Annotated in this window: 40 protein-coding genes, 5 pseudogenes, 1 riboswitch and 2 other annotated features; of the genes and pseudogenes, 13 read left to right on the top strand and 32 right to left on the bottom strand. The window is 56.6% G+C overall.

What is annotated here, in order from left to right; all coding sequences use genetic code 11:
• Positions 1-97 (top strand): UPF0236 family protein (locus IKE44_RS09235; protein WP_287465653.1); only part of this gene is annotated, 97 nt, incomplete at its 5' end.
• A gap of 285 nt (positions 98-382) precedes the next feature.
• Entirely contained in the window at positions 383-859 is a 477-nt protein-coding gene (locus tag IKE44_RS09230) for a GAF domain-containing protein (RefSeq protein WP_011232274.1), read from the top strand.
• 55 nt (positions 860-914) lie between these two features.
• On the opposite strand, the gene IKE44_RS09225 is transcribed toward IKE44_RS09230, so the two are convergent.
• Positions 915-2,750 (bottom strand): sensor domain-containing diguanylate cyclase, encoded by a 1,836-nt coding sequence (locus IKE44_RS09225; protein WP_033014584.1) that lies wholly within the window; start codon positions 2,748-2,750, stop codon positions 915-917.
• A 332-nt stretch (positions 2,751-3,082) separates the two neighbouring features.
• Between IKE44_RS09225 and rpsD the strand changes: the two genes are divergently transcribed.
• Positions 3,083-3,685 (top strand): 30S ribosomal protein S4, encoded by a 603-nt coding sequence (rpsD, locus tag IKE44_RS09220; protein ID WP_033014494.1) that lies wholly within the window; start codon positions 3,083-3,085, stop codon positions 3,683-3,685.
• 46 nt (positions 3,686-3,731) lie between these two features.
• Here rpsD and tyrS read toward each other — a convergent pair whose 3' ends face one another.
• On the bottom strand, positions 3,732-4,991 hold the full coding sequence (gene tyrS / locus IKE44_RS09215) for a tyrosine--tRNA ligase (protein WP_033014498.1): 1,260 nt from the start codon (positions 4,989-4,991) through the stop codon (positions 3,732-3,734).
• Positions 4,992-5,041: 50 nt separating this feature from the next.
• Positions 5,042-5,266: a binding site (T-box leader), on the bottom strand.
• Between the two features lie 100 nt (positions 5,267-5,366).
• On the opposite strand from tyrS, the pseudogene IKE44_RS09210 reads away from it, so the two are divergent.
• Both IKE44_RS09210 and IKE44_RS09205 read left to right on the top strand, forming a co-directional pair.
• Positions 5,367-5,857: pseudogene (locus tag IKE44_RS09210) on the top strand (penicillin-binding transpeptidase domain-containing protein); the annotation flags it as partial.
• 25 nt (positions 5,858-5,882) lie between these two features.
• Positions 5,883-6,818: pseudogene (locus tag IKE44_RS09205) on the top strand (acetoin utilization protein AcuC); the annotation flags it as partial.
• Positions 6,819-7,014: 196 nt separating this feature from the next.
• Here the strand turns inward: IKE44_RS09205 and ccpA are convergent.
• The 11 genes from ccpA to IKE44_RS09150 all read right to left on the bottom strand — a co-directional run bounded on the left by ccpA (position 7,015) and on the right by IKE44_RS09150 (position 17,951).
• Positions 7,015-8,007, bottom strand: a complete 993-nt coding sequence (gene ccpA / locus IKE44_RS09200) for a catabolite control protein A (protein WP_287465700.1) — start codon at positions 8,005-8,007, stop codon at positions 7,015-7,017.
• A 383-nt stretch (positions 8,008-8,390) separates the two neighbouring features.
• Positions 8,391-9,473 (bottom strand): bifunctional 3-deoxy-7-phosphoheptulonate synthase/chorismate mutase, encoded by a 1,083-nt coding sequence (locus IKE44_RS09195; protein WP_033014585.1) that lies wholly within the window; start codon positions 9,471-9,473, stop codon positions 8,391-8,393.
• A gap of 228 nt (positions 9,474-9,701) precedes the next feature.
• The gene (ytxJ, locus tag IKE44_RS09190; RefSeq protein WP_033014501.1) at positions 9,702-10,034 is read right to left on the bottom strand and encodes a bacillithiol system redox-active protein YtxJ; all 333 of its coding nucleotides are present in this window, start codon (positions 10,032-10,034) and stop codon (positions 9,702-9,704) included.
• Between the two features lie 7 nt (positions 10,035-10,041).
• Positions 10,042-10,437, bottom strand: a complete 396-nt coding sequence (locus IKE44_RS09185; RefSeq protein ID WP_033014503.1) for a hypothetical protein — start codon at positions 10,435-10,437, stop codon at positions 10,042-10,044.
• The gene (locus tag IKE44_RS09180) at positions 10,424-10,873 is read right to left on the bottom strand and encodes a DUF948 domain-containing protein (RefSeq protein WP_033014504.1); all 450 of its coding nucleotides are present in this window, start codon (positions 10,871-10,873) and stop codon (positions 10,424-10,426) included. The genes IKE44_RS09185 and IKE44_RS09180 overlap by 14 nt, the downstream gene beginning before the upstream one ends.
• 147 nt (positions 10,874-11,020) lie before the next feature.
• Positions 11,021-12,325: a UDP-N-acetylmuramate--L-alanine ligase gene (gene murC, locus IKE44_RS09175; protein WP_033014506.1), complete on the bottom strand. Its 1,305-nt coding sequence runs from the start codon at positions 12,323-12,325 to the stop codon at positions 11,021-11,023.
• Between the two features lie 127 nt (positions 12,326-12,452).
• Positions 12,453-14,732: a DNA translocase FtsK gene (locus IKE44_RS09170; RefSeq protein ID WP_287465705.1), complete on the bottom strand. Its 2,280-nt coding sequence runs from the start codon at positions 14,730-14,732 to the stop codon at positions 12,453-12,455.
• A 56-nt stretch (positions 14,733-14,788) separates the two neighbouring features.
• Positions 14,789-15,394: a YtpR family tRNA-binding protein gene (ytpR, locus tag IKE44_RS09165; protein WP_033014508.1), complete on the bottom strand. Its 606-nt coding sequence runs from the start codon at positions 15,392-15,394 to the stop codon at positions 14,789-14,791.
• 21 nt (positions 15,395-15,415) lie between these two features.
• Entirely contained in the window at positions 15,416-16,213 is a 798-nt protein-coding gene (locus IKE44_RS09160; protein ID WP_049625014.1) for a DUF1444 domain-containing protein, read from the bottom strand.
• 46 nt (positions 16,214-16,259) lie between these two features.
• Positions 16,260-16,790, bottom strand: coding sequence for a DUF84 family protein (locus tag IKE44_RS09155; RefSeq protein WP_033014511.1), 531 nt, complete (start codon positions 16,788-16,790; stop codon positions 16,260-16,262).
• Positions 16,791-16,874: 84 nt separating this feature from the next.
• A complete protein-coding gene (locus IKE44_RS09150) occupies positions 16,875-17,951 on the bottom strand; it encodes a M42 family metallopeptidase (protein WP_049626115.1) in 1,077 nt (358 codons plus the stop codon).
• 105 nt (positions 17,952-18,056) lie between these two features.
• Here IKE44_RS09150 and IKE44_RS09145 point away from each other — a divergent pair, with 105 nt between their 5' ends.
• Complete coding sequence (locus tag IKE44_RS09145; protein WP_049625016.1) at positions 18,057-18,353, top strand: PepSY domain-containing protein; 297 nt, start codon at positions 18,057-18,059, stop codon at positions 18,351-18,353.
• Here IKE44_RS09145 and IKE44_RS09140 read toward each other — a convergent pair.
• Positions 18,348-19,199, bottom strand: a complete 852-nt coding sequence (locus tag IKE44_RS09140; protein ID WP_232854519.1) for a YtnP family quorum-quenching lactonase — start codon at positions 19,197-19,199, stop codon at positions 18,348-18,350. The two genes, IKE44_RS09145 and IKE44_RS09140, sit on opposite strands and share 6 nt — an antisense overlap.
• A 481-nt stretch (positions 19,200-19,680) precedes the next feature.
• Positions 19,681-20,328, bottom strand: a complete 648-nt coding sequence (trmB, locus tag IKE44_RS09135; RefSeq protein WP_033009793.1) for a tRNA (guanosine(46)-N7)-methyltransferase TrmB — start codon at positions 20,326-20,328, stop codon at positions 19,681-19,683.
• Between the two features lie 139 nt (positions 20,329-20,467).
• On the opposite strand from trmB, the gene IKE44_RS09130 reads away from it, so the two are divergent.
• Complete coding sequence (locus IKE44_RS09130) at positions 20,468-20,737, top strand: YtzH-like family protein (RefSeq protein ID WP_055358935.1); 270 nt, start codon at positions 20,468-20,470, stop codon at positions 20,735-20,737.
• Between the two features lie 51 nt (positions 20,738-20,788).
• Here the strand turns inward: IKE44_RS09130 and IKE44_RS09125 are convergent, their stop codons facing one another.
• The 6 genes and pseudogenes from IKE44_RS09125 to pepV all read right to left on the bottom strand — a co-directional run bounded on the left by IKE44_RS09125 (position 20,789) and on the right by pepV (position 27,403).
• Positions 20,789-21,574, bottom strand: coding sequence for a phosphotransferase family protein (locus tag IKE44_RS09125; RefSeq protein WP_055358936.1), 786 nt, complete (start codon positions 21,572-21,574; stop codon positions 20,789-20,791).
• A gap of 135 nt (positions 21,575-21,709) precedes the next feature.
• Positions 21,710-23,113: pseudogene (gene pulA / locus IKE44_RS09120) on the bottom strand (type I pullulanase); the annotation flags it as partial.
• 106 nt (positions 23,114-23,219) lie between these two features.
• Entirely contained in the window at positions 23,220-24,155 is a 936-nt protein-coding gene (locus IKE44_RS09115) for a hypothetical protein (protein WP_064213520.1), read from the bottom strand.
• A 4-nt stretch (positions 24,156-24,159) separates the two neighbouring features.
• Entirely contained in the window at positions 24,160-24,738 is a 579-nt protein-coding gene (thpR, locus tag IKE44_RS09110; protein ID WP_049625019.1) for an RNA 2',3'-cyclic phosphodiesterase, read from the bottom strand.
• Complete coding sequence (malA, locus tag IKE44_RS09105) at positions 24,735-25,919, bottom strand: maltose permease (protein WP_287465687.1); 1,185 nt, start codon at positions 25,917-25,919, stop codon at positions 24,735-24,737. The genes thpR and malA overlap by 4 nt, the downstream gene beginning before the upstream one ends.
• A 68-nt stretch (positions 25,920-25,987) precedes the next feature.
• Positions 25,988-27,403, bottom strand: a complete 1,416-nt coding sequence (pepV, locus tag IKE44_RS09100; RefSeq protein ID WP_080985673.1) for a dipeptidase PepV — start codon at positions 27,401-27,403, stop codon at positions 25,988-25,990.
• A 251-nt stretch (positions 27,404-27,654) separates the two neighbouring features.
• On the opposite strand from pepV, the gene IKE44_RS09095 reads away from it, so the two are divergent.
• The gene (locus IKE44_RS09095) at positions 27,655-27,876 is read left to right on the top strand and encodes a DeoR family transcriptional regulator (protein ID WP_033014532.1); all 222 of its coding nucleotides are present in this window, start codon (positions 27,655-27,657) and stop codon (positions 27,874-27,876) included.
• 95 nt (positions 27,877-27,971) lie between these two features.
• Here IKE44_RS09095 and IKE44_RS09090 read toward each other — a convergent pair whose 3' ends face one another.
• A complete protein-coding gene (locus IKE44_RS09090; protein WP_033009804.1) occupies positions 27,972-28,718 on the bottom strand; it encodes a pseudouridine synthase in 747 nt (248 codons plus the stop codon).
• 103 nt (positions 28,719-28,821) lie between these two features.
• Here IKE44_RS09090 and IKE44_RS09085 point away from each other — a divergent pair, with 103 nt between their 5' ends.
• Positions 28,822-29,034, top strand: coding sequence for a hypothetical protein (locus IKE44_RS09085; RefSeq protein WP_033006856.1), 213 nt, complete (start codon positions 28,822-28,824; stop codon positions 29,032-29,034).
• Between the two features lie 201 nt (positions 29,035-29,235).
• Here IKE44_RS09085 and IKE44_RS09080 read toward each other — a convergent pair whose 3' ends face one another.
• Positions 29,236-30,861, bottom strand: coding sequence for a putative polysaccharide biosynthesis protein (locus IKE44_RS09080; RefSeq protein WP_049625021.1), 1,626 nt, complete (start codon positions 30,859-30,861; stop codon positions 29,236-29,238).
• A gap of 112 nt (positions 30,862-30,973) precedes the next feature.
• Between IKE44_RS09080 and IKE44_RS09075 the strand changes: the two genes are divergently transcribed.
• Positions 30,974-32,284, top strand: coding sequence for a BaiN/RdsA family NAD(P)/FAD-dependent oxidoreductase (locus IKE44_RS09075; RefSeq protein WP_287465684.1), 1,311 nt, complete (start codon positions 30,974-30,976; stop codon positions 32,282-32,284).
• 193 nt (positions 32,285-32,477) lie between these two features.
• Here the strand turns inward: IKE44_RS09075 and IKE44_RS09070 are convergent, their stop codons facing one another.
• The 7 genes and pseudogenes from IKE44_RS09070 to IKE44_RS09040 all read right to left on the bottom strand — a co-directional run bounded on the left by IKE44_RS09070 (position 32,478) and on the right by IKE44_RS09040 (position 38,337).
• Complete coding sequence (locus IKE44_RS09070) at positions 32,478-32,657, bottom strand: sporulation protein Cse60 (RefSeq protein WP_008880941.1); 180 nt, start codon at positions 32,655-32,657, stop codon at positions 32,478-32,480.
• A gap of 115 nt (positions 32,658-32,772) precedes the next feature.
• Positions 32,773-33,060, bottom strand: a pseudogene (locus IKE44_RS09065) (peptidase M4 family protein); the annotation flags it as partial.
• A gap of 251 nt (positions 33,061-33,311) precedes the next feature.
• Entirely contained in the window at positions 33,312-33,626 is a 315-nt protein-coding gene (locus tag IKE44_RS09060) for a rhodanese-like domain-containing protein (protein WP_013144427.1), read from the bottom strand.
• 57 nt (positions 33,627-33,683) lie between these two features.
• Positions 33,684-36,101 (bottom strand): leucine--tRNA ligase, encoded by a 2,418-nt coding sequence (gene leuS / locus IKE44_RS09055; RefSeq protein ID WP_287465682.1) that lies wholly within the window; start codon positions 36,099-36,101, stop codon positions 33,684-33,686.
• Positions 36,102-36,175: 74 nt separating this feature from the next.
• Positions 36,176-36,400: a binding site (T-box leader), on the bottom strand.
• 61 nt (positions 36,401-36,461) lie between these two features.
• Positions 36,462-37,661 (bottom strand): MDR family MFS transporter, encoded by a 1,200-nt coding sequence (locus IKE44_RS09050; RefSeq protein WP_033014548.1) that lies wholly within the window; start codon positions 37,659-37,661, stop codon positions 36,462-36,464.
• 115 nt (positions 37,662-37,776) lie between these two features.
• The gene (locus tag IKE44_RS09045; protein ID WP_033009817.1) at positions 37,777-37,941 is read right to left on the bottom strand and encodes a hypothetical protein; all 165 of its coding nucleotides are present in this window, start codon (positions 37,939-37,941) and stop codon (positions 37,777-37,779) included.
• A 132-nt stretch (positions 37,942-38,073) separates the two neighbouring features.
• Complete coding sequence (locus tag IKE44_RS09040; protein ID WP_033009819.1) at positions 38,074-38,337, bottom strand: YtzC family protein; 264 nt, start codon at positions 38,335-38,337, stop codon at positions 38,074-38,076.
• A gap of 121 nt (positions 38,338-38,458) precedes the next feature.
• Between IKE44_RS09040 and IKE44_RS09035 the strand changes: the two are divergent.
• Positions 38,459-38,683 (top strand): annotated as a pseudogene (locus IKE44_RS09035) (hypothetical protein); the annotation flags it as partial.
• Between the two features lie 110 nt (positions 38,684-38,793).
• Positions 38,794-39,381, top strand: a complete 588-nt coding sequence (gene mnmM, locus IKE44_RS09030) for a tRNA 5-(aminomethyl)-2-thiouridylate-methyltransferase MnmM (RefSeq protein WP_049625025.1) — start codon at positions 38,794-38,796, stop codon at positions 39,379-39,381.
• Positions 39,382-39,438: 57 nt separating this feature from the next.
• Here mnmM and IKE44_RS09025 read toward each other — a convergent pair whose 3' ends face one another.
• Complete coding sequence (locus IKE44_RS09025) at positions 39,439-40,548, bottom strand: tetraprenyl-beta-curcumene synthase family protein (RefSeq protein WP_080706504.1); 1,110 nt, start codon at positions 40,546-40,548, stop codon at positions 39,439-39,441.
• A gap of 338 nt (positions 40,549-40,886) precedes the next feature.
• On the opposite strand from IKE44_RS09025, the gene IKE44_RS09020 reads away from it, so the two are divergent.
• Positions 40,887-41,435, top strand: coding sequence for a gamma carbonic anhydrase (locus IKE44_RS09020; protein WP_011232320.1), 549 nt, complete (start codon positions 40,887-40,889; stop codon positions 41,433-41,435).
• A 22-nt stretch (positions 41,436-41,457) separates the two neighbouring features.
• Here the strand turns inward: IKE44_RS09020 and metK are convergent, their stop codons facing one another.
• Positions 41,458-42,669, bottom strand: a complete 1,212-nt coding sequence (gene metK / locus IKE44_RS09015) for a methionine adenosyltransferase (RefSeq protein ID WP_033014553.1) — start codon at positions 42,667-42,669, stop codon at positions 41,458-41,460.
• 129 nt (positions 42,670-42,798) lie between these two features.
• A riboswitch (SAM riboswitch) is annotated at positions 42,799-42,913 on the bottom strand.
• Positions 42,914-42,995: the final 82 nt, after the last annotated feature.

The raw sequence follows: 42,995 nt of genomic DNA, 5'->3' as shown, positions 1-42,995 counted from the left end.
AGATGTGGTGCGTCAGAATCTACCGTGTCTGCAGCGGTCATCCGGGACGCCGATCCATCAAGCGTTGTCGGCGCTCCGGGATGGTGGTTGGGTGTAAAAAAATGGAATACAATATCATCACTTCAAGATGAGGGATGAGAGCCCGAAAGCGCTTACGATATCAATTCCTGAAAATGGTTCGCTAACTAGTGATTTACAACGCCCGTAGTGAACCGAAAAAATGTTCTCCACAAAGTCTTGACTGACTCCGCGAGGCGCTTTCGGTTGACAACCGCCCGCAGCCGTCATAAAATAGGCGAATCAGCCATTTCCCTGCTTGCATCCTGCTGGATGTTGAGGCCAGAGTCCTGCTCCAACCATGATGAAAAAGGAGGCTAGTTCTATGTTTCGTCCCATGGCTTACAACGGAACACGCGAAGAAAATTACGCGCTCGTCATCGAACAGCTGAAATCGCTCATTTCCGGGGAACCCAACTTCATCGCCAACTTGGCGAACGCAGCCGCCTTGCTCAACCAGTTTTTCACCGACATCAATTGGGTCGGTTTTTACCTCGCAGACGGCGAGGAGCTTGTGCTTGGCCCGTTCCAAGGCTTGCCGGCATGCGTGCGCATTCCGTTCGGCAAAGGAGTGTGCGGCACGGCGGCCGCCAAACGGCGGACGGTGGTCGTTCCAGACGTTCACCAATTCCCGGGCCATATCGCCTGCGATGCGGCGTCTCAATCGGAAATCGTCGTGCCACTCATCAAAGACGACCGCGTCATCGGCGTTCTTGACATCGACAGCCCGGTGAAAAACCGCTTCGATGACATCGACCGCCGCTACTTGGAGCAGTTTGCCAGCGTGCTCATTTCCGCCTGACGAAAAAAGCGCACCAAGCGCGAAGAAGGAATCCGCTTGCTCGGATTCCTTTTTTTTACACCTTATACAAATGACCGTCATCGTGCACAAAAATGCAGTTTTTTCCTGTCTCTTTTGCCATATAAAGCGCGGCGTCGGCTCGTTTGAACAGCTGTTTTGCATCCTCGCAGCCTTGGCGCTCCCACCATGACACACCGCACGAAACGGTCACCGTCGGAATCGTTTGTTCTCTGACTTTTTCTGTGATGCGGCGGGCAATCGAAATGGCGTCAGACAGCGGCACTTTCGGCAAATACACCGCCAGCTCTTCCCCGCCCCAACGCGCCGCCACATCGCCATCGCGAATGTTGGCGCACACCGTCTCAGCCACTTGGACGAGCACCCTATCGCCCGTTTGATGGCCGTACACATCGTTGATTTGCTTAAAGTTGTCAATGTCAAACAAAATGAGCGCCCCGGATGCATCGGATCCCATGGATGTTTGGATCACCTCGTCCAAGTAACGGCGCGTATGCAGCTTTGTCAAATAATCAGTGACTACTATCTTCTCGAGCTCTTCGCGCAGCATCGCGTTCATAAACGCCAGCGTTGAATGTTGAACGAGGGATTCCAAGAGCTTAAACATCTCAAACGTAAATCGGTATGGCTCGCTGGCGAGCGCAATGCACAGTCCCTTCGTTTCCTTGTTTTGCTGCATCGGCGCCGCCATGATGGAACGAAACGAACCGAAAGCGGACACGCATACATCACCGGCAAATAAAATGTCATTTCCGCTTTGGCGCCGCTTTTCCACCCATTCGATATAGGGCTCGGACCGATGGTCGAAAAAAAACGGCGTGCTGCCTGGCAAAAGCTCCCGCTTGCCGTCGGCAAACAAGAAAAAACCGACTTCATCCGCGCCGAACGATTGTTGGATTTGCGATACCATGTACTCAATGGCTTCATGAAGCCGCGGCCGGGCGTTCAATTGGCGCATTGTGTCGTTGATCAGCTGCAAATCGGCGACAAGCCGGCGCGACTGTTCATACAACTTGGCGTTCTCAAGCGCACTTCCAGCCGTGCTCGCCAGCAGCGAAATAAAATGAATCTCTCGTTTTGGAAATGGCGCAGCGTATGGGGCGATCATTTCAATCACCCCATACACCGCCTGCACCCCTTTAATCGGGGCGTACAGCACCGAGCGCGGCGGCGCCTCCATCTCCTCGCATTGCACTTGTCCAGTCAAAAACGCCCGCAACGCCGCCGTCTGTTTTTCCCTTTCATCCAATACAAGCGTTTTAATCGGCAAATTTCCGCGCAGATGGTTGTCATGCGACAACAGAAGGTGGTAGGTGAATGATGGATAGACGTTTTGCAGCGTGCGGATAATTTCTTCAAGCACAACATCGATATGCATCGAGGAATGAATTTTTGCGGCAAAGTGATGCAGCTGTCCATACCGTTTCTCTTCGCCCTCTCCTTGCAGCACCGCGCTAAGTTTCCGAAACAATCGCGCCAAATCCGTCCGGATCTCCCACAACAACCGCTCGTCAAAACCGCCATCTTTTCGATACACGAGCTCGACCATCGCCGGTGTCTCATCGGAAAGCATGAAAAAGAGCCGGGCCGCCATATGCGGCCCACCGGCATCGACAACAGCGACTTTCCGCTCTCCATCAGCCGCGATCGGCCTAGCGTCCGGCGTCCCAACCGCGGCCGCTTCCGGATAAAAGGCAGCCCGCACCGGGTCGTACAAATAAAAAACGGCTTGCTCGAGCGCCAGCTCTTCTTTTAGCAGCGCGAGCAACTCGCCCGCCGCCGCCGAAAACGGCCTATCGTCCTGAAACGCTAAAAACCAGTGGAAAAATTTTTGTTTAAATGATTCATACCGCTTCATTTCTTCCTTGTTCATCGCCTTTTCCACCCAAACCGGCATCATCATTCCAAATAAGAGAATGGGATGACAATTTTTCTAAAAATTGCATTTTTTATTATATCATACAAATAGAGAAGAAGGGAAACAAAATGTTGACTTTATCCTCTAAAAATCATATAATAGCCTTTGTGTAAAATATAGCAGCCTTTGTGCCCACTTTTATGGTTCATTTTGTTCCTCGACCCGCCGAGGTGCATCGTGTAACTCTTAGCTGCGAGAGCGAGGATGCATGAAAACAAAATGGCCATAATTGGTGGCGCACATCTGCTTTTATTTTACGGGAATAAAAGCGTAAGGAGGAGCAACGAATGGCTCGTTATACTGGCCCAATGTGGAAAATTTCCCGCCGCCTTGGCATCTCGTTGAGCGGCACGGGGAAAGAATTGCAAAAACGTCCGTATCCGCCTGGCCAACACGGTCCGGGGCAACGGCGGAAATTGTCGGAATATGGCTTGCAGCTGCAAGAAAAACAAAAGCTGCGCCATATGTACGGCGTGAACGAACGCCAATTCCGCAAAACGTTTGAAGAAGCAGGCAAAATGCCGGGCAAACACGGCGAAAACTTCATGATTTTGTTAGAATCGCGCCTAGACAACCTCGTCTATCGCTTAGGGTTGGCCCGCACGCGCCGTCAAGCCCGCCAGCTCGTGACGCACGGCCACATTTTGGTCGACGGCAGCCGCGTCAACATCCCGTCGTACCGCGTCAAACCGGGACAAACGATCGCCGTTCGCGAAAAATCGCGCAACTTGCAAGTGATTAAAGAAGCGCTCGAAGCGAACAACTACATTCCAGATTACTTGTCGTTTGATCCGGAAAAAATGGAAGGGACGTACACCCGCTTGCCGGAGCGTTCCGAACTGCCGGCGGAAATCAACGAAGCGCTCATCGTCGAGTTCTACTCGCGTTAAGGCGCAAAAAAGATCCGAAATGCATCAGCATTTCGGATCTTTTTTCTTAGGCGTAGCGAATCAAATAATACTTTTTCTTCCCGCGGCGGATGACCGTAAACCGCCCCTCAAGGCGGTGTTCAGCCGTTAATATGGCTCCGACGTCTTGAAGGCGCTCGCCGTTGACGTAAATGGCGCCGTTTTGGATGTCTTCGCGCGCTTGTCGCTTCGATGGCGAAATGCCGGCAGAAACGAGCAGCTCGACAAGCGGAACGTCGCCTCCTTCATGAACGAATGACGGTACATCTTTGAACCCTTGCTCAATTTCCGCCGCTGTCAAATTGGCAATGTCGCCGCTAAAGAGCGCTTCAGAAATGCGAATCGCTTGCCTGAGCGCCTCTTCGCCGTGCACGAGCTTTGTCACTTCCTCAGCAAGCGTCTTTTGGGCCGCCCGCTTCTCTGGGGCCTCACGAAGCTCTTGTTCAAGCGCTTCGATTTCCTCTTTCGACAGGAACGTAAAATACTTCAAGTAACGGATCACATCGCGGTCATCGGTGTTGATCCAAAACTGGTAAAACTCGTACGGCGACGTTTTCTCTTTGTCGAGCCAAATCGTGCCGCTTTCCGTTTTCCCGAATTTCGTGCCGTCCGCTTTCGTCACAAGCGGGATCGTCAAGCCAAACGCCCGCGCCTCGCCTTTCGTTTTGCGAATAAGCTCAAGCCCTGCCGTGATGTTGCCCCATTGGTCGCTCCCGCCGATTTGCAGGCGGCATCCTTCCGTCTCGTACAGGCGGAGAAAATCGTATGCCTGCAGCATCATATAGCTGAACTCGGTAAATGAAATGCCCGTCTCGATGCGCGATTGAACCGACTCTTTCGCCATCATGTAGTTGACGCTGAAATGCTTGCCGACGTCGCGCAAAAACGTAATGACATCCAGCGGCCCGATCCAGTCGTAGTTGTTTTTGATTTTCGCCGGATTGCCGTCCGCTTCAAAATCTAAAAAGCGGCCGAGCTGTTCTTTAATACGCGCGCTCCATGCCTCGACGGTTTCTTTGGCATTGAGCGTGCGCTCGCTTTTTTTCCCGCTCGGGTCGCCGATCAACCCCGTCGCTCCGCCGACTAGAGCGATCGGCCGGTGCCCCGCCTGCTGGAAGCGGCGCATCGTCAAAATGGTGGCCAAGTGGCCGATATGCAAACTGTCCGCCGTCGGGTCAAACCCGCAGTAGAGCGTCACCCGCTCCTCATTTAACAGTTTGCGCAACCCGTCTTCATCCGTCGTTTGGTTGACGAGCCCGCGCCATTGCAATTCCGCAAGCAAATCCATGTCCTTCACCTCTTTATAAATGTCATGCAAAAGAAAACACCCGCCCGTGATGAAGGGGCGAGTGTTCGTCGCGGTACCACCCTACTTAGAAAGCATGGTGCTTTCTCACTCATTTGGATAACGGCGCCGGCCGGCGGATGGCTACTAGGTGCCAAAAACGTTCGCCATCGCTGCTCAGGGAGGTAATTCACGCCTGCCTGTGGACTGGCTCGCACCGTCCGCCAGCTCTCTGCACCAGGGAGGCAGCCGCTACTTGTTCCCATCATCGCTTTCTCATATGAAATATATACATTATTATTACCATAGCGATGCGCTCGCTGTCAACCCTAACGCTTTTCGCACAAACGGCGAAAAATCAGCAAAATTCCACAATGTTATACGACGATCGACAAAAAGATTTATGAACAAATGCAGCGCATCGCCGCCCGCTACCCGTATTACGGAAGCGACAATGTGTATTACACCAAAGACAAGAAAACAGGAAAAATGACCTCCATCGCCAACCGGTCGAAGTCAGGGCGATGCTCATCGAAAACAAAACGGGAAAAATCATCAGCTTCGTCGGCGGCCTCGATTATGGGCGCGAGCAGTTGAACCACGCCACCCAGGCGCACCGGTCCAACGGGTCAACGATGAAACCGCTCTTAGTATACACGCCGGCGATGGAGATGGGCGTCATCCAGCCGGCGACGATCATTCCCGACTTGTCGCTTTCGATCGGTTCGTATACACCGAAAAACGCGGACGGAAAAACGCACGGGCTCGTCACGGTGCGCTATGTCTTGCAGCAATCGTTCAACATCCCGGCTGTTCGGACGTATATGAGAATTCGATCCCGCCATCCGATCGACTATTTGCATAAAATCGCGCCAGCCGTCGCCATTTTTATTTATATCGGAAGCGGCGGCGCAAAACTACGGCCTTGGCACCGAGGATACACCGATTTTCCCCAACATGCACGAATCGAGCGCTCTTTTGGTCGGCAGCACCCTCACCGCCGTCGACGCGGTTCTTTCCGGAGCGGCCGGGCATGCGCTCAACCTTGGAGGCGGTCTGCACCACGGCTTCCGCGGCAAAGCGTCCGGCTTTTGCGTCTACAACGACAGCGCGGTCGCCATTCAATACATCCGGGAGAAATACGGACTGCGCGTGTTGTACGTCGACACGGACGCCCACCATGGAGACGGAGTGCAATGGGCGTTTTACGACGATCCGAACGTTTGCACGTTTTCCATTCATGAAACGGGGCGCTATTTGTTCCCAGGGACCGGAAATGTCAACGAGCGCGGCTTAGGCGCAGGCTACGGCTATTCGTTCAACATTCCCGTTGATGCGTTCACGGAAGACGAATCATGGATCGCCGCCTATACGACCGCGCTTCGGGAAATCACCGACTTTTTCCGCCCGGATGTCATCGTGACGCAAAACGGCGTCGACGCCCACTATTACGATCCGCTCACCCATTTGTCGGTGACGATGAAAACGTACCGCGCCATTCCGAAGCTCGCGCACGAAATCGCACATGAATATTGCGGCGGACGCTGGATCGCCGTCGTCGTCGGCGGCTATGACATCTGGCGCGTCGTGCCGCGGGCATGGGCGCTCCTTTGGCTCGAGATGACAGGACAAGCCGATGTGTCCGGCCCGCTGCCAGATGAGCGGCGCGAACGTTAGCAACCGCTTTCACCCTTCGCGCTTCCGCTTGAGTGGGACGACCCGGATGACTTGTATCCCCCGATTCCGCGCAAAGCAGAGATCAGCGAAAAAAATGCCCAGACGGTGGAAAAAGCGTTGTATTTCATCCGCAGCCAGCGGCCGGCACGGTGACCGGCCGGCCGAACCGCCCTCCAAATTCAGAAACAATAGGCGAAGGGGGCTGCTTTTTATGGGCGCCATCGAGCCGGTTCGTGCCTGTTGGCGGCGCATGGGAAACGCAAACGAGAGCGCCTCGGCAGGCGCGTTCAGAGGAAACGCGAAAAAGGCTGATCCGAAAACGCTCCGCGTTTTCGGATCAGCCTCGCTCCTATTTCGTCGATTCCCGCACTTCAAGCCGGTGCGGCAAGACGACGATATGGTTGTCAACTTTCTCCTTGTTCATGTACTTCGTCAGTAACCGCATCGCTACCGCTCCGATGTCGTACATCGGCTGCACGACGGTCGTCAGCCGCGGCCGCACCATCGTCGCAAGCCTTGTGTTGTCAAAACCGACAACTTCCACCTCTTCCGGCACGCGCACGTGATAGTCTTGGGCGCTGTGGATGATGCCGAGCGCCATTTCGTCCGTGCCGGCAAACACCGCCGTCGGTCGTTCGGCAAGCTCCGCGATTTTCTCATACGCTTCCAAGCCGGAGTCGTATGAATTGTCGCCCTCAACGACCAACTCTTCGTCATATGGCACCCCGCGCTCTTCCAACGCGCGCCGGTAGCCAGCCAACTTCCGCTGGTTGATCGGATCGTCGGTCGGACCGGTCACATACGCCACACGGCGGTTTCCTTTTTCCAGCAAATACGTCACCGCTTCAAACGCCGCCTGCTCATAATCGATGTTAACCGATGGAATCTCCTCCGGCCCGACCGTCGCCTCCAGCACGATCGGCACCGATGATTTTTGAAATTCGGCGACGTGCTCTTCGGTGATGGTCCCGCCCATAAACAACAGGCCGTCCACTTGCTTGGCGAGCAACGTGTTGAGCAAATGCAGCTCTTTTTCTTTGTTTTGGTCGGAGTTGCTTAAAATAATGTTGTATTTGTACATCGTTGCAATGTCTTCGATGCCGCGCGCCAGTTCGGCGAAGAAAATGTTCGAAATATCCGGGATGATCACCCCGACCGTCGTCGTTTTTTTGCTCGCCAACCCCCGCGCCACTGCATTCGGGCGGTAGCCGAGCCGCTCGATCGCTTCCAACACTTTTTTTCGTGTCGACGGCTTGACGTTCGGGTTGCCGTTCACGACACGCGAAACAGTCGCCATCGAGACGTTCGCCTCCCGCGCCACATCATAAATCGTTACGGTCATTCCTTTCACTCCTTTTCACTCAACCGGTCAAATTCCGAATGTATGTACAACTATCATACGATACATTATCGCCAACTCGCAACGAAATCGCAACCATTTTTGCCGGTTTGTTCACAAACCGTTCACCGATAGTTTTCCCGAAACCACGCCATTGCATGAAAAGGAAGCCCGCCGTTTCCCCGTGTTTTTGTGCTGGGCGCCAACGGCCATCAGCGCAAACAGGAATCCGCCAGACAGCGCGATTCGGTTGCCCTATCATGCCGCCAACCCAACCGGCCTCCATTTCCCGCCTCGACCACAGCCTGCTTCGCACTGCCCCAAAAACAAAAGACGCCCCAACACAATGGGACGTCTTCTTTCGCCGACACACCGCCCTTTGCCCTTTACGCTTGGACGAACTGGCGCTGGAAGGCGCGCACTTCTTCCATAAACTCGTTGAATTGGGCGATGTCCATTTGCTGGGCGGAATCGGACAAGGCGACGGCCGGGTCCGGATGCACTTCGGCCATGACGCCGTCGGCGCCGATCGCCAAGGCCGCTTTGGCGCACGGGATGAGCAGATCGCGCCGCCCCGTTGAGTGGGTGACATCGACGAACACCGGCAAGTGCGTTTCTTTCTTCAAAATCGGCACAGCCGAAATGTCGAGCGTGTTGCGCGTCGCCCGCTCGTACGTACGTATGCCGCGCTCGCACAAAATGATCTGCCCGTTTCCTTGCGACATGATGTACTCAGCGGCGTTGATGAATTCTTCGATCGTCGCCGCCAAGCCGCGCTTCAGCAAAATCGGCTTATTCACTTGGCCGGCTGCCTTAAGCAGCTCAAAGTTTTGCATGTTGCGGGCGCCGATTTGGATGACGTCAATATAGTCCAAGGCGATTTCAATGTCCGCCGGCGTGACGATTTCACTGATGACCGCCAAATCAAACTCATCGGCGATCCGTTTCAAAATTTTCAGTCCTTCCACGCCGAGCCCTTGGAAATCGTACGGCGACGTGCGCGGTTTGTACGCACCGCCGCGCAGCATCTTGATGCCTTGTTTTTTCACCGCTTCGGCGACCGCAGCCACTTGCTCGTAGCTTTCCACCGCACACGGGCCCATGACAAAATATTGTTTGCCGTCGCCGATCCGCTCTCCTTTCACCTCGACGATCGTGTTTTCTGGATGCTTTTTCCGCGAGACAAGCAGCGCTTTCCGATGGTCATCTTCTTGCAATTCGAGCGCCGCTTTGAAAATTTCCTTGAAAATGTGCTGCAGCGTCGACGTTTCGAACGGACCGTCGTTATGCTCGGAAATGAGGTCGAGCATTTTCCGCTCGCGCACCGGGTCGTAGCGGTGCGTTCCTTGCGCTTCTTTGATCTTGCCGATTTCTTGAACGAGCCGCCCCCGTTCGTTGATCAGCTTCAACAATTGCAGGTTAATCTCATCGACCCTTGCCCGCAGCTCCTCCAACCGTTCGTTGCTCATGCTTCTCTCATCCTTTCGCCCATTTTCATGCATCGTTTCCGCCCCATAGCGGCCGCCGGCCGGCTGCGTTCGGGGCGCTTCCCCGTTTTGAAGATCGAAGTTTTGTAATTAGTCTTTATTATAATCGATGACTTATCGGTTGTCACGAAAAAAATGCTTTTTTGATTAAACGCTTTTAAGTGGTAAAGTTTAAAAGGAGAACAAACCGCCTGTCGCGCGGACAGGCGGCTAGGCGGTGGCTATGTTCGTTCTCAGCGCATCGTACGTAATAGCCCAATGGGACGCGTGCCAGACGACTTTGCCGTTTTCAAACAAAAGCGCCTGCGGCGATTCGTGCTTAACGCCGGTCGTCTCGGCGATGTAGTTCGAGAGCAGCCGCGCTTCTTGAACGTACAGGCAATATACCGCGAGCTCCGGGTGATCGGCGGCGAACTTTTCACATTCGCCGAACGCCGCTCGGCTGATCGGGCATGTTAGGCTATGTTTGACGAACAAAAAGCGGTTCGTTTCCTTCTTGACGCGTTCAAACTGTTCGACGGTTTCCAGTTTCTCCATTCCCACGTTCTGCTCACTCCATTCCGCTTCGGTGTCCCATCGTTTGCTCGGCGTCATCGAGCGCCGCTTCCGCTTCCTCAAACAGCTTTTGCAGCGTCTCGCGGTCGGCCGGCTCAGCGGATGGCGGAATCGGGATCGTCGCTTTTTCAGCACCGGTCTTTGCCTCTTCGCCTTCGGACGGGGCCTCAGCTGTTTTCAGCGGGATGAACTCGGCGATTTCCTTCGTTTTCTCTTTCGCTGTTTCCAACCATTCCGCCGCCGTCGTTTTCACCGGCTCCCACGTTTCGCTGCTGCTCCATTCCGCGAGCCATTGCCGTCCTTTCTCACTTGTTAAAAACATGGCCGCCGCCGCGCCGGCGATGCCGCCGACAAGCGTCCCAAGCAAAAATCCGCCGTTATTTTTCGCCATTTTGCATTCCCTCCTGTTCACGCAATCGTTCCCTTTCCCTCCATTTTTCCCTTAGATCGAGCAAAACATTTGCCCATCGCAACGTTTTGCGCCATTTTTTCCGCCCGCCGCCCGCTCGAGCCGACAGCGCCGCGGCTGTCTGCTGAAGGGCGCGGTTGAACGAGCGGACGGCGTCGCCGACTTCACTGACGGCTTCGACGGCGCTATTCAGCTTTTCCACCTTCTTTTGCACATCGCCGGCGATGTCGTTCGCCGTATGCAAAAGCTCGGTGACTTCGCGGGCCACCGCTTGCACTTGCTCCTCCGTATGGCCCACCGCCGCCGTCAGCCGGCGCAGCGTTTCCTGCAGGACGACGAGCGTCCTCGCGATGTACACGACAAGCAGCAAAAACGCCGCCGCCGCCACCGCAGCGCTCGCGTACAAAAGCCACTCCACTTCGTTTCCCTCCTTGCCGTCCGGACCGCCTCATCCCGTTTGTACCCGTTTGCCTCCGCCTTTAAACGTTCACCGCCGTCTCATTCGATTCCTGCCGCCCAACGAAAAACGGGCTGTTTTGGTCACAGCCCGCTTCCCGGCCGGCCGCTACGCGGACAGAACGGCCTGTTCGTACGCCCGTTGAAATTTTTGAATATCGCCGGCTCCCATAAACACCAACACTGCATCCGGATGCTGCTTCAACACTGCGACGTTGTCTTCTTCAAGCAGCTGCGAGCGCGGAATTTGCGCCTGCAAATCGCGGATGGACAGCTTGCCCTCGCGTTCGCGCGCCGAGCCGAAAATATCGCATAAATAGACGTGGTCGGCCTGCTTTAAACTTTCGGCAAACTCGCGCAAAAACGTCTGCGTTCGCGTATACGTGTGCGGCTGGAAAATGGCGACGACCTCGCGTCCCGGATATTTTTGCCTTGCCGCCTCCAATGTGGCGGTAACTTCGCGCGGATGATGCGCATAATCGTCAATCAACACCTGGCGCCCGACCGTTTTTTCGCTGAAGCGGCGTTTCACCCCTTGGAACGTCTGCAGCCGGGCGGCGATCGTGCCGGCGTCAATGCCTTCATAGTGGCAAAGGGCGATGACCGCGAGCGCATTCAGCACGTTATGGGTACCAAAGCGCGGGATGGAAAAAGAGGCAAAAAACGTGTTGCGCACGAACACGTCAAACGCCGTCCCTTCGGTCGTCTTGACAATATTGCGCGCCTGAAAATCGTTTTCGTCGCTAAGCCCGTAAAACAAAATCGGCACTTTCGCCTGGAGATTCGGCAAATACGGATCATCCCCGCAGGCGACAATCGCCTTGTTCACTTGTTCCGCCATTTGTTGGAAGGCGGAAAAGACGTCGTCAATATTGGCAAAATAGTCGGGGTGGTCGAAGTCAATGTTCGTCATGATTGCATAATCGGGAAAATAGGACAGAAAATGCCGGCGGTACTCGCACGCCTCAAACACAAAGTATTTGCTCCCCGGCTCCCCTCTTCCCGTTCCGTCCCCAATTAAATATGACGTAGGGTGCGCCCCTTTCATCACGTGAGCGAGCAAGCCCGTCGTCGTCGTCTTTCCATGTGAGCCGGTCACCGCGATGCTTGTGAATTTCCCCGCCAGCTCGCCCAAAAAGCGGTGGTATCGAATGACAGGGACGCCGAGTTGACGGGCCGCTTCGATTTCCTCATGCGTATCGGAAAAGGCGTTGCCGGCAATGACCGTATAACCTGGGCGGATATTGTCTTTGGAAAAAGGCAAAACCGGGATGCCCCGTTCCTCGAGCGCCTTTTGCGTAAAAAACCACTTTTCTACATCCGACCCTTGCACTGTATAACCGAGATCATGAAGCACTTGTGCAAGCGCGCTCATTCCCGTGCCTTTGATGCCAACAAAATGGTAAACTGTCATCGCTAAGCCCTCCAGCCATCTTCTCTCTGTAGAACAGTATATGATATTCGTCTAGTTTTGCCATTTGCTTCATGCCGCCGCGCCAGCGGTTTCATTTCCCCATTATAGCACGGCCGGCGGCAAAACACTACCGCCCGGAAGCAACGCCGTTGGCAGAGCGCCCGCCGTGCTCCCCGCGCCAGCGCGCCCACTCTTCCTCGCTCATCAGCACATCGCGCGGTTTGCTGCCGCGCGCTTCCGAGATGAGCCCATGATGCTCCATCATCTCGATGAGCCGGGCGGCGCGGTTGTAGCCGATGCGGAAATGACGCTGCAAACTTGACGTTGACGCCCCTCCCTGGGCGATGACAAACCGGCATGCTTCGTCAAACAGCTCGTCGTCTTCCTCGCCGAACGCCGCCGCTTGCCGGAACTCGTCCGGACTGAACATGTACGAAGGGGCTTGCTGCGCTTTCACGTGGGCGGTGACCCGCTCAATTTCTTCATCGGAAATGAAGCAGCCTTGCAACCGCACCGGCTTGGCTGACCCGTTTTCCAAAAAAAGCATATCGCCGCGCCCAAGCAGCCGCTCGGCGCCGTTCACATCCAAAATCGTGCGCGAGTCGACTTGGGAAGAAACAGAAAAGGCGATGCGCGTCGGAATGTTCGCCTTGATCAAGCCGGTGATGACGTCAACCGACGGCCGTTGCGTGGCGATCAACAAGTGAATGCCGCACGCCCGCGCCTTTTGCGCCAAGCGGCAAATCGATTCCTCGACATCGACCGGGGCGGCCATCATCAAATCAGCCAGTTCGTCGATGACGATGACGATGTACGGCAACGGCGCCTCACTTCCTCCGCTTGCACGCAGACGGTCATTGTATTTTTCAAGATCGCGCACGCCGGCATGGACAAACAGCTCGTACCGCCGCTCCATTTCGCCGACCGCCCACTTGAGCGCCCCGGCGGCCGCTTTTGCTTCGGTGATGACCGGGCTGAGCAAATGCGGCAAGCCGTTGTACGGGGCAAGCTCCACCATTTTTGGATCAATCAGCAGCCACTTCACCTCATGCGGGGCGGCTTTGTACAACATGCTGACAAGCATAGCGTTCATGCAGACGCTTTTGCCTGACCCGGTCGCCCCGGCAATGAGACCATGGGGCATGTTGCGGATATCGGTCACGACCGGCGCGCCGCTGATGTCAAGACCAAGGGCGACAGTGAGCGGAGAGCGGCGCTCGCGGAAGGCGCGGTCGTCTAAAATCTCCCGCAGCCGCACCGGACGGCTCGATGGGTTCGGCACTTCAATGCCGATCGTCCGCTTTCCGGGAATCGGAGCTTCAATCCGAATGTCTTTCGCTGCCAAACTCAGTTTAATGTCGTCCGTCAAGCTCGTAATTTTGCTTACTTTCACGCCCAAATCGGGCTGCACTTCAAACTGCGTCACCGTCGGCCCTTGCGTTGCCCCAACGACCTTCGCTCCGATATGGAAGCTCGCAAACGTCCGGTCGAGGCGGGCGCATTGTTCGCGAATCCACTGTTCGTCAGCAGACGCCGCCTCCCCGGGCGACTCAAGCAACGCAGACGGCGGCAGCGAATAGCCGTCCCGGCGCGAGCGTTCCTCGAGCTTGCGCCGGTCTTCCTTTAGCATCATCACATTGTACGGGATGCGCGCCCGTCCGAGACGGGGAGAAGACAGCCGCGCTTCTTCTTCCCGTCCGGCGCCTTTCTCCGCCCCATGGCCGCGTTGCCCCTCATCCGGTCGCGGCGCTCCTTCTTCTAGCACCTTGGTGATCTTCTCCGCCACCGTTTCATTCTCAATCGCCTCTTCAAGCCGCGGACCGGCGCCAAAGACGGACCGCTCCTCTTCCTCTTGCCCGGCGCCCCTTTCCTGCTGATCGTGCTGCCGCTCATCCGATCGCGGCGCCCCTTCTTCCGCGGCCTTGGCCATAGTCTCTGCTGCCGTTTCGCTCCCGGCCGCAACGGCGGCTTGTTCATCCGGTGGGACGGTCGCTTTGCTGCTCTCTTCCTGTTCGGGCGGCGCCAAAGAGGCGGAACGGCTTTGCTCCGGTTTAAAGTCGGAAACCGGCGTTCGTTTTGCCCCCCGCTGTTCGCCGCCCTGTCTTTGATACCCAAATACCGGCGACGGCACATCGGACGGGCGGAACGGGCGTTTTTCCGCCGTTTCCCGCGCCAGGCTGTCTGACGGGCGGCCAGAGGCCGGCCGCGTTCTTCCCCCGTCTACCAACCGCTGCGGCTGTTTCTGTTCCTCCCGCGGCTGATCGTCGGGAATGAGCGGAAACCGAAAGCGGCCTTGCGGGTATTGGTACACCACTTTCGCCTCTGCACGCTCCGGTTGAGGAATGGGCGGCTGTTCCTTCTCTTCTTCCTCCGCGAACATGCGAAGCCATCGTTTCCAAAATTTCATCGGCCGTTTCACTCTTTCTATCTCATTCATTGTCGGCAAAAACGCCGCCGGGACGGTCAAAACACGAACGGCTGGCCGACTTCGTACTCGTCGGAGAGCACAAGAATCCCTTTTTCTTGCGGGGCGTTCGGCAGCCCGAGTTCGCGCGCCGAACAAATCATGCCGGATGACCGGACGCCGCGCAGCTCGCTTTCCTGAATGACAAGGCCGCTCGGCATGACGGCGCCGATTTTGGCGACGACGACTTTCTGCCCGGCGGCGACGTTCGGCGCCCCACAGACGATTTGCAGCACTTCACCGCCGACATCGACTTGGCAGACGCTCAGTTTGTCGGCGTTCGGATGCTTCGTTTTTTCTTTCACATATCCGACGACAAACTTCGGCGACAAATCAGCCTCGATCGGTTCGTCAAAACCGTTTTTCGCCAAAATGTCATTGATGACGCCAACGAGTTCTTCATCGACATCGAGCGGGCCGTTGCCGGAAAACGGATGGTATGAAGAAGCGGAAAAAATGTTGTAACCGACCGTCTCTCCGCTCCGCTCCGAAAAAATGCGAACGACGTCGCCTCGTTTCACAAACGCCCGCTCTTCGGCAGGAATCGGCTTCAGCGACACAAGTAATACATCGCCGATTCCTTCGCGATTGTAAAATACATTCATCGGTTGATTCCTCCTTGCACCTTACGTTCTCCGTTTTTTTCCTAAAATAAAAATAGGTTCTAACTCTCCGTTTTCGTACAAAAAGGATAAGGCGGTAATCGGCACGCGGCCGCCGGCAAAAAAACTCATCGTCATTTGCGCTAGAACGTCGTAGCCGACCTCGTTGCGCAAATCGGCGATAATGAGCACATCTTGATGCGGGACGGCCAACGCCATCGTCCCTTCGATGCGCGCTTCCATTTCCGCCAAAAATGCCTCGTTCAACAACCGGCTCGCATCATAGCCGTCGTTCGTGTTGACAAAATAAAACACGTTGTCCGCCACGCGGTCTTCTTTCACCGGCGTCGGCAACGACCGGACGTTGAAACGGGCGATTTCCTTCACCCGCTCGGCGCTCCACCGCTCCGCTTTCAGCATTTGTTCATCGATCAAGCGGTACGTTTTGCCTAAATCAAGCGCATAATAAATGCGCGTTTCCGTCGTATGGCCATCGTGCACAAGCGGCACGCCTTCTTTCGTCTCCGTCGGAAACGATGTCGAGCGAATGACCGGGTAAATGTTCCGCTCGTTGCCGGAAAGCGCCGCCGCTTCTTCCATCGTTTTCAGCGTTTGTTCCACGTAATAGACGATTTCGCGCACCGCTTCATCTTTTTGATCGTGCCACTTGGCGATCACGCCGGGAAGCGAAATCGTCACGCCTTTTTTCGTGCGTTCATCCTCGATGCGCATCGCATCCTGCTTGGCGTCAAAGCGAAACGTCCAGTGCGGATGGCCGCCTAGACGCTTCTTAATCGTCTCGTACATTTGCCGGCTGTCCATTCGTTTGCCTCCTTAGCATAATAGCGTCGTCAGCCGCTCCCTTTTATCATACCGTGAACGGTCCATTTTGGCAAAAAAACTCATAGTGGCCGGCCAGTAGCTCGACGATGTGGGAAAACATCGCCGCACGCTTGATGCGCCCGTTCGTCAGCACGCCAACCGCCCCTTCATTTGCGCGAATGTTCCGCCGCCCCGTATATTCCTCCATCACCTCGCCGAGTTCTCTTCCTGCTTCAAGTCCGGCGCCGATCTCCGGCGGCAGGGCAAGGCGCGCACCCGCTGCGGTGAGAACAAGGCCGCTTCGGTCGGCCAACGCCCCCCAATTGCACAGCCACCATTGCCCGTCGATCCGCATCACGCCGCCTTCCAACCCGATGCCGATCTCCGCTCCTGCCGCGTCCAGCGCCCGTTTGGCGCGGTTCATCGCCCCAAGCCGCGTTTCTTCATCGGACAGCGGCTGGACGGAGACGCCGGAGGGCACGTCCAGCGGTACAAGGCGCCACGACGGCGCGGCGAACACCGCGCGGACGGCGGCAACTTTCGCTTCGTTTTTCGTTCCGATCGCAACAGTTTTCATCATTGGCCCTCCTTCGCATGGAAAAGGAGAAGCTGCCGCTTCTCCCCCTCCCTTTGTTCCGCTCTGCCGTTCGTTTCTCTTTGCCTAGCTGTTTTGGCGGATCGCCTCAACCGTCGCCCGGTCGCACCGTTTCACGAGCTCGACGATGAGTGCTTTCGCCGCCGCATAATCGTCGACATGAATGATCGCCGCATGCGTATGAATGTAGCGGGCGCAAATGCCGATCACCGCCGATGGCACGCCGCGGTTGGCGACATGGACTCGCCCGGCGTCTGTCCCCCCGCCCGAGGAAATGAAAAATTGGTACGGCACATCAAGCGACTCGGCCGTATCGAGCACAAATTCGCGCATGCCGCGGTGCGTGACCATCGTCCGGTCGTACAGACGGACGAGCGCTCCTTTCCCGATATGGCCAAACGCCTGCTTGTCGCCGGTCATATCGTTCGCCGGGCTCGCCTCAAGGGCGAAGAAGATGTCCGGATTGATCATCGTGGCCGCCGTCTGCGCCCCGCGCAGCCCGACTTCTTCCTGCACAGTCGCGCCGGCGTACAGGACGTTCGGCAGCGCAGCGCCTTGGAGCTCTTTCAGCAGTTCAATCGCCAACCCGCAGCCAAACCGGTTGTCCCACGCCTTCGCCATCACCGTCTTCCCGTTCGCCAACGGCGTAAACGGGCTGACCGGCACGATCGGCTGGCCGGGGCGAATGCCGATTCGCTCCGCGTCGTCGCGGCTTTCCGCACCGATGTCAATGAGCATGTTTTTCAGGTCCATCGGCTTATTGCGCTGCTCTTCATCAAGCAGGTGCGGCGGAATCGAGCCGATGACGCCGATGACCGGCCCGTTGTCCGTAATAATTTGCACGCGCTGGGCGAGCAGCACTTGGTTCCACCAGCCGCCGAGCGTTTGAAAGCGGATCATGCCGTTGTCGGTGATCGCCGTCACCATAAACCCGACCTCATCCATATGACCGGCGACCATCACCGTCGGGCCGGTTTCGTCGCCGCGCTTGACGCCGAAAACGCTGCCGAGCCGGTCTTGCACCACTTCGTCGGCATACTTCGCCAGCTCTTGGCGCATAAACTGGCGCACCGGATGTTCATAGCCCGGCGCCCCCGGCAGCTCGGTCAACGTCTGAAACAATTGGAGCGTTTCTTCATTCATCGCCTATCTTCCTTTCTGTTTTCAGTTCCTTTTCCCGTTCTGCTTACCTATTTCGCCAAAATCGGCTATACTAAACCGTATCAAGGCAAAAGGAGGACCGAACGCATGGCTTGGAAAAAATGGATCGTTGGCGCCGCAGTGGGCGCCGCCGCCATCTGCGCCGTCCGCGCCGCCGCAAAGCCGACGCTTCTCGCGCCGGAACAAGCGCTCGCGATGGCGAAACGCGCGCTCGGCGGACCGCTCCCCATTCGCGGTTCATGGATTCAAGTTGCGCCGGAGCAGTATGAGAAAAACGGGTTGACGTACACTGTTTACCGCGGCGGCGTTTGCCGCGATGACGGGGACGCGGAATTTTTCGTCAACGCCTACACCGGCGCGGTCATCGAGGCCAAACCGTTATAGCGACGGCCGGTTCCGCTTCACCGCTGCGGCGATCGCGCCGTCCGCCTGCCATTTCACCGCCCGGTAATAAGCGTCGTGGTAAAACGTAAACCAGGCGTTTCGCTCCATGCCGTACGGGATCCATCGCTGTTTGGCAAAAATGGAATCCATCGGGTAGTCGTCGTACGCCATCACCCAAAGCACGTTTTGATGGGCGTGCGTCCCGAGCAAATCGCCAAGATGAATCGCCATCTCCCCGTCTGATTCGATCACCACGATCGCATGGCCGGCGCTGTGGCCGACGGTATGTATAAGGCGGATTCCCGGAACGACTTCGGTCTCTTTCGCAAACGGAACGACTTGTTCGGCGATCGGTTCCCAGTTTTCTTTCCAATACGTATTTCTCGAACGAATGTTCGGGTTTCGCATCTCATCCCACTCAACATCCGACACGATGACCGCCGCCCGCGGAAACGCCGACACGAGCCGCCCGTCTTCCCACACTGTCAAGCCGCACGCATGGTCAAAATGAAGATGCGTCATGATGACAATGTCAATGTCGCAGCGCGCAAGCCCAAGCGCGGCAAGCGATTCATCGAGCGACGATTCTTCGGTGACGCCGAAGTTGCGCTTTTGTTTGTCGGTCAGCTTGCCGTTGCCGATGCCGGACTCAATGAGCAGCCGCTTGCCGCCCGCTTCAACCAAAATCGGGTCGGTGCGCAGCTCAATCTGGTTGTTGTCGTTTGGCGGATACTTTTTCGACCAAAGCGGCTTCGGAACGACGCCAAACATCGCCCCGCCGTCCAGGTGAGTGACGCCTCCGTTCAGCCACGTCAAGGTGATTTGCCCGATTTTCAGCTGTTCCATGTCCATCTCCCCCTTCCTTAGTGTACCATTTTCTTCATAATCGAGAAAGAAAAAAATCGCCCCGCCGTTCCGTTCTAAACCGATGGGGAAAACGGCGGTGTTCCGTGGGCGAACCGGTGCGGTTCAACATTTTTCTGTTTGAGCCGACGATCATATCGATGACCAAAAACGGGATGAAAATCGGTGTGGTGCAACATGTTTCCGTTTGAGCGGGGCTGACCCAAAAGGCTGTCTGTCTTCAGGATAGACACAAAATATAGCGCGGAAGAAGCGATCGGTGTATATATAAAAACGAAAGGGGGTGTCCCGATCCTTTTGGGACACTGCCTTTTTTTGTAAGGCCGGAAACGCTCATCCGCTTTGAAGTTCGCAGACTGGGCCGGCATCGTGCCCTCTTGGTCGCGGCAGCGCAGCGTCCGCCCCTGTCGGCTTTTCGTAAAACAAAAAAGAGCCCCGCCTGTTGGGGCTCTTCCGTTTGCGGCTACGCCCGCCGCGGGCGCACCGCCTCGCAGCGGTAAATGCGGTTGCCTTTAGCGGAAAACTTCTCCTCGTATTCGGTCATCACATTGCCTTCGACATCGCTCCGATGCAAATCGAGCTGAACCGCCGCGAGCACAAAGCCGTATTGCGACAAGCTGACGAGCGAGTATTCAAAAAACGACTGGTTGTCCGTTTTCAAATGAATGTCGCCGTCTTCCGTTAAAATGCGTTCATAAAGCGCCAAAAAATCCCGATATGTAAGCCGCCGCTTCTCGTGCCGCTTTTTTGGCCACGGATCGGAAAAATTCAAATAAATGCGGGAGACTTCCCCGTCGGCAAAAAATGTGCCGAGGTCTTTCGCATTGGCATTGAGCAGCCGCACGTTCGGCAGCTCGCTCTCAATCAGCTTGTCAAGCGCTGATACGAGCACGCTCGGATACAGCTCGATGCCAATGAAATTGAGATCGGGATGAAGCTTCGCCATTTCGGTGATAAATTTCCCTTTCCCCGTGCCGATTTCAATATGGATCGGCCGCTCGTTGCCGAACAGTTCGCGCCATCGCCCACGCCTCGCTTCCGGGTCGGGAATGACGTAATGCGGATAAGCGGCGATTTTGTCTTTCGCCCACGGTTTGTTGCGCAAACGCATACGGACACCTCTGCCTCGTTGAATTTGTCAGTTTGACGATATCATAGTCGCGCCCAAAGAAGCAAACGCTCGGGCATAAACGCTGCTGCGCCCGGGCATATTAACAACGTACAGCTTTGCTTGAAGGATGGTGATCGACATGACGCTCGACCATAACGACCAATTGACCGTGCTCCGCGATATTTTATCCGAACATCAACTTGATTGCTGCGGAACCGTCTCCGAATGTGAACAAATTGAGCGGCTTGTAAAGTCGCTGCTTGCCAATAGCGAAGTGAACGCCCATGTCAAGCAAATTCTTCCGAACATTTACGCCTACGGCCAAGACGGAAAATACAGCGCCGATTTAAGCGCCCACATTTCCGCTCATCAAAGCCAGCTCGCCGACTGGGTGAACGAGCTCTCCTGAACAGGGGGCGGCGCCAAACCGCCGCGCTTTGCGCTGCCGCTTCGGTGCACGTCAAAGCGGGTCGGACAACACACGGTGCAAAAACTGGAGCGACTGCTCCTTTTCTTTTTTCCAGTCCTTTCCCTTCGGCCAAAACAGCGAGTAAAGCGTATGGGCGATCGTATACCACTTCAGGCGGAGGCCAAGCTCCTCCGTCCACGCCAACCCATACTCGCGCAGCCACGCTTCCCATTCGGCGCGTGGAATGTATAGATGAAGCAGTGTGCCGATGTCAATGGCCGGATCCGCAATGACCGCCCCATCCCAATCGATCAAGTACAACGTGCCGTCATCGGCAAGCAGCCAATTGTTATGATTGATGTCACAGTGGCAAACGACATATTGATCAGCCGGCAGGAGCGGGACGCGCAGCTCAAGCCAGCCGAGCGCTTCGGAAACGGCCGCCGAACCGAGCGGATGGCGCCTCTGCTGCTCAGCGAGCGCAGCGAACATCGCCTTAGGGTGCAGCGGCGTTTTGCCAAGCCGCTGAAGCATCGTCACGAGTTCTTTCGAGCCGTGAATTTTCTTCAGCAGCGCCGCCACCTGCCTGCTCTTCATTTCATGCGGCTTCAGTTCCCGCCCGTTCAGCCATTGCTGAGCCGTAAACACATCGCCGTTTTCCAGCCGTTTCGTCCATACGAGCTTCGGGACGATGCCCTCGGCAGACAGCACGGCAAGAAACGGGGAAGAATTCCGTTTCAAAAACAGCTTCTTTCCCTCATATTCCGCAAAATACGCATCCCCTGTTGCACCGCCAGCCGGAGTGATCGCCCACTCCTTACCTAGTAACTGTTCCAAAGCATGTTCACCTGCGACTTAAAGTACAAATAAAAAGGACGGCCATCCCGCAGCCTGCTTCCGTCCATGTTACTTGTATTATACTGAAATACAACCCCGGCATGCAAACATTTTTCTTGCCAAACAAACCTCCTAGAAATAGGCAAGGCGCGGCAGCCGCTTGGCGTTCGCCATCGTCGCTTTTTGCTCCGGAGCGAGCGGCGTCGGCAAGTCCCAGCCTTCCCCATAGACGAGAATGGACGGGTCGATCGCATCGAGCGCGTCGCGCACCGACTTCATCGTTTCGATATCATGCACGCCCATCAAATCAAAACGAAACCCGTTTATGCCGTACTCTTTCGCCCAAAACACCACTGAATCGACAATCCAGCGGCGCGCCATCCGCCGCTCGGAGGCGATATCGTTGCCGACGCCGGTGCCGTTGGCCGGCCGGCCGTAGGCGTCATAGCGGAAGTAATAGCCGGGAACAAGCTTCTCAAGCGGCGACTGCTCCCGGTCGTACACATGGTTGTACACCGCGTCCATCACGACGCGCAAGCCGTTCTCCTGCAGCGCGCGGATCGCCTGCTTCAGCTCGACAATGCGCGCGTATGGGTCATGCGGATCGGTGGCATAGCTTCCTTCCGGCGCATATAGATGAAGTGGATTGTATCCCCAGTTGTAGGCCGCTTGTGGATCGCGCTCATCGACCCCGGCGAAATCGGCAAACGGCATGAGCTGGACATGGGTGACGCCCAGCTCCTTCAAATAGGAAAGCCCAGTGACGGTCCCGTTCGGCCCGCGCGTATGTTCCTCCGTCAACCCGAGGTATTTTCCTTTCCAGACGGCGCCGCTGTCAGGATGGCTCGTAAAATCGCGGATGCTCAGCTCGTAAATGACGGCATCGGTCGGCGACGGGCATGGCGGAAGCGGCGGAGCAGGCTTGGCCAGCTTCGTTTTTTCCCAATCTACGATCACGCCATACTCTCCGTTGACCGAGACAGCGGTCGCATACGGGTCAACCGCCTCGCGCCAGACGCGGTTGATGCAGGCGACATACATATAGCGCGCCCGCTCCCAGTCCCCGGATACGGCCACCGACCAGACGCCGCGCTCCCCGCGCACAAGCGGCACATAGCGGACATCGCCATGGTCTGGATGGACGAGCTTGACGCTCACGGCAGTGGCCGTCGGCGCCCAAACGCGGAAGATCGTCTGCTCTTTCGCATACTCCACGCCAAGCTTTCCGTCGTAAAAAAACTGGTCATCAAACGCTGCCGTCCGCACCACCGCCCCGATTTGCACATCGGAATCCTCCCCGGAGCGGGCGCGAATCCAATGCGTCTCTCCAAATTGAAACGGCACCGAAAACCAGCACACATATTTGACCGCATCGCCCAAGTCCTCCTTTTGTTGCACCACAAGCGGGATGTCTTCTCCGCTTGGCGCCGTCATCACAAACGGCTCCATGTTGTCGAGGCAGCGCGCTTTCGGCACGATCACTGTTATTTGATCGATCTCGTCCAAATAGGCGGCAAACGTTCGGCTGATGTGAAGCATCGCGGTTCACCTCCTTTTTTTGCCTCCCGTTAGTACTATCATACGCAAAAGAAAAAGGGCGGTGCCAAAAAAAACAGCCGGTCGCCCCATCGATGCACACATGATTCTATTGTTGCCACTCATCAACGCCGCTATTCCCGTCATAACGGCGGCTCGAAAAGCTGATGCAATGCCTGAGCAGTGCTTCAGCCGCCTTCAGCTGCCCGTGCCGAAGCGGCAGAGCCGAGCCGCGCAGGCGGGAAAACCATGATTCATAGTTTCGCTTATCGATATAGCGGACAAATGGAAAGAGATGGCCACTGTCAATGTAGCCATAGCGGTTGACAACCGCCAGATGGATCGGCCACTCCACACCGTGCCGGCGGAAAATGTCCGAAACGATTCCTTCCGTCCGCCGCAGCGAGATAACCGGGTTGACCCGCTTCACTGTGTCCGCTCCGGCGCGTTCCACCCAAAACCGGCCGGTGGAGGCGATGACGACGTTGTCCGGCTCCCCTTCGACAAACGCGAGACACCAAGCGGCCGCCGGCGTCAACAAAATCGTCTCAAGCTCGACGGCCGCCTTGCCGGCTGCCGCGACTGGCCGGTAAAAACATAAATAGGTGTCCGGAAACCGCTGCAAAAAATATTTCAACCTTTCATCGCCGTACCATGCTTCATCCACAAAAGAGATGTGCGTCATCGTTGAACTCGCCCATCTCAGCTGGAGCTCAAACAAATCGTCAAGAAACTGCCGCTTCAGCTCATCGAGGGTGGCCGCCCGGCTCAAAGACGGGGCGGGCGGCCGTTCTTCGTCCATCTCCGGCTCCGGGCCGCGGCGCCAGCGGCCGATGAGCCGCTCCCACCATGACGGCTTGTCAAGCAAAAAGTCCCACGTTTCTTCCGGTTCCCGCCGCGCGCCATCGGCGTCCCGCTCCGCCTCCCAACGCGCTTTCGCCTGCTCCCATTGCCATTGTTTCAGCCGGATAAACTCCGGCACATAATGATACACATCCGTTTCATAGCGGGAAATATAATCCCGCAGCTTCAAAAGCTGCCCCATGCCTTCACCCGCTCCGGCCGTCCGGCGCGCCAAGCAACGGGAACGCGGCGATCGTCTCGTATTTCGGCGTTTTCTCCATATTCGTCCGGTACAGCACGATTTCCGGCACCGAAAACACCGTCGAAGCGGCTGGAAGCGAACGGAGCGCCTCCAGCTGAAACGGCGCCTCGCCCTGCCATTTGCGGGCGATCGTAATATGCGGGGCAAACGGCCGCCGGTCGAGGGAAAAGCCGAGCGCAAGGCACGCTTCATACACATCGCGTCGCAGCTCGTTCAACGCAGCCTCCTCTTTCACCCCTTGCCAAAAAATGCGCGGCGCCGTCCGCTCCCCGAACGTCCCCAGTCCGGCAAGCGCGAGGGAAAACGGGGCGCTTTTGGCGGCGACGGCGGCCATCGCTTCGCACAGCGGCGCCATTTTCCCCGGCGGCACATCGCCTAAAAACGCGAGGGTGATATGATAATCCTCTTCATGCACCCATGTGCGAAACGGCAGCGATGACGACGCATCCCCCGAAAATCGGGCAATGGCTTGTTTCGCTTCAGACGTCAGCGGAACAGCGATAAAATAATGGCTTCGTTTCACTTCTCTTCACCTGCCGTTCGTTCTCGTTTTGCGAGCAAAAGGAGCACGAGCACACCCATGATCGTGCAGATGCTAAAAAACAAGTAGACAGCGCCGATCTGCCAACGCTCAAGCAAATATCCGCCCACCAACGTGCAAAACCACGCGCCAAGGCCGTTGCCGACCGCTGAGTATAACGCCACCGCCGTCGCCTGCACCCGCTCCGGCGCCAGGCGGCGCGCATATTGCAGCGCCGTCGGGATCGCCAGACCGACCGAACAGCCTTGCACGACCGTCGTCATATACACAAACCAAAGCGGCGGGTCGGCCGCATACGCCAGCCAGCGAGCCGCCGAGATGAGCGCCGCCAATAGAAGAAGCCGCACCATGCCGAAACGGCCGATGAGCCGATCCGCCGCTTTCATAAACGGCGCCTCGCTGCCGGCGGCAAACAAAAAAGCAAGGCCAATGCCGGTCAACGTCCCGCCCAGCTCATGAATGAGCAACCCGAAATACGAATTGTTGGCCAAAATCGGGCCAAACAATAAAAACGTCGCCACAAGCAGCAGCCGAAACGGGCGGGACGCCAGCAGCCCGCGCACGTCCTGCCGCGTCAGCGCCCCCGGCGCCCCCATCGGATAGCGCGGCAGGCGGGTGGCCAAAGCCGCCGCGGTGAGCAGCGCCAACGAAAAGGCGTAAAAAATGACCGCAAAGGCGATATGATCAGACAACCAGCCGACGGCCAGCACCGCCATCGCAAACCCAAGCGACCCCCACAGCCGGATCGCCCCGTAGTTTCCTCCCTGTTCGTGCACATGGCGAAGGGCGAGGCTGTCGGAAAGCGGAACGATGGCGCTTTGCATCGCTGACAGCAGCACGGTGAGCACAACAAACAGCCGATAGCTGCCGGCGAGCGCATACATGACCCCAAACAGCGCCGCCAGCACGAGCGCTGCCAGCAAAAGGCCGACCGGTTTGCGCGTGTAATCGGCCGCCGTGCCCCAAAGCGGCTGGGCCGCCATCGTCACGATCGGAGGAAGCGACATGATCCAGCCGATCGCCGCCCCCGAAAGGCGCGCCTCTTCCTGCAAATAGACGGACAAAAGCGGAAACAACGCACCAAAAGCAAAAAAGATGAGAAAGTAAAAGAGCGGAAACACCGTTTTTCGCGCTGCCGCCCCCCGTTTGAACGCCTCTTCCATCCCGTCCCCCCTTTCGTGAAAACAACGCCCGCCCCGCTCTCTTTTTCGCCGGAGCGGCGGACCGCCGTTTATTTCGCCAGCTCGTAGATCGCCTGCGCGTAAATGGCGGTCGCTTTCACCAAATCGTCGATTTCGATATACTCATCTTTCTGGTGGGCGACATCCGGACGGCCCGGAAACAACGCGCCAAACGCCACCCCGGCGGTCAAGGCGCGGGCGTATGTGCCGCCGCCGATGGCCAAAAGCCGGGCCGGCTCGCCCGTCTGCTCTTCGTAGACGCGCTGAAGCGTGCGGACAAGCTCGTGGCTCGGATCGATATAATGAGGCTTCGTATCGCTGAAACGGCTGAGCGCGAATCCATGTTCAGCCGCAGCGCCGGCGAGCGTCCGGCGGATCGCGTCGCCGTCGGCCGTCACCGGATAGCGGATGTTCAGCCCAATCGTTCCGCCATGCCGCCGGTCATACGACAGCACCCCGACGTTGACGGTCAATTCGCCGCTTTGTTCGTCCCGATACGCAAGGCCAAGCCGCCGGCCGCTGGCATCGCCGAAAAAGGCGGAGGTCACAAACTGAACGAACGGCCGGCTTCGGCCATCGAGCGGAAGCGACGCCAAAAACTGCGCCAAATAGACGCCGGCGTTTTTGCCGCGCTCCGGCTCGGCGCCATGAGCGGACACCCCTTCCAATTGAAAGACGACGGCCCCTTCGCTTTGCCTCATGCTCCCCTTTACGCCGCGCTCTCGGCAAAACTGTTCATAGAGGCCAAGCAGCTCCTCCGTCCGTCCCGCTCCTTCCACCACCGCTTCGGCCGCATCCGGCACCATATTGTAGCGGCGCCCGGCTTGGAATGAGGCAAGCGCGAGCCCTTCCGCCTCCGCCGATTCAGGCGGTCGGTACGACAAATCGGCGTCAATGATTCCTTTTTCGGCATGAATGATCGGAAAATCAGCATCCGGCGCAAACCCGACATCCGGCATTTCTTCCCGCTGAAAATAATGAGCGACGCAACGCCAATCGCTTTCCTCGTCGCCGCCGAGGATAAGCCGCACCCGCTTGCGGAGCGGCAAGCCGAGTTCTTTGACGATTTTCAAGGCGTAAAACGCCGCGACGGTCGGCCCTTTGTCATCGATCGCCCCGCGCCCGTAAAGGCGGCCATCCTTGACCTCAGCAGCAAACGGATCAACGGACCAGCCGTCCCCTGCCGGCACGACGTCCAGATGGCCGAGCACGCCGATGAGCTTCTCCCCTTCTCCCATTTCGATATGACCAGCATAGCCGTCGACGTTTTTAATGCGAAATCCTTCTTCTTGACCGCGAGTTAACATGTAATCGAGCGCCTCCGCCACCTTCGGGCCAAACGGCGCCCCCGGTTTCGCCCCGCCGTCATCGCGGACGCTCGGAATGCGGACAAGCGCTTGCACGTCGCGGACAAGATCGTCTTTTCGTTTCTTCGCTTCGTTCATCCAGTCGATGTTCAACGCCATTCTTCCTTTCCTTATTCAACACCCTTTTGTTGCCAACGTATCATATCAAAAACAGGAAGTCAAAATGTTTCATTCGTTGCAAATCGATTTCCGTTTCATGACAAAATGTTGAAATTTTTCGTGAATAGAGGCAACCGGGTAGCATTTCCCCCCTCATTTCGTGTACAATGGTAGTAAACAGACAAAGACATCTCTCATCTGCTAGCAGTCGGTTGTGCCATGCGAATGATGCTAAGATAGGGAGTGGTCTTTTGAAACCTTCAACACATCGGATGCTTACCCGCATCAAATCCGTGTATATGTACATTAGCGAAAAAGGAACGGTTACGACCCAAGAGCTTGTTGATGAGTTCGGCACCACCCCACGAACGATCCAGCGCGACTTAAACGTGCTTATGTACAACGATCTCGTTCTCAGCCCAAGCAAGGGCAAATGGACGACCACAAACAAAAAAGTGCGCATCTCTTCGTAAACCCGGTGCCAATAGGGTAGGCAAGATGGGAGATGAACGCGAACCATTTTTCCACAGATGAATATCCACTATTTTTCCATAAAAAAGGAACCGCGTTAGGTTCCTTTTTTTTCGTCCGTCTCTGGCCGGTATTGCTTCAACATGTCCACCTCTTCGTCCGTCAATTCCCGATACTCACCGACCGCCAAATCCGGATCAAGCGGCAGCGGCCCCATTTGAATTCGTTTTAAATAGACGACCCGCTTGCCGACCGCTTGAAACATCCGCTTCACTTGATGGAACTTCCCTTCGGTGATCGTCACCTCGACATCGGAACGAAGGCCGGATTTCAACACAACGAGCTTGGCCGGTTTTGTTTCATAGCCGTCATCAAGGACGACGCCGCGCTGAAACGCCGCGACATCCGCTTCCGTCACTTCCCCGTCCACGACGGCAAAATACGTTTTCGGCACGTGTTTTTTCGGCGACAACAGCTGATGGGCGAGCTGGCCGTCATTCGTCAAGAGCAGCAGCCCTTCCGTATCTTTGTCAAGCCGCCCGACCGGAAACGGGGAAAACGCCCGGTCTTCTTCTTCAAGCAAATCGACGACCGTCTCTTCCACGGCATCTTCCGTCGCGGAAACGACCCCCGAAGGCTTATTCATCATCAAGTAAATGAATGGCTTGTACTCGACCGTTTCTCCCCAAACGGTCACGATTTGCTCATCCGGCCGCACTTTCGTTTTCGCATCACGAACCGGCGCGCCGTCCACTTTCACCGCTCCGGACTTGAGCAGCTTTTTCACTTCCTTCCTCGTCCCATACCCCATATGGGCGAGCAGCTTGTCAATGCGCAGCTCCACAAATCTCCCTCCTAAAAAAATGGCCTTCATTAGGCGTTCATCTAGTCCGTTTCCGCCTTCCCCCATACACTGTGAAGGAAACATCAAGAAGGGGGATTTACCGATGAATGAATATTACTATTATGTCCCAACGTTGGATGATTACCGTCAACAGCCGCCAGCCAGCCAATTTTGGCCCGGATACCCAGGCGGGCCATTCGCCAACTGGGCGCGGCGCATCGAACGGCTTGAGCGGGCCGTCGAACGGCTCGACCGCCGGCTCGACCGGGTGGAAAGCCGCCTCGATCGCGTCGAACGCCGGCTCGGCCTGTCGTAAGCGAAATGGAGAAAGAAGGCGGGGACGACCGCCTTCTTCTTTTTTTGCTGCAAGCCGAACGGCATGGGGGAGGGCGAAAAACAGCCGTCGTCGAACCCTTTCGCTCGGGCGCCGCGATGTTCGCAAGAAGCGCCGTCCGCCAGGCTCCCGGCCTAAACGAGCCGCTTCTAGGAAACGGCCGATCCCCCCATACACCCTCGTCTACGATACCGCCTTTTTCTCTTTCCGGCGCCAAAACGCAAACCGGTCGCCAAACAGCGCCGAAAACAACCCGAAGCGGATGCTGAGAAACAAGTAGACGGCCGCCCCGACCGCTGCGCCGATGGAAACAGCGCCCACCGATTCAGCGGTGCCGGCGCGGTAATCGATCCATCGGGACGCCAGCGCCTCGACCCCCATAACCGCCGCTGACATCGCCGCCGTCAGGATGGCCATAAACGCCGTCCGGCGGGCGACAAACCGATAGCGGTAGCGCGTGCGGCGCTGAATGACCCATAAGTTGAACGCCACCGAGACGAAATAGCCCGCCATCGTGGCCACAATGGCCCCGACGGCCGACCATTTCATAATGAGCGGCGTGTTGAGCAAAAGCTTCACAAGCAAGCCGGCTGTCAAACTGACGACCGTAAACCGCTGCTCGTTGATGCCTTGCATGATCGCCGCCGTCACAGAAAACAAAGCGTACAAAATCGCCGCCGGCGCATACCAGCGCAACACTTGTTCACCAAGCGGATCATAGCTGTAAAACGAGCTGTACACCGGCCCTGCCAGCACCGCCATGCCAATCACCGCCGGGAGCGTTAAAAACATGAGCACTTGAAACGTCTGGTTCAAATATTGCCGCAGCGCTTTCCAATCTTGCGCGACATACGCTTTCGTAATCGTCGGGATGAGCGCCAAGCTGAACGAGGTCGCGAGCGTCACGGGGATGACGACGAGCTTTTGCGCCCACATGTTGAACACGGAATACGCGTGCTCCGCGATGCTCCCGCGGCCCGCCGCCGCCATCGCGTGATTGAACGTAAACTGATCGACGAGCTGGTACAGCGACATCGACAAGCCGACAAAAACAAACGGAATCGAAGAAAGAAGCAGCTCTTTATACATCGCCAAAAGCGACACGTCCGCTTCGCCGCGGTCACGCGCAAGCAGCGACTGCAAATACGGACGCCGCTTCCACCAATAGACAAGCAACACCAAAAGCCCCGCCGCCGCCCCGACAAACGCGGCAAACGTCGCCGCGCTCACAGCGGAGACGATCGAGCCGTCCATCAGGCGCAAAATGACGTAGCACGCCCCAAGCAAAAACGCGATGCGCGCGATTTGTTCGACGACTTGCGACAGCGCCGTCGGGCCCATCGACTCATGTCCTTGGAAAAATCCGCGGATCAAGCTCATCACCGGCACGATGAGGAGCGCAAAGCTGACCGCGCGGATGACGGCCGTGACGTCGTCGACCGAGTTGACGTTCGTTTTCGCATCGATGACGTGCGGCGCCAAGATGGGCGCCAGGGCGTACAAAATGAGCCATGAGGCGATGCCGCTTGCGATCATCAAGACAAGGCCGGAGCGAAAGAGCCGATAACCGACGCCGTATTCCCCAAGCGCGTTGTATTTCGACACAAACTTTGACACCGCCACCGGCAGCCCGCCGGTCGCCAAGCTCAAAAAAATTTGGTACGGCACATAGCCGTATCCGTACAGCGCCCCGCCGCGCTCGCCGACAAGATGGTAAAACGGGATGACGTAAAATAAACCAAGAAGGCGAGAAATCATCACGCCAGCCGTTAAAATAAACGTGCCGCGCAGCAGTTTCGATGTTGACATATGACCCCTTCCCTAGCCATGGACGTTGAAAATGATAACGTATCTATTTTACCATAGTTGTCAATGGAACGAAAAATATCGGCCACGCGCAGAAAGAAAGGGTGGAATGAACATGGGATACGACGTCATCATCATCGGCGGCGGTACGTCCGGGCTCATGGCGGCCATCGGCGCCGGCGAAGAAGGGGCGAAGGTGCTCTTGTTGGAAAAAGGAACGAAGCTCGGGCGCAAGCTCGCCATCTCCGGCGGCGGACGCTGCAACGTGACGAATCGGCTGCCGGTGGATGAAATGGTCCGCCATATTCCCGGCAACGGCCGCTTTTTATACAGCGCCTTTTCCGTATTTAACAATGAAGACATCATCCGCTTTTTTGAGCGGCTCGGCGTGCCGCTCAAGGAGGAAGACCACGGCCGCATGTTTCCCAAAAGCGACAGCGCCCAGTCGGTCGTCGACGCGCTTGTTCGCGAATTGTCGCGCCTTGGCGTCGATGTTCGACTTGAATCGCCAGTGGCGGACGTGTTGTATGAACAAGGAAAAACAGTCGGTGTTACGCTGAAAAGCGGGGAGACGATCCACGCCCGTGCGGTTGTCGTCGCCGTCGGCGGCAAATCGGTGCCGCAAACCGGCTCAACAGGCGACGGCTATCCGTGGGCGGAAAAAGCGGGTCACACGGTGACCGAACTGTTTCCAACCGAAGTTCCGATCGTCTCGCATGAGCCGTTCATCCGAGAGCGGACGCTGCAAGGCTTGTCGCTGCGCGACGTCACGTTAAGCGTCTTAATGCCGAATGGCAAACCGATCATCACCCACCGGATGGATATGCTGTTTACGCACTTCGGCATTTCCGGCCCAGCTGCTCTCCGCTGCAGCCAGTTTGTCGTTAAGGCGTTGAAAAAAACGGCGGACGGCGCGGTCAAAATGAGTATCGACGCGCTTCCGGACGTGACGCAGGAAGAGCTGTTTCAACAGTTCGCCAAGCTGTGCAAAGAGGAGCCGAAAAAGGCGATGAAAACGATCGCCAAAACGGTGCTTCCCGAGCGGTACGCCGTCTTTTTGCTCGAGCGGGCCGGCATCGACCCGCACGCCTCTGCCGGCACGGTCGGCCATGAGGCGCTGCGGGCGTTTGTCCGACAGTGCAAACAATTTACCTTTTACGTCCACGGCACGCTGCCGCTTGAGAAAGCATTCGTCACCGGCGGCGGCGTGTCGGTCAAAGAAATTGAGCCGAAAACAATGGCCTCCAAATGCATGGCCGGCCTTTACTTTTGTGGGGAAATTTTGGACATTCACGGCTACACGGGCGGCTACAACATCACCGCCGCCCTTGTCACCGGGCGGCTCGCCGGCGTGAACGCCGCCCGCTATGCATTGGCGGAAAAAAACGGGGCGATCGGCTCCGCGGGGCAGACGGCAACGAATTGACCGCCATCCTCATGCCCCTCGGGTGCTCCGGGGCTTTCGCTGACATTCCGACAACGCCCGTCTTCAAGGCGGGCGATCGCAAAATTTCGCCGCCTGAAATGGAAATGCCGAAACGAAAAAAGCGTCGCCCGCTTTGGGGGGGATCAGCACGAAAACGGCCAAAGAATCCCGCAGTCTGGAGCCGTGTGAAGTGTCAAGTCCGGTAAATGACCATGGCGGAAAAACAGTAGATTTGCTCGCCTTCCGATTCCATCGCCGCCACGCTGTACTTGACATCGATCAACTGTCCGTCTTTCAATCGGGCTAAAAAATCATTGACCGCCGCTTCCAAATCTTTTTCATGCTCTTTATCAAACACTTTCACTTTGTACATCGCCATTCCCCCGTTTTCTTTTTCCTTTTCCACGCATTTAGGGAAAATCCTGCCCACAAAAGGCGTCACGCGCCCCCGAACAGCGGGACGCGTGACGTCAGAAACTTCATTCGTCTTAATACACTCCAACCGCATTGAACGCCTGTTTCACCGAGTTGACTTCTTGGCTTGTCGACCCGTACAAATCAGCGGCCGCTTGCACGCAGGCGGCGCGCAGCTGGCTGAAGTTCGACGTCGGCGTCAAATAGTAGACAAGCGCCCGGTAGAAAATTTTCCCCATTTTGTCGCGGCCGATGCCGGTGACGCTCACGCCGTAATGGACGCCGCCTTGGCTGAGCAAGTACGCCGCTTTATTGATGATGCCGCTGTTTGTATGGACGCCGCCGTTGTCTTGCATGCCGGTTTATTTTACTGAAAATTATAACGTTTTTTGTCTGCTTCCATCGCCCTTCGGCACTAAAAAACAAAACAGGCGCCCCAAACGATTGGGACACCTGTCGAACAAAACGTGCAGGCCGCCTTCGGCTGCCGGCTGCATGTCGGCCGAAACTGTGATGTCTCATTAACATGGAAACCTTCTTCACGAAAGCCCGCATCGCCATTCGCACGGACGCCCGGCCGCGGTCAGGCGGAAACGGCAGGCGCGACGAGGCATCATCGTTTCGGCACCGTTTCCCCTTCCCACTCAAGCATGCCGCCTGTCATGTTGCGGACGCGATAGCCAAGCTCTTGCAAGTAGCGGCAGACGTTTTCGCTCCGCCGTCCGGAGCGGCAGACGAAAATATATTCTTCATTGCGGTCGAATTCCTCAAGCCGATCGGGGATGTCGCCCATTTTGATATGCTTGGCGCCCGGAATCATGCCGAGGGCGACTTCCTCGTCTTCGCGCACATCGACAATGTTCAGCTTTTCACCGCGTTCGAGTTTTTCTTTCACTTCAGCCGGCGTGATTTCCTTGATCTCTTCCATGGCAGATCGACCCCTTTCGTTGGTGGATCAGGAGCGGGCCGAAGCCCGCCCTCATCATCAGTTGGCGACGATATTGACGAGCTTGCCCGGGACGGCGATCACTTTGCGCACCGTTTTGCCCTCGAGCTGCTCTTTAATTTTTTCGTCGGCCAGCGCCCGCTCCTCGAGCGCTTCTTTTGGCAAGTCGGCTGGCACGTGCAGGCGCGACCGCACTTTGCCGTTGATTTGCACGACGATTTCGACGACGTCGTCGACGAGCTTCGTTTCATCATACGCCGGCCACGGTTCGTAGGCGATCGTGTCCGTATGGCCGAGCTTTTGCCACAACTCTTCGCCGATGTGCGGACAAACCGGTGACAAGAGCTTGACGAAGCCTTCCATGTATTCTTTTTTCATTTGCTCCGCTTTGTACGCTTCGTTGATAAACACCATCAGCTGCGAAATGGCAGTGTTAAAGCGCAAGCCTTCATAGTCTTCCGTCACTTTTTTCACCGTTTGATGATAGACGCGCTCGAGCGTATCGTTCGCCGGTTCGTCGACAATGTTCGGGTTCAGTTCGCCATTCTCGGTGACAAAGAGTCTCCAGACGCGGTCGAGGAAGCGCCGCGCCCCATCAAGCCCTTTCGTCGACCAGGCGATCGACGCTTCAAGCGGCCCCATGAACATTTCATACAGCCGCAGCGTGTCGGCGCCATGGCTTTCGACGATATCGTCCGGGTTGACGACGTTACCTTTGGATTTGCTCATTTTTTCGTTGTTTTCGCCCAAAATCATCCCTTGGTTGAACAGCTTTTGGAACGGCTCTTTCGTCGGCACGACGCCAAGGTCATAGAGAAACTTATGCCAGAAGCGGGCGTACAGCAAATGCAAGACCGCGTGCTCCGCCCCGCCGATGTAGACGTCGACCGGCAGCCATTTTTTCAATTTCTCCGGATCGGCGAGCTGCTTGTCGTTGTGGGGGTCGATGTAGCGCAAGTAATACCAGCAGCTGCCCGCCCATTGCGGCATCGTGTTCGTTTCGCGCCGCCCTTTTTTCCCGGTTTTCGGGTCGACAACATTGACCCATTCTTCGATGTTGGCCAGCGGCGACTCGCCCGTTCCCGACGGACGGATTTCATCCGTTTTCGGCAACACAAGCGGCAATTCCTCTTCCGGCACCGGCGTCATCGTGCCGTCTTCCCAATGGATGATCGGAATCGGCTCGCCCCAGTAGCGCTGGCGGCTGAACAGCCAGTCGCGCAGCCGGTACGACACTTTTTTCCGCCCTTTGCCATGCTCCTCAAGCCAGGCGATCATTTTGTCGATCGCTTCCTGCTTGTTCAAGCCGTTTAAAAACTCGGAGTTGATATGCTCACCATCTCCGGTGTACGCTTCCTTTTCGATATTCCCGCCGGCAACGACTTCTTTGATCGGCAAGTGGAATGTTTTCGCGAATTCATAGTCGCGCTCATCGTGCGCCGGCACGGCCATGATCGCTCCGGTGCCGTAGCTCATCAAGACGTAGTCGGCGATCCAAATCGGAAGCCGATCGCCGGTGACCGGGTGAATGGCGTACGCGCCGGTGAACACACCCGTTTTTTCTTTCGCCAAATCGGTGCGCTCAAGGTCGCTTTTGCTTTGAATTTCCTTTAAGTAGGCGTCAACGGCTGGCTTTTGCTCCGGCGTTGTGATTTTTTCCACGAGCGGATGCTCCGGCGCCAAGACGGTGTACGTCGCGCCAAACAGCGTATCGGGCCGCGTCGTGAAGACGGTGAACGTTTCGTCATGGCCGTCGACGGCGAACTCGATTTCCGCTCCCTCCGAACGGCCAATCCAGTTGCGCTGCATTTCCTTAATGCTTTCCGGCCAGTCGAGCTCTTCTAAGTCTTCGAGCAGCCGGTCGGCGTAGGCGGTGATTTTCAACACCCATTGCCGCATCGGCTTGCGAATGACCGGATGTCCGCCGCGCTCGCTCCGGCCGTTGATCACCTCTTCGTTCGCCAGCACGGTGCCGAGCGCCGGGCACCAGTTGACCGGCATTTCATCCATGTAGGCGAGCCCTTTTTCATACAGCTTCAAGAAAATCCATTGCGTCCATTTGTAATAATTCGGGTCGGTCGTGTTGATTTCACGGTCCCAGTCGTATGAGAACCCGAGCGATTTGATCTGCCGGCGGAAGTTGTCGATGTTTTTTTGCGTAAACTCCGCCGGGTCGTTGCCGGTGTCAAGCGCATATTGCTCGGCCGGCAGCCCAAATGCGTCCCAGCCCATCGGGTGAAGGACGTTGTACCCTTGCATCCGCTTCATGCGCGCCAAAATGTCGGTTGCCGTATACCCTTCCGGATGGCCGACGTGCAAGCCGGCGCCGGACGGATACGGGAACATGTCAAGCACATAAAACTTCGGCTTGTTGTCATCATCGGGCGTGCGGAACGTTTTGTTTTTCTCCCAATAGTCCTGCCATTTTTGTTCAATTTCGCGGTGGTTGAAGCTCATCGCAGCACTCCTCCTATCCAGTTTTACTTGCATCATAGACGAAAATATGTACAAAAAAACCCCTCATCCCGAACAAAAGGGACGAGAGGAACACTTCCCGCGGTACCACCCTTTTTTGGCGCGCCTATGGCGCACCCGCTTTGTTCCTTAACGCAGATTCACGGCCGGCGTTATCGGCCGCAGCCGTTCACGCCGGCAACTCCGAGGCGAGTTCGCGGATTGACTTCGGTTGACTCGCACCGACCGTCAACTCTCTGCCGTCCATCAAGCCCGCTACTATTCCTCTTCACCGTTGTTCGCTTTATGATGACAAATTTATTATTATTGTAAAAAATTTGTCGATCGATTGCAAGCGAAAAACTAGACGGTCACAGCCGTTTTTTCCCCCGCCTCTTCCGCCCGCTTCGGCAGCCCCCGGTCATACACGAGCGCCGCGCCGACGGCCAGCAGAGCGAAGGCGACAAGCAATCCGATGAGCGGTTTCATTCCGAACGCATCGGCGACCCACCCGCCGAGGACCGGCCCGATCATCCGTCCAGCCGTGGCCGTGCCGTTGACGATCCCTTGGTAAAACCCGGCTCTCCCCAGCGGCGCCAGCTCGTTCACCACCGCCGGAATCGCCGGCCAGACGATCATTTCGGCGATCGTGAGCACAACCATCGACGTCGCAAATTGCAAAAGTGAATCCGCGCCAAACAATATCGCAAACGAGACGGTGAAAACGGCGAACCCGATGGCGATCTGCCGCTTCATCCCCGGCATAAAGCGGCGGACCAACGGCGCCAACAGCGGCTGGCCGAGCACGATCAAGGCGCCGTTGATCGTCCAAAGCAAGCTGTAGTGATGAACCGGAATGGAAAGCTCGCGCGTATAGGCGGCGATCGTCGTCGACCATTGGACGTAACTCATCCAGCATAATCCATAGCCGGCGCAAAGAAGGACAAGGGCGCGGATGTGCGCCCGGGGCGCCCCGTCCCCCGTTCGGCGCTTCCGCTCTTTTCTCCGCAGCGGCGGAAGCGGCATGCGCCGCAGCCCAATGACGACCGTCGCCAAAAAAGCGGCATACAGCCAAACGTTCGCCCAAAACACGAGCGCAAACGAATGCGAGGCGACAACGCCGCCAAGCGCCGAGCCGGCGGCGACGCCGATGTTTTGCGCCACATACAAGGCGTTGAATGCCCGCCGTCCCCCTTCCGGCCAAACCGCCCCGACATACGCCGACGCCGCCGGAAAGACGACGCCGTTGCCGATGCCGACAAGCGCCAGCCAGACGGCATAATGCGGCCAACCATGCCAGACGCCCAAACCGACAAGCGCCGCCATCGTCAGGCACGCTCCGGACACGAGCGTGCGAAACCCGCCGATCCGGTCAAACAACATGCCGCCGAGCAAGCTGCCAATGACGCTGCCGCCGGAGTTGAGCATCAGCACCGCTCCCGCTACGACGAGCGGCTGGCCGAGCTGTTCATGCAAATAAATGGTATTTAGCGGCCATAAAAACGACGCTCCTGTGACATTGAGCGCCATGCCGACAAGCAGCCACCAAAGAGCACGGGGCATCGGTCATCATCCTTTTCGTCTGCTATTTCGACTCCCAAACTAATTGTATGTGGGAAAGCGAAAAAAAGCAATCAAAAAAAGAGGGCGGCATGGCGCCCTCACAGACAGCGGCGCGTCACCCGTTCCGCTGCTTGGAGCGGGCCGGCTGGCCACCTGTTTGTTCATACTGTTTTTTCGCCAGTTTCACCGGATCAAAGTCTTGGCCGAGTTCCAAATCGTTATTGTTGTGACCGTTGCGCGTTTTTTGCTCCGGGTTCGTTTGTTTCAGACGTCGCTTCATTCCTTGTTCCTCCTTGTGTTCGCCATCAAGCAGACAGCCGCCCTGCGGTTGCTTTCCGTTTCACCGGTCAGGCAACATCCGCTTGTTATGCACCAGGACCTTCGATAGCGGCCATCGTGCAAAGCTCTTGTTTCATCGGTCAAGCAAAATCATCTCGTTTTGCAGCTGCTCAAGCTGAAGCCGCATCCGATGCAGCTGTTCCCGCTGCTGGGCGTTGCAACTTCGCGCCAAGTGAGCCAAATCGTTGACTGTCTGCTCAAGCATTTGCTGGGCGTTTGTGTATTCCGTGATGTTGTAGTGCTCTTGCTTTTGCGCTTCCGTATATTGTTCTTTCGCAAAGCGGATGACGTCTTCGCACCGCTGCAAAAATTCTTCCACCGATTGTCTTGTCGCCATGCGCTCACCTCTTTTCATGATGTTCCCTCATCTTTACTATGCGCCGACGCTTTCATCTGTATCACGTCAATGATTGGCAACAGTCGCTTTTTGCCGCCATCCGTGGTACAATGCAAGGATGATGCCATTTCAGCACAAGGAGAGAACGGCCGTGACAAACGCAATCCCATTTCCATATGCCGCCGACGGAAAACGGTATCACACATGGAACTGCCATTTGCGGCAAACGTTCGGCCAAAACGTGTTCAAAGTCGCCCTTGACGGCAGGTTTGACTGCCCGAACCGCGACGGAACGGTGACGTATGGCGACTGCACGTTTTGCAGCGCCGCCAGATCGGGCGATTTTGGCCCGATGTGGAGCGTCAACAAATGGGAAGGGCTAAACGCCATTGACGCTGAACTCAAGCGGCGGGACAGCTTTCAAGGAAAGCGGCGCGAACAGGGGGTGGCAAACGCATGGCCATCATGAATATTTTGCCGTTTGCCCGCTTTTTGCTTGATCAAGCAGTCAACGAAGGCGACATCGCCGTCGATGCGACAGTTGGCAACGGCCATGACACCGTCTTTTTAGCCGAGCTCGTCGGGGAGCGCGGGCATGTGTTTGGTTTTGATATTCAAGCCGAAGCGATCGCGGCGGCCAGAGCCCGCCTCGCCGAACACGGGCTGGACGGGCGGGTGACGCTGTTTCAGACAAGCCATAGCCTGCTGCTCGAAACGCTCCCCGACTCCGTTCACGGACGCATCGCCGGCGCCGTGTTCAACCTCGGCTATTTGCCGGGCGGCAATAAGCAAATCGCCACCCAGCCGGAATCGACGATTCAAGCGGTCGAGCAGCTTCTTTCCATCCTAAAGCCGGGCGGCATCATCGTTCTTGTCGTCTACCACGGCCATCCGGAGGGAAAGCGCGAACGCGACGCGCTCCTTGATTACGTCCGCTTTCTTGATCAACGGCGCGTCCATGCCTTGAAATACGAATTCATCAATCGGCAAAACAACCCGCCGTTTTTGATCGCACTCGAGAATCGGGCGGATGGGAGCGCCTGATTCCGTCCGATCCGCCGACGAACCACTGCTCTCGCCAGTACAAGCAAACGGCTGCCCTTACGAAAAGGACAGCCGTTTTTGTTGCTCCTGCCAAAAGCGGTACGCTTTTCCGTTCCAATAAAAAAACATCGACGCCGCCCCGCCGGCGCGGACGAGCCGGCGCGCCAGCCGGTGCAGACCGCGTTGCTTTTTCACCTTGGCATCCGACAAATACAACCCAAGAAGCCCTCGGTGAATAAGGCGGTGAAACTGGCTGTGCGGAAGGGCGCCGACATGGCGGTCGGCCTCTTCGATGAAATGGCAAAGCCGCTCAAGCATCACCGTTTCATTCGGATAGTAAAAGCAAAAATTCAAATCGCCGCCGGCTCGATCTTCCTCTTGATCGATCAAATAGTCGAGCAAAATGTGCAGCCCTTGAATGTATGGAAAATAACCGTCGCGCACTTGTCTCGCCATCTCCGGCGGCAGCGATTCGCCAAACGCATAGGCGACGAGGCAGAAAATACCGAGCGTCGAACCGGAGCAGGCGGAAAACTCATACCACTCCATCGGCGGCAAGGCGTCTTTGTATTGCGCGAACCATTTCTCCAGCCGCGGCACCCGCTCGCTCGCTTCGACATGTTTATGCACTTGCAAGTCGCAATAATATCCGGCCAATTCATGCAAAAATGGGGCGATCGTCTCATAATGGCGCACCGTCTCGAGCACCTCTTGGCACGTGCGGACAAGCGCCGGCAAATAGCCGCCGTCTTCCTGTTCGCGGCGATGTCGGTAATAGTTCGACGGCTCGGCGCCGATTGTCAACGCGTCCGGCATCGAATCGTGCAAGGCGCGAAAGTCGAGCGGATCGAGCGAGGTGCTGCGGTCGCACAAATTATCCAAATAATCGCTGATCGTCTGGTAAGCCACGATAAAGCGGATGCAATCCTCCATGTTTTCTCCGGCCAAAAGCGCCAAAATGGAGCCGCCTTCGCAATGGAACGTTTTCGACGCGATGCTCGCCAAGGCCTGGCGCCGAAGCTCCGGGTCGGGAATGCGCTCGGCCTGGCGCCGCCAATAGGCAAGCTCGCGGTGGACAAGCGGAAGCACGTCACGATACACCATTTTCATCAAGGCGATGGGGTTTTTCGGAATGTTCAATCGGTTCACCTCAGGTGCAAACACCATGGTCTCGTCTCCTAGCATTTCCATCTTATCGGCAACCAAAATTGTTTCGCGTCTGAACAGCTTGCGATCTCGTCTTCCAGTATTGCCATCAATGCGGCCGGGGCAAATCATAAAAGGGTTGGCGACGGAATGAAAAAGCCGCTCAACAACGGTTCTTCTCACGTTGAGAAGCTTTGTGAAATCGGATCTTCTTCCCCGATCCCAACCACTCATCGGGCGAAACGAAACGTTTTTCACCAATCCCGATTAGGCGCGCTCGCTTTCGTTGGCGATTTGGACGCAGCGTTGTACAATACATGGTGAACGATCGATTTTGCAACAGAAAGGAATGAACGCCCATGATTTACCCATACAAAGGCAAAACGCCGCAAATTGCCGCCTCCGCCTTTATCGCCGACTATGTGACGATCACCGGCGATGTCGTGATCGGCGAAGAGACAAGCATTTGGTTCAATACCGTCATTCGCGGCGATGTGGCACCAACGGTGATTGGCAACCGGGTCAATATTCAAGATAACTCAATTTTGCATCAAAGTCCAAACAATCCGCTTATCATTGAGGACGGGGTGACGGTCGGCCATCAAGTCATTTTGCACAGCGCCATCGTTCGCAAAAACGCGCTCATCGGCATGGGCTCAATCATTTTGGACCGCGCGGAAATCGGGGAAGGCGCGTTTATCGGCGCCGGCAGTTTAGTGCCGCCGGGCAAAAAAATTCCACCCAACACGCTCGCCCTCGGCCGACCGGCGAAAGTCGTCCGCGAACTGACGGAAGACGATATCCGCGAAATGGAGCGCATCCGCCGCGAATATGTCGAGAAAGGGCAGTATTACAAAGCGCTGCAGCAACAGCGGACATCGTGCGCCGACAAAAAAGAGCTACCGTGATCAGGCAGCTCTTTTTCTTTCATCACTTGTCCGCCAGCGCCAGCGCTTGTTCTCTCAGCGTCGTCGCTTTATCAGTGCGCTCCCACGGCAAGTCGATGTCCGTACGCCCAAAATGGCCGTAAGCAGCCGTCTGTTTGTAAATCGGGCGGCGCAGGTCAAGCATTTTGATGATGCCCGCCGGGCGGAGATCGAAGTTGCTGCGCACGACCTCAATCAAAATGTCTTCCGACACTTTGCCGGTGCCGAACGTATCAATGGAAATCGATACCGGACGGGCGACGCCGATCGCGTAGGCGAGCTGCACTTCGCATTTGTCGGCCAGTCCTGCCGCGACGATGTTTTTCGCGACATAGCGGGCCGCATACGCTGCCGAGCGGTCGACTTTCGTCGGATCTTTGCCCGAGAACGCGCCACCGCCGTGGCGGGCGTAGCCGCCGTACGTATCGACGATGATTTTGCGCCCCGTCAACCCAGCATCCCCTTGCGGACCGCCGATGACAAACCGTCCTGTCGGGTTGATGAAATAGTTCGTGTTCTCATCAAGCAGCTCCGCGGGCACGACCGGCTTGATGACCTGCTCTTTAATGTCGCGCTCGATTTGCTCTTGCGTAATTTCCGGATGGTGCTGCGCGGAAACGACGATCGTATCGACGCGCACCGGTTTGCCGTTTTCATCGTATTCGATCGTCACTTGCGTTTTCCCGTCCGGCCGCAAGTACGGCAAGACGTCCGTTTTACGCACTTCCGCCAATCGGCGCGCCAAGCGGTGCGCAAGCGAAATCGGCAGCGGCATCAATTCTTCCGTCTCATTGCAGGCGAACCCAAACATCAATCCTTGGTCGCCGGCGCCGATCGCTTCAATTTCCTCATCAGTCATCTGACCTTCGCGCGCCTCGAGCGCCCGATCCACCCCCATCGCAATGTCCGGCGATTGTTCGTCAATCGACGTCAGCACCGCGCACGTATCAGCGTCAAATCCGTATTTGGCGCGCGTGTAGCCGATCTCCCGGATCGTATCGCGGACGATGCGCGGAATGTCCACGTATGTTGATGTCGTGATTTCCCCGCTCACGAGCACCAGCCCGGTCGTGACGCTCGTTTCGCAGGCGACGCGGGCGTTTGGATCTTTTTCCAAAATCGCATCCAAAATGGCGTCAGAAATTTGGTCGCAAATTTTATCCGGATGTCCTTCCGTCACAGACTCTGAAGTAAACAAGCGGCGTTTGGCTGACATTCGGTTTGTTTCCTCCTCTTGGCATAATGTGGCGACACGGAACTCATTTCCCTTTTTCCCTTCGCAATATAAAAAACCTTTCCTGTAACGGCTGAGGAAAGGTCATGGCAATCGTATTGCTTCCTTTCACTCTTATCGTTCAAGGACTGCGCCTTGCCACAGGTTAGCACCATTTCACACATGTCCAGTTGTGACGGTTGCTGGGCTTCATCGGGCCTGTCCCTCCACCGGCTCGGGATAAGAGTATCCGTTCAATGACTTATCTTATCGCAACGGAATCGGCAAAGTCAACTATCAAAATTCATTTGAGTCAGTCAAGACTTTGT

Origin of the sequence: Geobacillus sp. (assembly GCF_017515625.1) — a bacterium.
Taxonomy (GTDB): Bacteria; Bacillota; Bacilli; order Bacillales; family Anoxybacillaceae; genus Geobacillus; species Geobacillus stearothermophilus.
This window is presented reverse-complemented; position numbering and strand designations above follow the sequence as displayed.

Coding starts and splice junctions, on each gene's coding strand:
- IKE44_RS09230 (WP_011232274.1), top strand. CDS start 383: ATGTTTCGTCCCATGGCTTACAACGGAACACGCGAAGAAAATTACGCG.
- IKE44_RS09225 (WP_033014584.1), bottom strand. CDS start 2,750: ATGAACAAGGAAGAAATGAAGCGGTATGAATCATTTAAACAAAAATTT.
- rpsD (WP_033014494.1), top strand. CDS start 3,083: ATGGCTCGTTATACTGGCCCAATGTGGAAAATTTCCCGCCGCCTTGGC.
- tyrS (WP_033014498.1), bottom strand. CDS start 4,991: ATGGATTTGCTTGCGGAATTGCAATGGCGCGGGCTCGTCAACCAAACG.
- ccpA (WP_287465700.1), bottom strand. CDS start 8,007: ATGACCGTAACGATTTATGATGTGGCGCGGGAGGCGAACGTCTCGATG.
- IKE44_RS09195 (WP_033014585.1), bottom strand. CDS start 9,473: ATGAGCAACGAACGGTTGGAGGAGCTGCGGGCAAGGGTCGATGAGATT.
- IKE44_RS09185 (WP_033014503.1), bottom strand. CDS start 10,437: ATGGCGAAAAATAACGGCGGATTTTTGCTTGGGACGCTTGTCGGCGGC.
- murC (WP_033014506.1), bottom strand. CDS start 12,325: ATGACAGTTTACCATTTTGTTGGCATCAAAGGCACGGGAATGAGCGCG.
- IKE44_RS09170 (WP_287465705.1), bottom strand. CDS start 14,732: ATGAAATTTTGGAAACGATGGCTTCGCATGTTCGCGGAGGAAGAAGAG.
- ytpR (WP_033014508.1), bottom strand. CDS start 15,394: ATGAATGTATTTTACAATCGCGAAGGAATCGGCGATGTATTACTTGTG.
- IKE44_RS09160 (WP_049625014.1), bottom strand. CDS start 16,213: ATGGACAGCCGGCAAATGTACGAGACGATTAAGAAGCGTCTAGGCGGC.
- IKE44_RS09155 (WP_033014511.1), bottom strand. CDS start 16,790: ATGAAAACTGTTGCGATCGGAACGAAAAACGAAGCGAAAGTTGCCGCC.
- IKE44_RS09150 (WP_049626115.1), bottom strand. CDS start 17,951: ATGAATGAAGAAACGCTCCAATTGTTTCAGACGTTGACCGAGCTGCCG.
- IKE44_RS09145 (WP_049625016.1), top strand. CDS start 18,057: ATGGCTTGGAAAAAATGGATCGTTGGCGCCGCAGTGGGCGCCGCCGCC.
- IKE44_RS09140 (WP_232854519.1), bottom strand. CDS start 19,199: ATGGAACAGCTGAAAATCGGGCAAATCACCTTGACGTGGCTGAACGGA.
- trmB (WP_033009793.1), bottom strand. CDS start 20,328: ATGCGTTTGCGCAACAAACCGTGGGCGAAAGACAAAATCGCCGCTTAT.
- IKE44_RS09130 (WP_055358935.1), top strand. CDS start 20,468: ATGACGCTCGACCATAACGACCAATTGACCGTGCTCCGCGATATTTTA.
- IKE44_RS09115 (WP_064213520.1), bottom strand. CDS start 24,155: ATGGGGCAGCTTTTGAAGCTGCGGGATTATATTTCCCGCTATGAAACG.
- malA (WP_287465687.1), bottom strand. CDS start 25,919: ATGGAAGAGGCGTTCAAACGGGGGGCGGCAGCGCGAAAAACGGTGTTT.
- pepV (WP_080985673.1), bottom strand. CDS start 27,403: ATGGCGTTGAACATCGACTGGATGAACGAAGCGAAGAAACGAAAAGAC.
- IKE44_RS09085 (WP_033006856.1), top strand. CDS start 28,822: ATGAATGAATATTACTATTATGTCCCAACGTTGGATGATTACCGTCAA.
- IKE44_RS09080 (WP_049625021.1), bottom strand. CDS start 30,861: ATGTCAACATCGAAACTGCTGCGCGGCACGTTTATTTTAACGGCTGGC.
- IKE44_RS09075 (WP_287465684.1), top strand. CDS start 30,974: ATGGGATACGACGTCATCATCATCGGCGGCGGTACGTCCGGGCTCATG.
- IKE44_RS09070 (WP_008880941.1), bottom strand. CDS start 32,657: ATGTACAAAGTGAAAGTGTTTGATAAAGAGCATGAAAAAGATTTGGAA.
- IKE44_RS09060 (WP_013144427.1), bottom strand. CDS start 33,626: ATGGAAGAGATCAAGGAAATCACGCCGGCTGAAGTGAAAGAAAAACTC.
- leuS (WP_287465682.1), bottom strand. CDS start 36,101: ATGAGCTTCAACCACCGCGAAATTGAACAAAAATGGCAGGACTATTGG.
- IKE44_RS09050 (WP_033014548.1), bottom strand. CDS start 37,661: ATGCCCCGTGCTCTTTGGTGGCTGCTTGTCGGCATGGCGCTCAATGTC.
- IKE44_RS09045 (WP_033009817.1), bottom strand. CDS start 37,941: ATGAAGCGACGTCTGAAACAAACGAACCCGGAGCAAAAAACGCGCAAC.
- IKE44_RS09040 (WP_033009819.1), bottom strand. CDS start 38,337: ATGGCGACAAGACAATCGGTGGAAGAATTTTTGCAGCGGTGCGAAGAC.
- mnmM (WP_049625025.1), top strand. CDS start 38,794: ATGGCCATCATGAATATTTTGCCGTTTGCCCGCTTTTTGCTTGATCAA.
- IKE44_RS09025 (WP_080706504.1), bottom strand. CDS start 40,548: ATGGTGTTTGCACCTGAGGTGAACCGATTGAACATTCCGAAAAACCCC.
- IKE44_RS09020 (WP_011232320.1), top strand. CDS start 40,887: ATGATTTACCCATACAAAGGCAAAACGCCGCAAATTGCCGCCTCCGCC.
- metK (WP_033014553.1), bottom strand. CDS start 42,669: ATGTCAGCCAAACGCCGCTTGTTTACTTCAGAGTCTGTGACGGAAGGA.